A 57,671-nucleotide genomic window follows, 5' to 3' on the forward strand; every position below is an offset into this window, starting at 1 on the left:
AACGGGTGTGTCGCTATCCCCTTCCGCTCCCCTCACGAATCGGCCCCTGCGGGGGACCCGATCCGGTCACCCGCCCGTCGCCTTTTCGTCAGGCTCGCGCGATCACTCCTCGGCGCGTGCGGACGGATGCGGGGCATACCTCGCACGGCCGCGGTCCAGCTCAGGGCTCTGTTGAGCGCTCGGCTGCCTGGCCCCCTCGCGGGCCGCGAGGAAGAGCACGGCGAAGAGCAGCAGCGCCGTGCCGGTGAGGACGATCGCGTTCAGCCGCTCACCGAAGACCAGGACGCCGATGGCCGCCGCGGTGAGCGGATCGACCAGAGCGATCACGGAGGCGGTGGTCGCCCGGACCACCCGGAGGCCGATGAAGAGCAGGATGTACGCCAGTGCCGTCGGCACCGCCCCCAGATAGAGGATCAGGCCGATGGTCCACGCCGGACGGCCCATGTCGGGCACCAAGCCCTCCCACACGGCCATCGGCAGGAGGCAGACCATGCCCACGGTGACGCCGGGCACCGTGGACTCGAAAGCGCCACCGGCACTGTTCCGGCCGAAGAAGCGGCCCAGCAGGGTCACGCCCGCGTAACCGGCGGCGGAGAGCAGGGCGTATCCGATGCCCAGGAAGGGATTGGGGCCGGTGCTTCCGTCGGCTCCCCCCATCAGCAGTGCCAGACCGGCAACTCCGCTCACCACCGCGGCGGTTCCGGCGACGCCGGTGCGCTCACCCAGGATCAGCCGGGCGCCGACGGCCACCAGTACCGGGCCCGAGCCCAGGGTCGCCACGGTTCCCACGGCCAGCCCGGCCTGCTGCACGGAGGCGAAGTAGGCGGCCTGGGCCACCGCCATCCCGAAGCCCGTGATCAGGGCCCGCCGGGGGTCCGCCGCGTACATCGCGCGCAGTGAGCTCACCGTCTCGGGCCGCCGGACCCGCCAGACGGAGTGGACCGCCAGGAGCAGCCCGAGTCCGGCCAGGAACCGCCAGAAGGAAACGGCGACGGGACCGATCCCGCCGGTGTCGTACATGGCGACGGCCACGGCGCCGCCGGTGCCCCAGGCCGTGGCCGCGATCGCGACGTAGAGGATGCCCCGCCACACGGGCAGGGGGGAAGAGGGCTGCAAGGGAGGTCTCCTCGGTCGATTGCCGGCACGAAGTCTTCGTGGGCAACCCACGCGGCCACCCCGGCGTCCCGGGACGGCTGCGAGACTGCCCGCCTCAGGCGGCGGGTGGCGGAGGCCTCAGCAGATACATGCGGGCACCCTACCCAGCGCAGGTACCGGTGTCCCGGGGCGCGCCGCATCCGGCCGGATACGGTCGATCCGGCCGCGGACAGCGGCCGTTACCTCGTGCGTCTCGGCCAGCGGCGGCGGGAGCCGGGTCCATCAGCTCATGGACGAGGGCGCCGCCCGGCGGTTCCTCGGCGCCCTTGCGGCCGTCGGCTTCCTCGTAGCACTCGCGGCGGTGTCGCGGCCGGTGGCACAAGCGTCCCTTCCGGGGCCGTATCAAAGCCGAGCCCATGGGGGCTGCTTCTGGGGACATGGTCGCCGCTCGCCGAGATACGTGGACCGAGCGATGCCGGCGCTACCTGCCCCGGTGCCCGGCATGGCCGCCGGTCGGCTTCAAGCCGTTGGGATCGGCCGCGGCCGTACGCGTTTGCTGCCGGAACCCGGAAGTGTTCTACCGTCCGCCGAGACTGCTTCCGCCGTCGACGTCGAGGACGTGGCCGGTGATGAACCCCGCGTCGTCGGACAGCAGGAAGGCCACGGCCGCGGCGATGTCGTCGGGAGTGCCCAGGCGTCCCAGCGGGATCGAGGCGACGGCCTGGCGTTCCGCTTCGCTGCCGACGGGGCGGGCGCGGCGGAACAGTTCGGTCGCGGTGGGGCCGGGGGAGACCGCGTTGGAGGTGATGCCGTCCGGTGCGAGCTCCAGGGCCCAGGTACGGGTGCATCCCACGAGCGCGCTCTTCGCCGCCGCGTAGGAGGTCCGGTCCCTGGCCCCGTACGTCGCCCGCGAGGTGATGTTGACGATGCGGCCGAAGCGCTGGGCGCGCATACCCGGCAGCAGGGCCTGGACGACCTGGACCGATGCCCGCAGGTTCAGGTCCACCACCTGTTGCAGGGTCGCCAGGTCGAGGTCCTGGAGGGGCTGGGGCTGAGCGATCCCGGCGTTGTTGACGACCCGGCAGACCACGCGTTCCCGAGTGGCCTCCTCCAGCATCTGCGCGGTGGCGTCGGCGTCGGAGAGGTCGCAGCGCAGGAACGTGCCGGGAAACTCCTCCGCGGGCGCGTTCCGGGCCACGCCGATCACCTCGTACCCCTCCTTCGCGAGCCGCTGGGACATCGCGAGCCCGATGCCTTTGCCGGCGCCGGTGACCAATACCCGCGGTGCCTCTGAGATGCCGTTCACCTTGCTCACCGTTCTTTCGCTCGTCGTTCCATGTCGTGCCGACGGCTCACGCGGGCTTCGCCGGTCTCCACCCGTGCGAGCGCAGGCACCTCACCTCACCGACACTGTCAAATGTGATCTTGCTGGTGGGCAGCGGGTGGTGAATTCCGGACAGGGGACTGGACCTCATGCGCTGGGTGGCCCACGACGGCAGTCCGGCGCTGGTGCCCGCCCTGCTCCACGGCTCGGCGGGCCGCACTCCGGAAGCAGGCGCGACAGCGGCGCTCCGGTGCTGGCGGGAACGCGACGAAGAGGCGCGCGAGTGGGACGGCATCTCCATGGGAGAGGGGCAGTACGAGGACACCCCTGTACGAACCGTGTCGGACCTGGTCGCACGGGGTGTCCAGCATGTCGCCCTCCCCGAGCCCGTGATCCTCGGCCATGACGAGGGCGGCAGTGACCGGCGAGCGGTCCGAGGGCTCACCCATGTGCGGGAGCTGACCGGGCACGGTCTCTCCGTCGAATGGGATCCGGACCTCGGCGTCGAGATCGGACAGCGGCGGTTGTTCAGCCACCTGTATCCCCCGCGTTCGGTGACCTGCCCCGACGGCGAAGCCGTCCTGGACCAGTGGCGCACCACGTTCCGCATGAACAACTGCGGCTACCGGCGTGGCGTGGGCTTCGTCGAAGTCACCGACCTGCGCCGGGGGACACAACGGCGCGTCGTCATGCGCAAGGTGAACCATGGGAAGCTGGCGTCGCTGCTGGACGGTGCCCCTGCCGCTGATTTCCGGCGCCAGGAAAGAGAGGCGTTCACGGAGTCAGGCTTCGTTCACCAGGTCGGTTCCCTCCTGTGGTGGCTGCCCTCCCGTATCACCCGCTGGCCGGTCGTGGGGTGACGGGAAGGAGCGACGGCAGGCGTCGGAACACAGCACGGAAAGGAATCAAGAGCCGTGGACCATGGCAGGCCCACCTCGCCGTTGCGCTCCCTCAACGCGGCTGAATGGGACCGCGCATACGATTCCGCGATCGCCGGGTGGGACGAGGAGCCACCCCCGGTGCTCGGCGAACTCCTCGCCGAGCACGCTCCACCCCCGGCCCGTGTGATGGATGCCGGCTGCGGGCTCGGCACCACCGCGCGGTGGCTCGCCGGCCGCTCCTGCACCGTCACGGCTTGCGACTTCTCAGCCCAGGCGATCGAAGAGGCCCGGCGCCGGACACCGGTCGGTTCGGCGGTGCGGTACGAGGTTCTCGACGTCACCTCCCACGTGCCCGTGCACCCGTTCCCGGTGGTCCTCGACCGTGGTGCACCGCACACCTGCCCCACTGATCGTGAGCGTCGGACGTTCGCCGCGGCGATGGCCCGGATGTGCCGGCCCGGGGGACTGTGGGTACATGTCGGTGCCGCCGCGCTCAGCGAAGAGGAGGCCCTGCACCAGTCCGGCGGACCGTCCTGGACCACCGAGGAGACTTTCCTCGACGCAGTGGGCGCGTGGTTCACCGTGCTCGATCTTCGGATCGCCGATTTCGGCGGGCAGCCGGGTGTCACGGACTGGCCGGCCCGGTAGGTCGTGCTCCGGAGAAGGGAGAACCGAGCCCTGGGAGAACGGCCCCACCCAGGTCGGTCGCACTGGGCGGCTACGGGTGTCTTCCGCAGCCCCTTGCCCAAGCGGGCTCGGTGAACGCCCGACAAAGGCGGTGCGGGAAATGTGGGGTGACCGGGGCCGGTGGCGCCGCACGATGGGGGCATGGACGACTCGACCTTGATAACCCGTTTCCTGTGCGACGGCTTCGTGAAGCTGGAGGGTGCCGTCGCGCCGCGCGTGGCCGCGGACTGTGCGCGACTGCTGTGGCGGGAGACGGGCTGCGACCCGGACGACCCGACGACGTGGACGCAGCCCGTGCACTGGGTGCCGGGCATGGCGCACGGCCCCTTCGCTGCCGCGCCCAACGCCCCGTTCCTGCACCACGCGTACGACCTGCTCGTCGGTGCGGGGCGCTGGGAGCCGCGCTATTCGCTGGGCACCTTTCCGCTGCGCTTCCCGCACCAGGAGGAGCCGGACGACGCGGGCTGGCACATCGAGGGGAGCTATCTGCCGGAGGGTGAGAGCTGGTCCTTCACCAATCTGCGTTCCCGGGGCCGGGCGCTGCTGATGCTGTTCCTGTTCAGCGAGGTCGGTGACCAGGACGCCCCGACCCGGATCCGGGTCGGCTCGCACCTCGACGTGCCGAAGGTGCTGGAGGGGTACGGGGAGCAGGGAGCCAACGGGCTGGCCCTGGCGCCCGATCTGGTGGCGGCGTCCGACCACCGACCGCTCGCCCTGGCCACCGGGTCCCCGGGCGATGTCTTCCTGTGCCACCCGTTCCTGGTGCACGCGGCACAGCCGCACCACGGGAGGCGGCCGCGTTTCATGGCCCAGCCGCCGCTGATGCCGGCCGCGCCGTACGAACTGGAGCGGGCCGACGGCGCGTACTCACCCGTGGAGACCGCCATCCGCCGGGGCTTGGGGCGGGACAGGTGAGGGACCGGGGCGGCCGATGACGACGCGGCCGGCTCGCCTCCGTACCGTACGTCACCGTGCGTCACCGCGCGTCGTGGGAGAGCGCGGGGAGCCCCCAGCCGTTCAGGCCGACAGACGCAGCAGCGCCTCATGGTCCGGTGTCCCCGGCGGCGCCTGGTAGACGATCAGCCGCTGGCCTTCGCTTCGGGCCACGTCGAACGCCTCGTACGTCAGCGTCAGCCGGCCCGCCTCCGGGTGGTGGTACACCTTGCGCCCGTTGGTGCGCGCCCGGACGTCGTAACGCTGCCACAGAGAAGCGAATTCGGTGCTGCACGCCGACAGTTCGTCGACGACGTCGCGGATGTCCGGCGCTTCCGGGTGCACCACCACGGCGGCGCGCAGATGGGCCACCACGCCGCGGGCCACGTCCTCCCAGTCGGCGTACAGTTCCCGGGCGACGGGGTGGACGAAGGCGTAGCGCGCGGTGTTGCGCTTCCCCTCGGGCCAGTCCTCGATGCCGCGGAAGAGACGCATCGCGCCCTGGTTGGCGGCCAGCAGGTCACTGGACCGGCTCAGCACACAGGCCGGGTACGGGTGCGCGATCTCCACCATCCGGCGGACCTCCTCCCGGACCGTGCGCGAGCCCCTGCCCGTCCGCGCGCCGGTGGCCGGCGCCGACGTCCGGCCGCGGCTCAGCTCCGCGAGGTGGCGGCGCTCGTCGTCGGTCAGCTTGAGCACCTGCCCGATCGCCTCCAGCACCGCGGGGCTCGGCCGTTGCTGCTTGCCCTGCTCAAGGCGCCGGTAGTACTCGATGCTGACGCCGGCCAGGATCGCGACCTCCTCACGCCGCAGCCCGGCCGTACGCCGACGGCCCGCCGACGGCGGCAGACCTGCCTCCTGCGGCGCGACGCGGCCCCGTCGGCTGCGCAGGAAGTCACCCAGCTCCGTTCTGTTCCCCATCGGCACGTTGCTCACAGCCGCAGTATGCAGGTACCGGGCCGGCCGAGGGGGGCCCTGCCAGGGTCTCCCCGCGGCCGGGCTCCCGGGGCACGCTGAACCCACCGCGGAGATCTGCGCGCGGCGGACAGGCAAGGTGACGGGGCGGCGCGGAGGCCCACGAGGAAAGGACGGTGGGCCCGGCTGTGACCACTCAAGCCGAACTCACCCGCCGGGGACGCCATCTCGTCCTGGCGGTCTGCTGCACGAGCGTCTTCCTCGGCAGCCTCAACAACACGGTGCTCAACGTGGCGCTGCCGGCGATGCAACGCGATCTGCACAGCCCGCTCTCCGGACTGCAGTGGGCCACCGACGCCTACCTGATCGTGCTCGCCGCCCTGCTGATGCTCGCCGGATCCGCCGGGGACCGGCTCGGCCGCCGACGCGTCTTCCAGACGGGCCTGGCCCTGTTCACCCTCGGCTCGCTCCTGTGCGGACTCGCCCCCGACCTGGACCGGCTCATCGCCTTCCGCATGGTCCAGGCGGTCGGGGCGTCGATGCTCAACCCGATGGCCATGTCCATCGTCACCAACACCTTCACCGCGCCACGCGAACGTGCCCGGGCGATCGGTGTCTGGGGCACGGTGATGGGTGTGGCGATGGCGGTGGGCCCGATGGTGGGCGGGGTGCTCGTCCAGGGCCTGGGCTGGCGGTCGATCTTCTGGCTCAACCTGCCGATCGGCCTGACCGCGTTCGCCTGTGCCGCGCGCTTCGTACCGGAGTCCCGCGCACCCCGGCCGCGCCGGGTGGACCCGGTCGGACAGGTCCTGGTCGTCGTGCTGCTGGGCTGCCTGACGTACGCGATCATCGAGGGGCCCGGCACCGGCTGGACAGCCCCGCGTACCCTCGCCTGCGCCCTGGCCGCACCGGCCGCGCTCCTCGCGCTCGTCCTCTACGAGCGGCGGCGCACCGAACCGCTGGTGGACCTGCGGGTCTTCCGCAGCGCCGGGTTCAGCGGAGCCAGCGTCATGGCGGTCTGCTCGTTCTTCGTACTCGGTGGCTTCCTCTTCCTCAACACGCTCTACCTGCAGAACGTACGCGGCCTGTCGGCCCTGGCCGCGGGCCTGTACCTGCTGCCCATGGCGGTCATGAACATCGTCACCTCGCCGCTCTCCGGACGGCTGACCGCCACCCGCGGCCCCCGGCTGCCGCTGCTCCTGGCCGGCATCGCCACCGCCGCGGGCGGGGTCCTGCTCGCCACCGGCGGCGCTCTCACGACGGACGCCCTGCTCTTCACCGCGTACGTCCTGATCGGCGTCGGCGTCGGACTGGCCAACACCCCGGTCACCAACGCGGCCATGTCCGGCATGCCGCGGGAACAGGCCGGCGTGGCCGCGGCGATCGTCGCCACCAGCCGCCAGGTCGGTCAGGCGCTGGGGGTCGCGGTGCTCGGCGCGCTCCTCACCGCCGGTCTGCGCTCCGGTACGCCGTTCACCCGGGCGGTGCTCCCGGGATACTGGACGGTCACCGCCTGCGGCCTGGTCATCGTCGTACTCAGCCTGGCCACCACACGCCGTAGCGTGCCCGTCACCGGGGCTGCCGGGCCCGGCTCCCGCTCGGCTGCCACGCCGGCCCGCGCCGGCACTTCCAAGGCGAGCTGATGTTCGCGTGCGCCGGCATCCCGGCCGTCACGAGAGCAGGCTGCTCGCAGGACTGTGCCGGGGTGGTTGGGACAGGGGTGCGGGAGGCCGTGCGGTGCGGCCGAAAAGTTGTTTCTTCGGCGTTAACTTTCCGGCATGTGAGGGGCGTTGAGGTTTGAGTGGGGCGTCGGAGGTGCCATGGGGTGCTACGTGGGTTGATGTGCCGGGGGCCGGTCCAGCGGTGCGGACGGTGGGGTACCCCCGCGTACACCGGAATTGCCCTTCCCCGACCTCGCGATTGCCCTTTCGATACGTCGGAAGTGCCCTCCGCGTGCACCGGCATCGCCCTTCCCGCGCACCGGAATTGCCCTCCCTGTCGCGGCCCGTCGGTGCTGCCGGGGGGTGCCGCTTCCGTGGTGCTCCCCGGTGCTCCGCGGCGACCGGAATGGCACCTGCCGGGTGCGTCGGCGCAATGACTGAAATCGCATGGGACGGACGGTCTGTTTTCGTCATGATCGTTCGATTCGTGCCGTGGGTAACCGTGTAACCGGTTTCACGTCTGTCGCCCTGACCAGCGAAGGCGTCTTGCGGCACGGTGTCGGGTGAGGCCAAACGTGACGTGTGGCACGTGGTGTTCGAATGTTGAACCTCTGTATCGTCCTTCGTGTCGGGCAGGTTATGCCCCTCCGACCCGAAATCCGCTCATTCGAACCTCACCCTGCCGCTCTCTTGGGGCGGCCTACAGGGCGCGCCGTCCCGTCGGCGGCCCGTACCGGCACCCCGAGCCCGCACGACTCGCCACGGCATGCGGTGTCCCCGCACGCCCACGGGCCGGCCGTGCCAGGGCGGCGGCGCGGTTTCCACCTGCTCCGCCGCCCGGCGGGCCTCGGAAGAAGATGGGAAGGGTAGTGCCCGGTACTCCGCACCACAGCCGGCCCCTGTCGTCGGCGCAGCGTGGCATCTGGTTCGCGCAGCAACTCGACCCGGACAGCCCCAGCTACCACACCGCCGAGTACGTGGAGATCGAGGGCCCCCTCGATCTGCCGGCGTTCGGGACCGCGGTGCGGCGGGCGGTGGCGGAGACCGATGTGCTCAACGTCCGCTTCGCCGACGACGGCCAGGGGCCGCGCCAGACGATCGAGCCCGTGGACAACTGGTCGTTGCGTGTACTCGACGTCGGCGCGGAGCAGGACCCGCGTGCGGCCGCCGAGACCTGGATGCGGGCGGAGACCGCCCGGCCCGGGGGCCTGGAGGCGGGCCGGACGGTCACCCTGGCGCTGTTGCGGGCCGGGGTCGGCCGCGCCTTCTTCTACCTGCGCGCCCATCACCTCGTCACCGACGGCTACATGTGCGCGCTGTTCACGCAGCGGGTGGCGGAGGTCTACACGGCCCTGGTCACCGGGGCGCCGCAGCGCGAGGACGGCAGCGGTTCGCTGGACCTGCTGCTGGCCGACGACACCGCGTACCGGGAGTCGGAGCACTTCGCGCGGGACCGGGCCCACTGGCTGGACCGGCTGGCGGGCCGTCCCGAGCCGGTGAACCTCGCGGGCCGGACGGCCCGCGTCGCACGGAGCTTCCTGCGGTACGGCACCCGCGTACCGGACGCGACCGCCGACGGCCTGCGGGCACTGGCACGTCGGTCGGGCGTCGGCCTGCCGGTCCCGGTGATCGCCGCCACGGCGCTCTACCTCGGCCGGATGACCGGCGCCGACGAGGTGGCCCTCGGCATCCCGGTGACCGCGCGGAACGGCGGCGGCCGGCACATCCGCGGGCCGATGTCCAACGAACTGCCGCTGTGGGTGGAGGTCCGGCCCGGCACGAGCGGCCGGGACCTGTTACGGCACGTGTCCGACGGGGCGCGGCAGTTGCTCAAGCATCAGCGGTACCGGTACGAGGACATCGTCCGCGACCTGCGGACGGTCGGCGGCGAGCGCCGCCTCTTCGGCCCGACCGTCAACATCATGTCCTACGCCTCCGAGCTGACCTTCGGCGAGGCGCGGGCGACCGCGCACAACCTGTCCGTCGGGCCCGTCACCGACCTCTCCTTCCGCCTCGACGACCGCCTGGGCGGCGGCGCGCTGCACCTCGACGTCGACGCCAACCCCGCCCTGTACGACGCGGCGGAGACCGCCGCGCACCAGCGGCGCTTCCTGCGCGTACTGGAGAGCTTCGCCACGGCCGACCCGGAACGTCCCGTCGGCCGTATCGATTTCCTGCTGCCCGGCGAGCGCGCCGAGGTGCTGCCCGTACGGCCGGCGGCGGACGGCCCCGAGGCCGACACTCCCCGGGCCGGTGATCCCCAGGCCGGTACCCCCGGGACCGGTACCCTCCAGGCCGGTGTCCCCGGCCCGCCCCTGCCGGCGCTGTTCGAAGCGCAGACCGCGCGTACCCCCGACGCCGTCGCCGTCGTCACCGAGAACGGCGAGCTGACCTACGCCGGACTGAACGACCGCGCCAACCGCCTCGCGCGCCTGCTGCTGAAGCGCGGCGCGGGCCCGGAGCGGCTGGTGGCCGTGGCGCTGCCGCGCTCCGCCGACCTCGTGGTGGCGCTGCTCGCGGTGGTGAAGACGGGCGCCGCGTATCTGCCGGTCGACCCCGGCCACCCGGCGGAGCGGATCGCGCTCGTGCTCCGTGACGCCGACCCCGTGTGCCTGGTCACCGCGGGCGCACCGGCCGACGGGACTCCGCACGGAGCGGACGCCGTGCGGCTGGACGACGACGCCACCGTCCGGGCCCTGGCCGACGGGCCCGGAGGCGATCTGACCGACACCGAGCGGGCCGGGCGGCTCGACCCCGCGCACCCGGCGTACGTCATCCACACCTCCGGATCGACCGGCACCCCCAAGGGCGTGGCGGTCCCGCACCACAACGTGGTGCGGCTGTTCCGGCGGACCGAGGCGTGGTTCGGCTTCGGCCCCGACGACGTGTGGACGCTGTTCCACTCCTACGCCTTCGACTTCTCCGTGTGGGAACTGTGGGGGGCGCTCCTGCACGGCGGCCGGCTGGTCGTCGTCCCGCAGGACGTGAGCCGTTCCCCCGAGCGCTTCCTCGACCTGCTCGTACGCCACCGGGTGACGGTGCTCAACCAGACGCCGTCCGCCTTCTACCCGTTGATACGGGCCGACCACGACCACCCGGAGCTGTCCGCGCGGCTGGCGCTGCGCACGGTCGTCCTCGGCGGGGAGGCGCTGGACCCCGGCAGGCTGCGCGAGTGGTACCGGCGCCATCCGGCCGGCACACCGCGCCTGGTGAACATGTACGGCATCACCGAGACCACCGTGCACGTCACCCACGCCCCGCTGGACGAGCGGGACGCCGCCGCCGAGCCGCCCCGCAGCGTCATCGGCGAACCGATACCCGACCTGCGCGCCTACGTGCTCGACAACGCCCTGCGTCCGGTGCCGCCGGGCGTCACCGGCGAGCTGTACGTGGCGGGCCCCGGCCTCGCCCGCGGCTACCTCGGGCGCCCGGGCCTGAGCGCGCAGCGTTTCGTGGCCGACCCGTTCGGCGCGCCGGGGGAGCGGATGTACCGCACCGGGGACCGGGCGCGCAGGCACGCGGACGGCAGGCTCGACCACGCCGGGCGCGCGGACGACCAGGTCAAGCTGCGCGGGTTCCGTATCGAGCCGGGAGAGGTCGAGGCCGTACTGGCCCGGCACGGGGCGGTGGCGCGGGCCGTGGTGCTGCTGCGCGAGGACCGGCCCGGCGACCGGCGGCTGGTGGCCTATGCGGTCCCCGCCGACGGCCCTCGTCCCGAGGCCGCCGCACTGCGCGAGTTCGCCGGACGGCATCTGCCGGGACACATGGTCCCGGCGGCCGTCGTCGTCCTGGACCGACTGCCGCTGACGGCCAACGGCAAGCTGGACCGGGCCGCCCTGCCGGCCCCGGAGTACACCCCGGGTACGGCCCGGCGCCCGGCGCGCGACGCGACCGAGCGGGTGCTGTGCGACCTGTTCGCCGAGGTGCTCGGCGTGGAGCGGGTGGGCGTCGACGACGGCTTCTTCGACCTCGGCGGAGACTCGCTGCTGGCGACCCGGCTGCTGAGCCGGATACGGACCGTCCTCGGCGCCGAACTGCCGATCCGGGTCCTGTTCGACACGCCGACCGTGGCGGGACTGGCCACGGCGGTACGGGAGGCGGGTGCGGAAGCCCGGCCGGTGGTACGGCACACGGAACGTCCCGAGGCGCTGCCGCTGTCGTTCGCCCAGCGGCGGTTGTGGTTCCTCAACCGGCTGGAGGGCCGCGAGGCCGGGGCCGACTACAACATGCCGTTCGTCCTGCGGCTGGAGGGCGCACTCGACCGGGCGGCGCTGGAGGCGGCGCTCACCGACGTCGTCGTGCGGCACGAGAGTCTGCGGACGGTCTTCCCCGAGATCGACGGCGTACCACGGCAGGTGGTGCGCGGCCCCGGCGCCGCCGCCGTCACCCTGCCGGTGCGCGACGTCGACGCGGCCGAGCTGGCGGAGGTCCTGGCGCGGGGCGCCGCCACCGGCTTCGACCTGACCACCGAACTGCCGCTGCGCGCGGCGCTGTTCGCGCTCGGCCCGGACCGGCACGTGCTGTCGCTGGTGGTGCACCACATCGCGGGCGACGCCTGGTCCATGGTGCCCCTGGGCCGCGACCTGTCCGTCGCCTACGCGGCCCGCCTGCGCGGCGCGGAGCCGTCCTGGGCCCCGCTGCCGGTGACCTACGCGGACTACACGCTGTGGCAGCGTGACCTGCTGGGGGAGGAGCGCGACGAGGACAGTCTCATCGCGCGGCAGGTGGCGTACTGGGCCCGCACGCTGGCCGGGCTCCCCGACGAACTCGCCCTGCCCGCCGACCGCCCCCGCCCCGGCGTGGCGAGCCACCGCGGCGGAACCGTGCCGCTGCGCCTCGACGCCGCCCTGCACGCGCGGCTCGCGGCGCTGGCCGAGGCGCACGGGGTGACCCTGTTCATGGTCCTCCAGGCCGGGCTGGCCGCGCTGCTGACCCGGCACGGCGCCGGCACCGACATCCCGCTCGGCTCGCCCGTCGCGGGACGCACCGACGACGCCCTGGACGACCTGATCGGCTGCTTCGTCAACACCCTGGTCCTGCGCACCGACACCTCCGGCGACCCGGGCTTCGGCGAACTGCTGGCCCGCGTACGGGAGACGGACCTGGCGGCCTACGCCCACCAGGACGTGCCCTTCGAACACCTCGTGGAGGTGCTCAACCCCGCCAGGTCCCTGAGCCGTCACCCGCTGTTCCAGGTGCTGCTGACGCTCACCGGCCGGACGGCGGCGCCGGACGCGCTGCCCGGCCTGCGGGCCGAGGCCGAGCGGGTGGAGTCGGGCACCGCCAAGTTCGACCTGACGTTCAACCTGACCGAGGCCGTGGGAGCCGGGGGCGGCCCCGGTGGCGTCGAGGGGTACGTCGGCTACGGCGCCGACCTCTTCGAGCGGGGCACCGTCGAGGCGCTGGCGGCCCGTTTCGTACGGCTGCTGGAGGCAGCGGCGGCCGACCCTGACCTGCCGCTGGGCGCCCTGGAGATCCTCGGCGAGGCCGAGCGCCACCGCCTGCTGACCGAGTGGAACGGTACCGAAGCCGCTGCTGGGGACGTCCCGCCCGCCGCGTCGCTGCCGGAGCTGTTCGAGCGGCAGGCCGCTGCCACCCCGGAGGCCCGCGCGGTCGCCGCGCCCGACGCCGAACTGTCCTACGCGCAGGTCGACGCCCGGGCCGACCGCCTGGCCCGCCTGCTGCTCTCCCGGGGCATCGGCCCGGAGCGGGTCGTCGCCGTCGCGCTGCCCGGCTCCGCCGAACTGGTCGTCGCGCTGCTCGCGGTGCTCAAGACCGGCGCCGCCTACCTGCCGCTCGACCTGGCACAGCCCGGTGCCCGTATCGCCGGGCTGCTCGACGACGCCTCACCCGCACTGCTGGTGACGAGCCGTCAGGCCGCGGCTCTGCTCCCCGACGACACCGGCACCGCCCGCCTGCTGCTCGACGACCCGGACACCGTACGGGCGCTGGAGCGGCAGCCCGCTGCCCGTCCCGCCGAAGCCGACCGGAGCGCCCCGCCGCTGCCGGACCACCCCGCGTACGTGATCTACACCTCCGGTTCCACGGGCCGCCCCAAGGGCGTGGTGGTCACCCACCGCGGCCTCGCGCACTACGTGGCCCGCGCCCGGCGCGTGTACACCGGCCTGGACGGGACGGTCCTCGTCCCGACCTCCCTGGCCTACGACCTGGCCGTCACCGGCCTGTACGGGGCGCTGACCTCCGGCGGCTGCGCGGTCGTGGCCGGGCTGGACGACGACCCCTGGCTGTCGGCGCTGCTGTCCCGCACCCCGGCGACGTTCATGAAGGCGACCCCGAGCCACTTGGGCCTGCTGGCCGCGCTGCCTGCCGAACTCGCCCCGACGCGGCAGCTCGTGCTCGGCGGTGAGGCACTGCCCGCCGCCCACCTCGAGGAGTGGCGCGCCCGCCACCCCGAGGTGGCCGTCGTCAACCACTACGGACCGACGGAAGCCACCGTCGGGTGCCTGGACCTCCACCTGGCCCCCAATGCGACGACGGACGGCGCCACGGTTCCCGTCGGCCGGCCGATGACGGGCATGCGGGCGTACGTCCTCGACGCCGGACTGCGCCCGGTGCCGCCGGGCGTGGCAGGGGAGCTGTACGTCGCCGGGCCGCAGCTCGCGCGCGGCTACCTCGGCCGTCCCGGCCTGACGGCGGAGCGGTTCGTGGCCTGCCCGTTCGCGCCGGGCATGGGGGTCCCCCCGGCCGAAGGCCGGGGGAGGATGTACCGGACCGGTGACCTCGCCCGGTGGACCGCGGACGGCGTGCTGGTCTTCGCGGGCCGCGCCGACGAGCAGGTCAAGATCCGGGGCCACCGGGTCGAGCCCGGCGAGGTCGAGGCCGCGCTGGCCGGTCACCCCTCGGTGGCGCGGGCGGCGGTGGTGGTATGGGAGGACCGGCCCGGCGACCAGCGGCTCGCGGCGTACGTCGTACCGGCCGACGGGGCCGGCGCGGAACCGGTGGACCCGGCGGAGCTGCGCGCGTACCTGGCGCGACGGCTGCCCGAGCCCATGGTCCCGGCGCTGTTCACCACGCTCGGCGCGCTGCCGCTGACCCGTAACGGCAAGGTGGACCGGCGGGCCCTGCCCGCCCCGGCACTGGCGCCGGCGAGCACCGGCCGCCCGCCGCGCAGCCCGGAGGAGGAGATCCTCTGCGGCCTGTTCGCCGAGGTGCTCGGCATCCCCCGGGCCGGTGTCGACGACGGGTTCTTCGCCCTCGGCGGCCACTCTCTGCTCGCCACCCGCCTCGTCAGCCGGGTGCGGACCGTGCTCGGCGCCGAACTGCCCGTACGGGCCGTGTTCGAGACGCCCACGGTGGCCGGGCTCGCGGCCCGGCTGAAGGACGGGTCCGGCCGCAGGCGTCCCCCGCTCCGCCCCTTCGCCCGGCGTCCGGAGACGGTGCCGCTGTCGTTCGCGCAGCGCCGGCTGTGGTTCCTGCACCAGCTCGAAGGGGCGAACCCCAACTACAACCTGCCCTTCGTCGTACGGCTGGAGGGCCCGCTCGACCGTGCGGCGCTCACCGCCGCGCTCGGTGACGTCGTGGCCCGGCACGAGAGCCTGCGCACGGTCTTCCCGGACAGCGGCGGCACACCGCGGCAGGCCGTCCTGGACGCCGGTCCGGCCGCCGCCTCCGTCGAGCTGCCGGTACGGCACGTCGCGGACGAGGACGCACTCGCCGGGACCGTCGCCGCGGCGGCGGCCCACCGTTTCGAGCTGACCCGTGAGCTGCCGCTGCGCGCCGAGCTGTGCGCGCTCGGCCCGGACCTGCACGTCCTGGTCGTGGTCGTCCACCACATCGCCGGCGACGGCTGGTCGAACGGCCCGCTGGCCCGGGACCTGTCCGAGGCGTACGCGGCCCGCCGGGCCGGGCAGGCGCCGCGCTGGGAGCCGCTGCCGGTCCAGTACGCCGATTACACCTTGTGGCAGCAGGAGTTGCTGGGCCGCGAGGACGACCCGGACAGCCTGGCCGCCCGGCAGATCGCCTACTGGTCCCGTACGCTCGAGGGACTGCCCGAGGAGCTGGACCTGCCCGCCGACCGGATTCGTCCGGCGGTTCCCGGCTACGCCGGCGGCGTCGTGACCGTCTCCGTCGACGCCGGGCTGCACGCCCGCCTGGAGGAGCTGGCCCGTACCTCGGGCGCGAGCCTGTTCATGGTGTTGCAGGCCGGCCTCGCCGCCCTGTTCACCCGCCTCGGCGCAGGCACCGACATCCCGCTCGGCAGTGCCATCGCCGGGCGGACCGACGACGCGCTCGACGACCTCGTCGGGTTCTTCCTCAACACCCTCGTGCTGCGCCTGGACACCTCCGGCGACCCGGCCTTCGAGGAGCTGCTGGGGCGGGTGCGGGAGACCGCGCTGGCCGCCTACGCCCACCAGGACGTGCCCTTCGAGCACCTGGTGGAGGTGCTGAACCCGGCCCGCTCGGCCGCCCGGCACCCGCTGTTCCAGACCATGCTGACCCTGCACAACAACGCCCGTCCCCGGCTCGACCTGCCCGGGCTGCGGGTGAGCCCGGACATGGCCGAGGTCGGTACCGCCAAGTTCGACCTGTCCTTCGGGCTGGTCGAGGAGCGCGGCCCGGCCGGTGAGCCCGCGGGCCTCGGCGGCATCCTGGAGTACAGCACCGACCTCTTCGACCACGCGACCGCCGAGGAGCTGGTGGCCCGCTTCGTCCGGCTGCTCGGCGCCGCGGCCGACGGGCCCGGTCGGCGCATCGGGGAACTGGACATCCTCGCTCCGCCGGAACGGGCACGGATTCTGGGCGACTGGGCCGGCACCCCGCAGGACGCCCCCGCCCGCACCGTCCCCGAGCTGTTCGAACGGCAGGCGGCGCTGACCCCCGACGCGCCCGCCGTCGTCGCGGCCGGTACGACGCTGACGTTCGCCCAGCTGCGGGCGCGGTCCGACGGGTTGGCCCGCAAGCTGGCGGAGCGCGGCGTAGGCCCCGACACGCTGGTCGGGCTGTGCGTGTCCCGGTCGGCGTGGATGGTTCCGGCGATGCTGGGGATCTGGAAGGCCGGCGGGGCGTGCGTGCCCCTGGACCCGGACTACCCGGCCGAGCGCCTGGCGTTCATGGCCGCCGACTCCGGGGTGCGGGTGCTCGTCACCGAGCCCGCCCTGGCCGGTGTGCTGCCGGACCACGCCGCGGAAACCGTCCTTCTCGGTGCGGAAGAACGGCCGGACGCGGACGGTGAACCGTTCCCGATGCCCGCCCTGCGCGCCGACCACGCCGCCTTCATCGTCTACACCTCCGGCTCGACCGGCGTGCCCAAGGGCGTGGCCGTACGGCACGGCGGCATCGCGAACCTGTTCGCCAACCACCGCGAGCGCGTCTTCGCCCCGGCGGCCCGGGCGGCGGGCGGCCGGCTGCGGGCGGCGCACACCGCGTCGCTGTCGTTCGACCTGTGCGTCGGGCAGCTCCTCGCGCTCCTCGCGGGCCACGAACTGCACGTCATCGACGAGGACACCCGCCGCGACGCCGCCGCGCTGGGCGCGTACGTCCGGGCCCACGGCATCGGCTACCTGTCCATCACCCCCACCCTCACCCAGGAACTGCTCGGCCTCGGCCTGCTCGGCGCGGAAGGGCACCAGCCCGCCGCGATCCTGCACGGCGCCGAGGCCACCGGCCCGGGGCTCTGGCAGCGGCTGCGGGACCTGCCCGGCACCGAGGTGCACAACTACTACGCGCCCAGCGAGTGCACGGTCGACGCGGTCGGCGCCACCGTCTCCGGCAGTGAACGGCCCCGCATCGGGCGGCCGGTCGCGGGCATGGCGGCGTACGTGCTCGACGCCGGGCTGAACCCGGTGCCGCCGGGCGTACGGGGCGAGCTGTACCTGGCGGGCGCGCAGCTCGCCCGGGGCTACCTGAACCGGCCGGTCCTGACCGCCGAACGATTCGTGGCGAACCCCTTCAGCGGCGTGCCGGGCGCCCGGATGTACCGGACCGGGGACCTCGCCCGGTGGACCGCCGACGGCGCGCTGGAGTACGCGGGCCGGGCCGACGACCAGGTCAAGCTGCGCGGGTTCCGGATCGAACTCGGCGAGGTCGAGGCGGTGCTCACGCGGCACCCGGACGTGGCCCACGCCGTGGCCGTCGTCCGCGAGGACCGGCCCGGCGACCGCAGGCTGGTCGCCTACACGGTCGCGGCGCGCGGCGCCGTGCCGGACCCGGCCGGGCTGCGTACCCACGCCGCCCGGACGCTGCCGGAGTTCATGGTCCCCTCCGCCGTGGTGCCGCTGGACGCCCTGCCGCTCACCCCGAGCGGCAAGGTGGCCCGCCGCGCCCTGCCCGCCCCCGGCTCCGCCGTGCCCCAGGGCGGCCGGGCGCCGCGCACGGCCCGTGAGGAGATCCTGTGCGCGCTCTTCGCCGAGGTGCTCGGCTGCGCACGGCCCGGCATCGACGAGGGGTTCTTCGACCTCGGCGGGCACTCCCTGCTGGCGACCCGGCTGCTGTCCCGCGTCCGTGCCGTACTGGACGTGGAACTGACGGTACGTGACGTGTTCGAGGCGCCCACGGTGGCCGCCCTCGCCGCGCGGCTCGACGCCGGAGGCACGGCGCGGCCCGCCCTGCGCCCGGCCGCACGGCCCGGCACGCTCCCGCTGTCGTTCGCGCAACGGCGCCTGTGGTTCCTCAACCGGCTGGACGGTGCCGGCGCCGCGTACACCATGCCGCTCGCGCTGCGCCTGCGCGGCGCCCTCGACCGCGCCGCGCTCGCCGCCGCACTCGCCGACGTCGTCACCCGGCACGAAATCCTGCGCACGGTCTACCCCGACACCGCCGGCACCCCCGAGCAGGTCGTGCTCGCGCCGGACCGGGCCGCGCCCGGGCTGCCGTGCCGCGCCGTGGACGGGACCGGCCTCGCGGCGGCGGTCGCCGCCGCGGCCGGGCATCCGTTCGACCTGGCCACCGAGCCCCCGCTGTACGCGGAACTGCTCGCCCTCGGCCCCGACGACCACGTCCTGGTGCTCGTGCTGCACCACATCGCGGGCGACGGCTGGTCCAACGTGCCGCTCACCCGGGACGTCACCGCCGCCTACGCCGCCCGCCACGCGGGCGAGACCCCGTCCTGGGCGCCGCTTCCGGTCCAGTACGCCGACTACACCCTCTGGCAGCACCGGCTCTTCGGCGACCCCGCCGACCCGGACAGCCTGATCGCCCGGCAGACGGCGTACTGGACCGAGACGCTCGCAGGCCTCCCCGAGGAACTGCCGCTGCCCACCGACCGGCCCCGCCCTGCCATGGCCCGCCACCGGGGCGGCCGGGTGCCGTTCACCCTGGACGCCGCCGCGCACGCCGGGCTCACCGGCCTCGCCCGCGCCTGCGACGCGAGCCTGTTCATGGTCGTGCAGGCCGCACTCGCCGCCCTGCTCAGCAGGCTCGGGGCGGGCGACGACATCCCGATCGGCACACCGGTGGCGGGACGCACCGACGACGCTCTGGACGACGCGGTCGGCTGCTTCGTCAACACCCTCGTGCTGCGCACCGCGACCGGCGGTGACCCCGCCTTCACCGGCCTGGTGGCGCGGGCCCGCGAGACCGCCCTGGCCGCCTACGACCACCAGGACGTGCCCTTCGAGCACCTGGTGGAGCACCTGGAGCCGGCCAGGTCGCCGGCCCGCCACCCGCTCTTCCAGGTGATGCTGGCGCTGCGGAACACCGGTGAGGCACCGCTGGGCCTGCCGGGGCTGGCGGTGAGCGCGGTGCCGGTGGACACCACGGCGGTGAAGTTCGACCTGGCGTTCACGGTGAGCGAGCGGACCGGCCCGCGGGGCGAGGCCGCCGGACTCCTCGGCGAACTCGACTACGCGAGCGACCTGTTCGACGCGGAGACGGCGCACCGGATCGCCGCCCGCTTCGTGCGGGTGCTGGAGGCGGTGGCGGCCGACCCGGCCCGGACGCTCGGAGACCTGCCGGTACTGGACGAGGCCGAGCGGGAACTGGTGCTGACGGGCTGGAACGCCACCGAGCGGCCGTTGCCCCCGGCCACGCTGCCGGAGCTGTTCGAGGCGCAGGTGGCCCGTACGCCGGATACGGTGGCCGTGGTCGGCGAGGGCGGCACCTTGTCGTACGCGGAGTTGGACGCTTGGGCGGACCGGTTGGCTCGTGCCCTCGTTCAGCAGGGCGCCGGCCCGGAGCGGGTGGTGGCCGTGGCCCTGCCGCGTTCCGTGGAGCTGGTGGTGGCGCTGCTGGCGGTGCTCAAGAGCGGCGCGGCCTACCTGCCCGTCGATCCCGGGCACCCCACCGAGCGCACCCGGGCGATGCTGGACGAGACGCGCCCTGTGTGCGTCCTGGACGATGTGGACGGTGTGCGCGACCCCCGGCCGGAGGGGGCGAGCGCCGCGCGTACCGTACCGCTCTCCCCGTCGCATCCGGCCTACGTGCTCTACACCTCGGGCTCCACCGGCACGCCCAAGGGCGTCGTCGTCCCGCACGCGGGCGTCGTCAACCGGCTGCTGTGGGCGCAGGCCGAGTACGGGCTGGACGCCTCCGACGCCGTGCTGCAGAAGACCCCGTACGGATTCGACGTGTCCGTCTGGGAGTTCTTCTGGCCGCTGATCACCGGCGCCCGGCTCGTCGTCGCCCGGCCGGACGGGCACCGGGACCCGGCGTACCTGACCGCGCTGATCCGCGAACATGCCGTGACGACGGTGCACTTCGTGCCGTCGATGCTGCGGGCCTTCCTGGACGAGCCCGCCGCCGCCCACTGCACGGGCCTGCGGCGGGTGCTGTGCAGTGGCGAGGCGCTGCCCGCCCAACTGGCCGCACACGGCCGGGACGTCCTGGGCCCGAAGCTGCACAACCTCTACGGGCCGACCGAGGCGTCCGTCGACGTCACCTCCTGGGACTGCGCGGACCGGCCGGGCCCGGTGCCGATCGGCCGCCCGGTCCACAACACCCGGGCGTACGTGCTGGACGCCGCCCTGCGGCCCGTCCCGCCGGGCGTGACCGGGGAGCTGTATCTCGCCGGTGTCCAGCTCGCCCGTGGCTACCTGGCGCGGCCCGGGCTCACGGCGGAACGGTTCATCGCCTGCCCGTTCGGGGCGCCGGGGGAGCGGATGTACCGGACCGGCGACCTCGCGCGCTGGACCGCCGGCGGGGTGCTGGAATTCGCCGGGCGCGCCGACGACCAGGTCAAACTGCGCGGGTTCCGGATCGAACTCGGCGAGATCGAGACCGCCCTGGCCCGGCACGAGGCCGTCGCTGCGGCGGCCGTCGTCCTCCGCGAGGACCGGCCCGGTGACCAGCGGCTGGTGGCGTACGTGACACCTGTGCCGGGAGCCGGACCGGAGCCGGGAGAGCTGCGCGAGTCCGTCGCCCGCACGCTGCCCGACCCCATGGTGCCGGCTGACATCGTCGTCCTGGACATGCTGCCGCTGACGCCGAACGGGAAGCTGGACCGCCGCGCCCTGCCGGCCCCGGGCGCCACCGCCCAGGCCCCCGGACGCGCTCCGCGCACCCCGCACGAAGAGATCCTGTGCGGAATCTTCGCCGACGTACTGGGCCGCCCCCTGCCCGGCATCGACGACGGCTTCTTCGACCTGGGCGGACACTCGCTGCTCGCCACCCGGCTCGTCTCCCGCATCCGGGCCGCCCTCGGCGCGGAACTGTCCGTACGCGACGTGTTCGAGGCGCCCACGGTGGCCGGTCTGGCCGCCCGTACCGGTACCGGGGGCCGCCGACGGCCCGCCCTCCGGCCCGCCGCGCACCGTCCGGACGCCGTACCGCTGTCCTTCGCGCAGCGCCGGCTGTGGTTCCTGCACCGGCTGGAGGGCCCCAGCCCGACCTACAACATGCCCTTCGCACTGCGGCTGTCCGGCCCGCTGGACACCGCCGCCCTGCGCGCCGCCCTGGACGACGTGGTCGCCCGGCACGAGGCCCTGCGCACCGTCTTCCCCGAGATCCAGGGCGGCCCCGGGCAGGTCGTACTCGGCCCGGACCAGGCCGCCGTGGAACTGCGCACCCACCGCACCGACGAGGCCGGACTCACCGAGGCGCTGACAGAGGCGGCCGGGCACCGCTTCGACCTGACCGCCGAACTGCCCCTGCGGGCAGACCTGTTCGAGGTCGGACCCGACGACCACGTCCTGCTCCTGGTCCTCCACCACATCGCCGGCGACGGCTGGTCGAACGTCCCGTTCGCGCGGGACCTGTCGACCGCGTACACGGCCCGGTGTGCCGGACACGCCCCGACGTGGGCGCCGCTGCCGGTCCAGTACGCCGACTACGCGCTGTGGCAGCACGACCTGCTCGGCAGCGAGAACGACCCCGACAGCCTGATGTCCGCCCAGGTCGCCCACTGGACCGAGGCGCTGGCGGGCCTGCCCGAGGAGCTGGCGCTCCCCGCCGACCGCCCCCGCCCCGCGGTCTCCGCCCACCGGGGCGGACGGGTGGTCTTCGTCCTCGACGCGGAGCTGCACACCCGGCTCGCATGGCTGGCCCGTGAGCACGGCGCGACCCTGTTCATGGTGGTGCAGGCCGGTCTGGCCGCCCTGTTGACCCGGCTCGGCGCGGGCACCGACATCCCCCTCGGCTCCGCCGTCGCCGGCCGTACGGACGCGGCCCTGGACGACCTCGTCGGCTTCTTCGTCAACACCCTCGTGCTGCGCCTGGACACCTCCGGCGACCCGGCCTTCAGCACCCTGCTGGAGCGGGCCCGCGAGACCGACCTGGCCGCCTACGCCCATCAGGACGTGCCCTTCGAACACCTCGTGGAGCTGCTCAATCCGGCCCGCTCCGCGGCCCGGCACCCCCTCTTCCAGGTGATGCTGACACTCCAGAACAACGACGCGCCCGAGTTCGCCATGTCCGGCCTGCGGGTGACGCCCGACGTCGCCGAGCTGGCCGCGGCCAAGTTCGACCTGCTGTTCAGCCTCACCGACCGCTACACCGAGGACGGCGCCCCCGACCGGGTCGACGGGGTGCTGGAGTACAGCGCCGACCTGTTCGACCACGGCACCGCCGAAGCCCTCACGGCACGCTTCGTCCGGCTGCTGCACGCCGTGGCGGCGGCACCCGACCGGCCGATCGGCACCGTCGACCTCACCGACGCCGCCGAACGCGAGCGGCTGCTGGAGACGTGGAACGGCGCCGCCCTCACCACGCCGCCGGTGACGCTGCCCGCGGCGTTCGAGGCGCAGGCGCGGTGCACGCCGGACGCGGTGGCCGTCACCGACGGCACCACGCACCTCACCTACGCCGCACTGAACGCGCGGGCCAACCGGCTGGCGCGGCTGCTCATCCGCCGTGGCATCGGCCCGGAACAGTTCGTCGCGGTCGCCCTCCCGCGCTCGGCCGAGCTGGTGACGGCACTGCTGGCCGTCCTCAAGACCGGCGCCGCCTACCTGCCCCTCGACCCGGCGCACCCGGCCGAACGGCTGCGCTTCCTGCTCGGCGACGCCCGCGCCGCACACGGGATCACCAGCTCCGCCCTCGCCGCCGGCCTGCCCGCGACGGACACCCGCTGGCTCACGCCCGACAGCGACGAGCTGCGGCGAGGGGCCGGGGAACAGCCGGAGCACGACGTGACGGACGCCGAGCGCACCGCGCCGCTGTGCCCGGAGCACCCCGCGTACGTCATCCACACCTCCGGCTCCACCGGCACACCCAAGGGCGTACTCGTCGAACACCGCGCGCTCGCCGCCTACCTGGCGTTCGCCCGCGAGGCGTACCCCGGCACCGCGGGCACCACCCTGCTGCACTCGCCCGTCTCCTTCGACCTCACCGTCACCGCGCTGTACGCGCCGCTCACCGCGGGCGGCCGGGTGCTGACCGGAGACCTCTCCGCCGACGCGCCGGACCCGGGCCCGTACACCTTCCTCAAGGTGACGCCCAGCCACCTCGCGCTGCTCGGCGCCACCCCGCCCGGGCCGCGGACGGCGGTCGCGGACCTCGTCGCGGGCGGCGAACAGCTCACCGGCGAACAGCTCGCGCCCTGGCGGCGGGCCCAGCCGCAGGCAGCCGTGGTCAACGAGTACGGGCCGACCGAGGCCACCGTGGGCTGCGTCGTCCTGCGGTTGCCGCCGGGCGCCACGGCCGGGGACGGTCCGCTGCCGATCGGCCGGCCGGTGCCCGGGACCCGGGCGTACGTGCTGGACGAGCGGCTGCGGCCGGTACCGCCCGGGGTGACGGGCGAGCTGTACCTGGCGGGCGCGCAGCTCGCGCGCGGCTACCTGAACCGGCCCGCGCTCACCGCCGAACGGTTCACGGCCGACCCGTTCGGCGCGCCGGGCGGGCGCATGTACCGCACCGGCGACCTGGCCCGGTGGTCCGCCGCGGGCGAACTGCACTTCGCCGGCCGCGCCGACGAGCAGGTCAAGGTGCGGGGCCACCGCATCGAGCCGGGCGAGATCGAGACCGCGCTGCTGCGTCACCCGGCCGTCTCCCGGGCGGCCGTCGTCGCGCGGGAGGACCGGACGTCCGGCACGCAGCTGGTGGCCTACGTCGTTCCGGAGCCCGGCGAGCAGCGCGGTGACGCGGCCGCACGGGCCCAGCTCGACGAGTGGCAGCAGGTCTACGACTCCCTGTACGGAGGCGTCGGCCACCAGGAAGCGGAACCCGCGCCGTTCGGCGCCGACTTCAGGGGCTGGACCAGCAGCTACGACGGGCGGCTCCTGCCGGTCGAGCAGATGCGCCGGTGGCGGGAAGCGACCGTCGCCCGCATCCGCGAGCTGCGCCCGCGCCGGGTGCTGGAGATCGGCGTGGGCAGCGGACTGCTGCTCTCCCGGATCGCCCCCGACTGCGAGACCTACTGGGGCACCGACATCGCCGCCGACGCCATCGACCGGCTGCGGTCCCAGGTGGCCGGACGGCCGGAGCTGGCCGGGCGGGTGGAGCTGCGGGTGCGGGCCGCCGCCGACGCGGACGGCCTGCCGGCCGGCTCCTTCGACACCGTCGTGATCAACTCGGTCGCCCAGTACTTCCCGGACGCCGACCACCTCACCGACGTGCTCGGCACGGCACTGGGGCTGCTCGCCCCCGGCGGGGCCGTGTTCCTCGGCGACGTGCGCGACCTCCGGCTGCTGCGGTGCCTGCACACGGCGGTGCAACTGCGCCGCGCCACGCCGTCCGCCGACCCCGATGCCGTACGCCGCGCCGTGGAACAGGCCGTCCTGCTGGAGAAGGAACTCCTGCTCGACCCCGCGTTCTTCACCGCGCTCGCGGCGCGGCACCCGGACATCGCGGGCGTCGACCTGCGGGTCAAGCGTGGCGCGTACGTCAACGAGCTGAACCGCTACCGGTACGACGCCGTCCTGCACAAACGGTCCGCCGCCGGACCGACGGACCTGTCGGCCGCACCGGAACTGCGCTGGGGCCACGACGTGTCCGGGCCCGACGACCTCGCCCGGCGCCTCGCCGCCGAGCGCGTGCCCGCGCTGCGGGTGACCGGGGTGCCCGACGAACGGCTGGCGGGTGAAGCCGGTGCCGCGCGCGGACTGGACGAGGGACGGCCGCTGGCCGACGTCCTCGCCCTCCTCGGCCCCGCCGAGCAGCCGACCGCGCCGGACCTCGGCCCGGACACCTTCCACGACCTGGGCGAACACGCCGGCTACCAGGTCGCGGTCACCCGCTCCGGCGACGCCGCCGAACTCCTCGACGTACTCTTCACGGACCCGGCGGCGACCGCCCTGGACGGCGTCCACCGCCCGGCGGCGACCGCCGTGACCGAGCCGTCGCAGACGCTCGCCAACGACCCGGCGGCCTCCCGGCAGCGCGGCGAACTCGTCGCCTCGCTCACCGCGTCGCTCCGCGCGGAACTGCCCGCGTACCTGGTGCCCGCCGCCGTACTGGTCCTCACCGAACTCCCGCTGACCGGCAACGGGAAGCTCGACCGGGCGGCGCTGCCCGCCCCCTACCTCGGGACCGTCGCGGGTACGCGCGCGCCGTCCACCCCGCGCGAGCGGGTGCTGTGCGACCTGTTCGCGCAGGTACTGGGCCTGGCGGCGGCCGGCGTCGACGACAACTTCTTCCACCTCGGCGGACACTCGCTGCTGGCGACTCGGCTCATCAGCCGCATCCGTACCGCCCTGGGGGCCGAACTGCCCGTCCGCGCCCTGTTCGAGACCCCCACGGTCGCCGGACTGGCCGCGCGGCTGGACGACGAGGAGAACCGGGACGCGACACGGCCCGCTCTGCGGCCGATGGCCCGCCCCGAGACCCTGCCGCTGTCGTTCGCCCAGCAGCGACTGTGGTTCCTGCACCGCCTGGAGGGCCCGAACGCCACCTACAACATGCCGATCGCCCTGCGCCTGCGCGGCGCCGTGGACCGTACGGCACTGCGCACCGCGCTGGCCGACGTGGCGGCCCGGCACGAGAGCCTGCGCACCGTCTTCCCGGTGACGGACGGAGTGCCCCGCCAGCTCGTCCTCGACGCGGACGGCGCGCGCCCCGAACTGCTCGTACGGCACACCGACGGGACCGGGCTGCGCGAGGCCGTCCAGACGGCGGCGCGCTACCCCTTCGACCTCGCGGCCGACCTGCCGCTACGGGCCGAACTGTTCGACCTGGGCGAGCGGGAGCAGCTCCTCGTGCTGGTGGTGCACCACATCGCCGGCGACGGCTGGTCGATGGCCCCCCTGGCGAGAGACCTGGCCACCGCATACGCAGCCCGGGCCCGGGGCCGGGCGCCGTCGTGGAGGCCACTGCCCGTCCAGTACGCCGACTACACGCTGTGGCAGCGCGCGCTGCTCGGCGACGAGACCGACCCCGACAGCCCGTTCGCCCGGCAGGTCGCCTACTGGAGCGAAACCCTGGCGGACCTGCCCCAGGAACTCGCCCTCCCCACGGACCGCCCCCGGCCCGCCGTCTCCAGCTACCGCGGCGAGACGCTCGGCTTCGACCTGGACCCCGCCTTGCACCGCCGGCTGGCCGACCTCGCCCGGGGCACCGGGACCAGCCTGCACATGGTGCTGCACGCCGGCCTCGCCGCCCTGCTGACCCGGCTCGGCGCGGGCACCGACCTGCCGATCGGCAGCGGCGTCGCCGGGCGCCACGACGAGGCGCTGGACGACGCGGTCGGCCTCTTCGTCAACACGCTCGTGCTGCGCACCGACACTTCCGGCGACCCGTCGTTCGGCGAACTGCTCCGGCGCGTACGGGAAACGGCTCTGAACGCCTACTCCCACCAGGACGTGCCCTTCGAGCACCTGGTGGAGGCGCTCAACCCGGTCCGCTCCCCGAACCGGCACCCGCTGTTCCAGGTGGCGATGGTGCTCCAGAACACCCCGGAGGCCGGGCTCGCGCTGCCCGGCGTCGAGGTGACGCCCGAACCGGCCGCCTCCGGCACCTCACGGTTCGACCTGTTCTTCAGCGTCACCGAACGCGGTTCTTCAGGGGGCGTGCGCGGGACGCTGGAGTACAGCACCGACCTGTTCGACCGGCGGACGGTCCAGGCGCTGGTGGAGCGGTGGGCACGGCTGCTGGAGGCGGTCACCGCCGACCCGGCGCGTCCCATCGGCGAGGCCGACGTCCTCACCCCCGCCGAACACGCCCGTACTTCGGGGGCCGACGGTCCGCAGGTGCCGCCGGCCACCGTGCCCGAGCTGTTCGCCCGCCAGGTGGCCCGGCGCCCCGGAGCCCCGGCGGTGCTGTCCGCGTCCGGCACGCTGACCTACCAGGAGCTGAACGCCCGGGCCAACCGCCTGGCCCACCTGCTGCTGTCCCGCGGCATCGGTCCCGGACACGTCGTCGCCCTGGCGTTCCCCCGGGGCGCCGACCTGGTCGTGGCCGTCCTCGCGACGCTCAAGGCGGGCGCGGCCTACCTCCCCCTCGACACCGGATACCCGGCCGAACGCCTGGCCTTCATGCTCGACGACGCCCGCCCGTCGCTGCTGCTGACGGGCGTCGCGGGCCAGGATGTGCCCGGCTCCGACCACCTGCCCCGGCTCGACCCGGACGAGGGCGGCGGACAGCCGGCCCGCGACCTGGCCGGGCAGCCGGACACCGACCCCGGCGCGGAGCAGGCCGGACGGTCCGGCCTTGACAGGGGGCAGGCCGGACGGCCCGACCCCGCACACCCGGCCTACGTGATCTACACCTCCGGCTCGACCGGCGTGCCCAAGGGCGTGGCCGTCACCCACGCGGGCGCGGCCGCCCTGGCGGCGACCCAGACGGACGCCTTCGGCGCCGGGCCGGGCAGCCGGGTCCTGCAGTTCGCCTCCCCGAGCTTCGACGCCGCGTTCTGGGAACTGTGCATGGCGCTGCTGACCGGTGCGGCCCTGGTGGTGGCCCCGGCCGAACGCCTCCTGCCAGGGCCCGACCTCGCCGCCGTGCTGGCCGGGCACGACGTCACCCACCTGACCGTCCCGCCCGTGGCGCTGGGCGTCATGACGCCCGACCAGCTCGCGCCGGTGACCTGCCTGGTGGTCGCGGGAGAGAACTGCCCGCCCCGGACGGCGGCGGCCTTCGCCCCCGGCCGGTTGATGGTCAACGCCTACGGCCCGACGGAATCGACGGTCTGCGGCACGATGAGCCGGCCGCTGACCGGCGACGGCGCCGTCGCACCCATCGGCACGCCCGTCACCGGCACCCGCGCCTACGTGCTGGACGCGGCGCTGCGCCCGGTGCCGACCGGCGTGGCGGGCGAGCTGTACCTGGCGGGCGCGGGTCTGGCCCAGGGCTACCTGCGGCGGCCGGGGGTGACCGCCGAGCGGTTCACCGCCGACCCGTTCGGCGCGCCGGGCACCCGGATGTACCGCACCGGGGACCTCGTGCGGTGGAACGCCGACGGCGAGCTGGAGTTCACCGGGCGGACCGACGACCAGGTCAAGATCCGCGGCCACCGGGTCGAACTCGGCGAGGTCGAGGCCGCGATGGCCGCCCACCCCGAGGTGGCGCAGGCCGTCGCGGCGGTCCGCGACGACGGCCCGGGCGGCACCCGCCTGGTCGGGTACGTGGTCCCGGCGGCGGACGGACCGCGACAGCCCACCGAGGCCGTCGGCGGCCCTGGGCCCGCACAGGCCCCCGGCGGCGCGCCGGAACGGATCCTCGGGGAATGGCGGCAGCTCTACGACACCCTGTACGGGACGTCGCAGACCGCCCCGTTCGGTGAGGACTTCACCGGATGGAACAGTACTTACGACGGGGAGCCCCTGCCCGTCGACGACATGCGGCAGTGGCGGGACGCCACCGTCGCGCGCATCCGGGACCTGCGGCCCCGGCGGATACTGGAGATCGGCGTCGGCCGTGGCCTGCTCCTGTCGCGGCTCGCCGAGGAGTGCGAGGCGTACTGGGGCACCGACCTGTCGGCGGCCGTGATCGAGTCGCTGACGGCGCAGGTCGCCGAACGGCCCGCGCTCGCCGGCCGGGTGGTGCTCCGGGCCCAGCCAGCGGACGACCTCACCGGACTGCCGGAAGGTTTCTTCGACACCGTCGTGCTCAACTCCGTGGCCCAGTACTTCCCGGACGCCGCCTATCTGACCGACGTGATCGGCGCCGCGCTGCGGCTGCTGACGCCGGGCGGCGCCCTGTTCCTCGGCGACCTCCGCAACCTGCGGCTGCTGCCGAGCCTGCGGGCGGCCACCGGCGCCACCGCACCCGAACGGGAACTGCTGGTCGACCCGGACTTCTTCCCGGCCCTGCCCGCCACCGTCCCCGACATCGGCGCCGTCGACCTGCGCCTCAAGCGCGGGGCGTACCACAACGAACTGTCCCGGTACCGCTACGACGTCGTCCTGCGCCGCGCACCGCTGCCCGCACCGGCCCGGCCGTTCGCCGACGCGCCCACCCTGCCCTGGCACCCGGGCCTGGGCGGAGCTGCCGAGATCGCCGCGCTGCTGGCGGAGCGCCGGCCGGACCGGCTGCGCCTCACCGGCATCCCCAACGCGCGGCTGGCGGACGAGGCAGCCGCCGGGCACCCCGTGACCGTGGACCCCGAGACGCTGTGCGCGACCGGGGAGCGGCTGGGGTTCTGGACGGCCGTCACCTGGTCGGGCACGGCGGGTGACGACTGCTTCGACGCCTTGTTCGCCGCCCAGGGCGCCGCCGCACCGGACGCCGCCGCTCCGTACGGCAGCGCCCCGGTCACCGGGGTGTACGTACCGGCGGCCGACCGCACCGCACCGCCGTCCTTCACCAACGACCCGGCGGCGGCCGTCGCGCCGCCCGCGGCCCTGGGCTCCTCGGTACGCGCCTGGCTGCGCCGACGCCTGCCGGACTACCTGGTGCCTTCGGTGGTCATTCCGCTCGACGTCCTGCCGCTGACCCCGAACGGCAAGGCCGACCGCACGGCGCTGCCCGCGCCGGAGACGACGGCCGGGGCCACGGCGGGCCGCCCCCCGGCCACCGCCCGGGAACGGCTGCTCTGCGACATCTTCGCGGACGTGCTCGGCCGCCCGTCCGTCGGCGCCGACGCCGACTTCTTCGAACTCGGCGGCGACAGCATCGTCTCCATCCAGGTGGTCAGCCGGGCCCGGGCCGCCGGGCTGGCCATCGGCCCGCAGGACGTCTTCCGGCACAAGACCGTGGCGGCCCTGGCCGTGGCCGCCGGAACACCGGACGCGGCGCCTGCCACCACGGAGGCACCGCAGGCGGGCATCGGCGTGGTGCCGCTGACCCCGGACCTGCACGCCCTGCGGGAGCGCGACGCCGACCCCGGCACCGGGTACGAGGCGATGACCGTACCGGTCCCGGCCGGGCTCGGTGACGACGCGCTGGAGACCGCCCTCCAGACGGTCCTCGACCACCACGACATGCTGCGGGCACGCCTGACCTCCGGCGGGCCCGCCGAGGCGGACGGACCGGGATGGCTGCTCGAAGTGCTGCCGCCCGGCACCGTCCGGGCCGCGGACCAGGTGCGCCGCGCCGGTACCGCGCCGGACGAGGCCGCCGTGGCCGAGGAGGAGCGGGCCGCCGCGGCCCGCCTGGCGCCGGAGTCCGGGGTGCTGCTCCAAGCGGTCGGCTTCGACGCCCGCCCCGGGCGCCCCGGCCTGCTGCTGCTCGTCCTGCACCGCCTCGTCACCGACCCGCAGACCTGGCGCGTCCTGCTGCGGGACGTCACGGACGCCTGCGAGGACGCGGCCGGGGGACGGCGTCCCGAACCCGCCCCGGTCGGCACGTCCTTCCGGCGCTGGGCCCAGCACCTGCGCACCCAGGCACGGGACCCCCGGCGGGCCGGAGAAGTGTCCCGGTGGGCCGGCATTCTCGCCGGGCCCGGCCACCCGGCCGAGGACACGGCCGCCTTCCCGGCACAGGCGGCCGGCGACGGTGTGCTGACGACCCTCCTGTCCGCCGAACGCACCGGGCAGGTGCTCACCGACGTACCGGCGGCCTTCCACGCCGACGCCGAGGACGTACTGCTGACCGCGTTCGCGCTGGCGGTGGCCGACTGGCAGCGCCGCAGCGGCTCCGCCGACGGCACCGTGCTCGCCGACGTACGGCGCCCGGGCCGCGTACCCCTCGGCGAGGGCATCGACCTGTCCCGCACCGTGGGCCGCTGCACGACCACCCACCCGGTCCGCCTCGACCTGGGCGACCCGGCAGGGGAAGCGCTGCGGGAGGACGGCGGGCACGCTGCCGCGACGGCCCTCAAACGCGTCAAGGAGGAGCTGCGGTCCTTGCCGGACGGCGGCCTGGGGCACGGCCTGCTGCGCCACCTCAACCCCGACACCGCTCCCGGGCTGGCGGCCCTGCCCGCACCCCGGTTCGCGTTCCACTACCTCGGGCAGTTGCCGCAGGTCCCGTCCGGTCCGGACCCGGCCGACGAACCGGCGCGCCACTGGGCCGAGGTGGACATCACCGCCGTGGACGGCCCAGGCGGGCCACGGCTGGCCGCGACCTGGCGCCGGGCCCACGCGCCCCTGACCGGCCGCGACCTGAACGACCTGGCCACTGCCTGGACCCGCGCGCTCGAAACGCTGGCCGCCCACGCCGCCCGTCCCGACGCCGGTGGCCGCACCCCGTCCGACGTACCGCTGGTCCGGCTCAGCCAGGACAAGCTCGAACAGCTCGAAGCCGCATGGAGGCGATCACAATGACGCAGGCCGGGCCGCAGGCGGAACTGGAGGACATCCTCCCCCTGGCACCACTCCAGGAAGGGCTGCTGTTCCACGCGCTGTACGACACGGCAGCGCTCGACCTCTACACCTTGCAGAGCGCGTACGACCTGGACGGCGACCTGGACGCGACGGCACTGCGCGAGGCCGCGCGCACGCTGCTGCGGCGCCACGCCGCCCTCCGCGCCGGCTTCTGGCACGAAGGTCTGGACGAACCGGTGCAGATCGTCCCGCGCGACGTCGCCCTGGCGTGGCGCCAGGCCGACCTCAGCGCGACCGCCCCCGAAGAGCGGGCGGCGGAGGCGGAGCGCATCGCGTCCGAGGACCGGCTCCGCCGCTTCGACCCGGCCCGCCCGCCCCTGCTGCGCTTCACGCTCCTGCGGCTCGGCCCGGCACGGCACCGGTTCGTCGTCACCGCGCACCACCTGGTGCTCGACGGCTGGTCCGTACACCTGCTGCTGGACGAGCTGTTCCGGTTGTACGTCCGGGGCGGCGGGGAGGACGGGATGCCGCCGGTGGCCCGCTACCGCGACTACCTGGCCTGGCTGGCCGGGCAGGACCGGGCCGCCGCCGAGGACGTGTGGCGCCGGGTGCTCAAGGGCGTCGAGGAACCCACCCGCGTGGCGCCCGCCGACCCGTCCCGGGAACCGGCCCTGCCCGGCCAGGTCCTGCGCGACCTGCCGGACGGCCTCACCGCCGCGCTGGACGCCCTCGCCCGCCGCGAACGGCTGACCCTGAGCACCGTCTTCCTGGGCGCCTGGGCCGTCGTCCTCGGCCGGCTGACCGGCAAGGACGACGTGGTCTTCGGCACCACCGTCTCCGGCCGCCCGCCCCAGGTGCCCGGCGTCGAGCGGATGATCGGCCTGTTCGCCAACACGCTGCCGGTACGCGTCCGCCTCGGCCCGGAGCAGCCGCTGACCGGAATGCTGGCCAGGCTCCAGGAGGAACAGACGCACCTGCTGGCCTGCCAGCACGTGGGGCTCTCCGGCATCCAGCGCACGCTCGGCTCGGGCGAACTGTTCGACACGGTGACCGTGTTCGAGAACCTGCCCGCCGGGGAGAGCGGACTCGCCGCCACCGCGCACGGCAGCGGACTGCGGGTGACGGCGAGCCGGAGCCAGGGCGTCACCCACTACCCGCTCAACTTCATGGTGATGCCCGGCCGGCCGCTGCGGCTGCGGCTGGACCACCAGACCGACCTGTTCGACCGGGACACCGCCGAGGCGATCATGGCGCGGGTGGTCCGGGTCCTGGAGAACCTGGTCGCCGACCCCGGCCGGCGGATCGACGCGCTGGAGATCCTGACCCCGGCCGAACGGGCCCGGGTGCTGGGGGAGTGGAGCGGCTCGGCCGGCGAGCCGCCGGCCGAGCTGCTGCCGCAGACGTTCGCGGCCCGGGTGGCGACGACACCGGACGCGGTGGCCCTCGTCTGCGGCGAGGTGTCCTGGACGTTCGCCGAACTGGACGCGCGCGCGGACCGCCTCGCGCGGCGCCTGGCCGCCCGGGGCGCCGGGCCCGACGTCCTGGTGGGGCTGTGCGTGCGCCGGTCGGCGGAGATGATCGCCGCCGTGCTGGCCATCTGGAAGGCCGGCGGGGTGTGCGTACCGCTGGACCCCGGTTACCCGGCGGAGCGGCTGGCGTTCATGCTGGCCGACGCGGCCGTACCGCTGGTCCTGACCGAACGGGAGCTGGCCGGGCGCCTCGGGGAGGACCGGGCGGCGTCCTTGGTGCTGCTGGACGGTGACGATCCGTCCGAAGCCGGTGCTGCCTTCCGTACCCCGCCCCTGCACGGCGACCATGCCGCATACATCGTCTACACCTCCGGCTCCACGGGCGTCCCCAAGGGCGTCGTGGTCACGCACCTGGGCCTGGCGAACCTGTACGCCGACCACCGCGACCGGGTGTTCGACCCGGCTGCCGACGCCGTGGCCGCGTCGTCCGGACGGCGCCTGCGCGTGGCCCACACGGCGTCGGTGTCGTTCGACGCCTCCATGGGACAGTTGGCCGGCCTGGTCGCCGGCCACGAACTGCACGTCGTGGACGAGGACACCCGCCGCGACGCCGCCGCGCTGCTGGCCTACGTACGCGAGCGGAGCGTCGACTACCTGGGCATCACCCCCTCGCTGATGCGGGAACTGACCGCGCTCGGGCTCCTGGACGGCCCCGGACACCGCCCGGCGGTGATCCTCCTCGGCGCGGAGGCCGTCGACGCGGCGCTGTGGGAGACGCTGCGGGCCCACCCGGAGACCGAGGTGCACAACTACTACGGGCCGAGCGAGTGCACGGTGGACGTCGTCGGCGCCCGGACACGCGACAACGCACGGCCCGTGATCGGCCGGCCGGTCGCCAACACCCGGGCGTACGTGCTCGACGCGCGGTTGCGCCCGGTGCCGCCCGGCGTGGTGGGCGAGGTCTACCTCTCCGGCATCCAGCTCGCCCGCGGCTACCTGGCCCGGCCCGGCCTGACCGCCGCGCGCTTCGTCGCCGACCCGTTCGGCGCGCCGGGCACGCGGATGTACCGCACCGGAGACCTCGCCCGCTGGACGGCCGACGGACTGCTGGCCTTCGCCGGGCGGACGGACGACCAGGTCAAACTGCGCGGCTACCGGGTCGAACCCGGCGAGGTCGAGACGGTGCTGGCCCGGCACGCCACCGTCGCGCACGCGGCCGCCGCCGTACGCGAGGACCGGCCCGGCGACCAGCGCCTGACCGCCTACGTGGTGCCCGCGCCCGGCGCCCGGCCGCACACGGGGGAACTGCGCGAGTTCTGCGCCGGGACGCTGCCCGAGTTCATGGTTCCCGCCCGGATCGTCGTGCTCGACGCCCTGCCGATGACCCCCAGCGGCAAGCTGGACCGCCGCGCCCTGCCCGCCCCCGGCGCGCGCACCACCGGCGGCCGGGAGCCGCGCGACCCGGTCGAGGACATCCTGTGCGGCCTGTTCGCCGAGGTCCTCGGCGTGCCCCGGGTCGGCGTCGACGACGGCTTCTTCACCCTCGGCGGCCACTCCCTGCTCGCGACCCGGCTGGTCTCGCGCGTCCGTGCGGCCCTCGGCGCGGAACTCGCCGTACGGGACGTCTTCGAGGCACCGACCGCCGCCGGGCTCGCGGCCCGGCTCGGCACCCCGCGCGAGGACGCCCGGCGACGGCCGCCGCTGCGGCCCGCCGACGAGCGCCCGGCCGAACTGCCGCTGTCCTTCGCCCAGCGGCGCCTGTGGTTCCTGCACCAGATGGAAGGCCCCGCGCCGACCTATCACATGCCGTTCGCGCTGCGCCTGACCGGCGGGCTCGACATCGCGGCCCTGCGCGCCGCCCTGAACGACGTGACAACCCGGCACGAGGTACTGCGCACCGTGTACCCGGACACCGGGGGCACCCCGCGCCAGCACGTACTGGAGCCCGCCGAAGCACCCACGCCGCTGCCCGTGCGGACGGTCGCCGAGGACGCCCTCGCGGCGGCCCTCGCGGACGCGTACGCGCGTCCCTTCGACCTCACCCGTGAACCGCCGCTGCACGCCGAGCTGTTCGCGCTCGGCCCCGACGAGCACGTCCTGCTGCTCGTACTGCACCACATCGCGGGCGACGGCTGGTCCAACCTCCCGCTCGCCCGCGATCTGTCCGCCGCCTACACGGCCCGCCGTACGGGCGAGGCCCCGGTCTGGGCGCCGCTGCCGGTCCAGTACGCCGACTACACCCTGTGGCAGCGCGACTTCCTCGGCGAGGAGAGCGACCCGGACAGTGCGCTCTCCCGCCAGGTGGCGTACTGGCGGACGGCGCTCGACGGACTGCCGGCCGAGCTGGAGCTGCGGCGCGACCGGCCCCGGCCGGAGGTGTCCGGCCACCGTGGCGGGACGGTGCCGCTGCACGTCGGCCACGCCACCCACGCCCGGCTCGCCGGGCTGGCGCGGGCGCACGGCGCGAGCCTGTTCATGGTCGTCCAGGCGGCCCTCGCGGCGCTCCTGACCCGTGAAGGCGCGGGCACCGACATCCCGATCGGCACACCGGTCGCGGGGCGTACCGACGAGAGCCTGGACGACCTCGTCGGCTGCTTCGTCAACACCCTGGTGCTCCGCACCGACACCGGGGGCGACCCGTCCTTCACGGACCTGCTCGACCGGGTCCGCCGGACCGGCCTGGCCGCGTACAGCCACCAGGACGTGCCCTTCGAGCACCTGGTGGACGTGCTCAACCCGGCCCGCTCGGCGGCCCGGCACCCGCTGTTCCAGGTGCTGCTGTCCCTCCACCACGCCGCGGACCTGCCGGTCGAGCTGCCCGGACTGCGCGTCCGCGCCGAGGAGACGCGGTCCCGCTCCGCCAAGTTCGACCTGCTGTTCCGGCTGGCCGAGCGGAACACCCCCGACGGCGGGCCCGGCGGCCTCGAAGGCGGCGTCGAGTACAGCACCGACCTGTTCGACCGGAGCACGGCGGAGGGCCTGGTCACCCGTTTCGAGCGGCTGCTCGACGCCGTCGCCGCCGACCCCGGCCGGCGGATCTGGCGGCTCGACATCCTGCCCCCGGCCGAGCGGGAACGGGTGCTGACGGGGTGGAACGCCACCGAGCGGCCGTTGCCCCCGGCCACGCTGCCGGAGCTGTTCGAGGCGCAGGTGGCCCGTACACCGGATGCGGTGGCGGTGGCCGGTGAGGGTGTCACCCTGTCGTACGCGGAACTCGACGCGTGGGCAGCGAAGTTGGCGCGCGCTCTGACCGGACGGGGTGCGGGGCCGGAGCGGGTGGTGGCCGTGGTGCTGCCGCGTTCGGTGGAGCTGGTGGTGGCGCTGCTGGCGGTGCTCAAGAGCGGCGCGGCCTACCTGCCGGTCGACCCCGCCCTCCCGGCCGAACGCGTCCGCATCCTGCTCGACGAGGCACGTCCGGTGTGCGTCCTGGATGACGTGGACGGCGTGCGGAACCCCCGGCCGGAGGCGGCGAGCGCCGCGCGTACCGTACCGCTCTCCCCGTCGCATCCGGCCTACGTGCTCTACACCTCGGGCTCCACCGGCACGCCCAAGGGCGTCGTCGTCCCGCACGCGGGCGTCGTCAACCGGCTCCTCGGCATACAGGAGGAGTTCGGCCTCGAACCCTCCGACATCTGCCTGTACAAGGCGCCCGCCGCCTTCGACGCCTCCGTGTGGGAGCTGTTCTGGCCGCTGACCACCGGCGCACGCATCGTCGTGGCCGCCCCCGACGGACACCGGGACCCGGCGTACCTGGCCGCGCTGATCCGCGAACACGCCGTGACGACGGTGCACTTCGTGCCGTCGATGCTGCGGGCCTTCCTGGACGAACCCGGCACCGCCCGCTGCACGACCCTGCGGCGCGTCCAGACAGGCGGCGAACCGCTCCCCGCGGAGCTGCGTGACCGTGCCGTGCGCCTCCTCGGCGCGACCCTGAACCACCTGTACGGCCCGACGGAAACCACCATCCACGCCACGACCTGGTCCTGCGGGCGGTCCCCGGCCGCCGCACAGGACACCACGGCCGTCCGCCCGGTGCCCATCGGCCGTCCCGTCCGCAACACCCGGGCGTACGTACTGGATGCGGCTCTGGGGCCCGTCCCGCCGGGCGTGACCGGGGAGCTGTACCTGAGCGGTGTCCAGCTCGCCCGTGGCTACCTGGCGCGGCCCGGGCTCACGGCGGAACGGTTCATCGCCTGCCCGTTCGGGGCGCCGGGGGAGCGGATGTACCGGACCGGCGACCTCGCGCGCTGGACCGCCGGCGGGGTGCTGGAATTCGCCGGGCGCGCCGACGACCAGGTCAAACTGCGCGGGTTCCGCGTCGAGCCCGGCGAGATCGAGGCCGCCCTGGCCCGGCACGAGGCCGTCGCCGCGGCGGCCGTCGTCCTCCGTGAGGACCGGCCCGGTGACCAGCGGCTGGTGGCGTACGTGGTCCCCGCGCCGGGAACCGCTCCGCACCCCGCCGACCTGCGGCGCCACGCGGCGCGGCACCTGCCGGAGTTCATGGTGCCGGCCGTCGTGGTGGTACTGGCCGCCCTGCCCCTGACCACCAGCGGCAAGCTCGACCGGAGCGCCCTTCCGGAGCCGGAAGGCCCGCTCTCCGTCACATCCAAGCGGCCCGCCCGCACCCCCGAGGAGGAGGTGTTCTGCGGCCTGTTCGCCGACGTCCTCGGCCTGACCGGGACCGGGATCGACGACGACTTCTTCGACCTCGGCGGGGACTCGCTGGCGGCCATCCGGCTGGTTCGCCGCATTCGGGAGGCCGCGGGCGTGGAGCTGTCGGTCAGCGACCTGTTCGCGGCGCCCACGGTCAGCCGTCTGATGGACCGGCTGCGCCTCGGCGTCCGGGGCGACGCCTTCGACGTCCTGCTCCCGCTGCGCGACTCCGGCGGACTGCCGCCGCTGTTCTGCGTCCACCCCGCCGGCGGCCTCGGCTGGGCCTACACCGGACTGCTGCGGTACCTGGGCCCCGACCGGCCCGTGTACGGGCTGCAGGCCCGCGGCCTCGCGCGCCCCGAGGCGTACCCGACCGCCATGGACGAGCTGGTCACCGACTACGTCCAGCAGATCCGCTCGGTCCGGCCCACCGGCCCCTACCACCTGCTGGGCTGGTCCTTCGGCGGCCTCGCCGCCCACGCGATCGCCGTCCGCCTCCAGGCCGAGGGCGAGAACGTCGCTTTCCTCGCCCTGCTCGACTCCTACCCCCGCGACCCCGAGGCCGCGGCCCCGCCCGTGGCGGAGCGGGACGTCCTGGCGACGCTGCTCGACTTCGCCGGCCACGGCGAGGACGCCGGCGATGCCGAACGGCTGCGCGTCGAGGACGTCATGGAGATCCTGCGGCGCGGCGGCGGCCCCCTGGCGGACATCGAGGAACGCCGCGTCGTGGCCCTGGCCGACGTCTTCGTCAACAGCGCGGAACTCGCGTCGGCGCATGCGCCCGGCCGGTTCGACGGCGACCTCCTGCACTTCACCGCGACCGCCGGCCGCCCGGACGAAGCGCCCACGGCGGCCGTCTGGGAGCCCTTCGTCACCGGACGCGTACGCCGGTACGCCGTGGACTGCACCCACCACGACATGTGCCGCCCCGAGCCGCTGGCCGACATCGGCCGGGTGGTCGCCGAGTGGCTGCCCGGCACGGACGACGGCCCCACCCGGTAAGCCGCCCGCAGACGCCCCCACCTGCCGAACGCCCACCCCAGCCCCCCGCTTCCCTCCCCGAAGCCCCGAAGAAGAAGGACCACGCCATGACCAATCCTTTCGAGAACCCCGACAGCACCTACCTGGTGCTGGTCAACGACGAGGGCCAGCACTCGCTGTGGCCGTCGTTCGCCGCAGTCCCGGCCGGCTGGACGGTCGCGCACGGCGAGGACACGCGGGACGCCTGCCTCGCCCACGTCGAGGAACACTGGACCGACATGCGCCCGACGAGCCTCGTCCGCACCATGGACGAAGCCGGGTCGCCGTCCGCCCGTTGACCGCCGCGGACCGCGAGGAGACACCGCTGTGCTGACGTACCAGGAACCCCCCGCCGGCGGCGCCGGGGCCGAGACGGTGGAGCTGACGCCGCAGGAAGCCGAGCAGTTCCGCAAGGTCGCCGACGAGATCACCGGCATGCTGCCGCACGGGAAGCCGGCCGGGCCCGCGCAGCTCGACGACCCCCGGCTGCTCGCGGAGATCGAGGTGGCGGCGCGCTGGCTCCCGCCCCGCCTGGCCCGCGCGCTCAGCCGCTTCCGCAGGCAGGGCGACCCGCACGGCGTCCTGCTCGTACGCAATGTACCGCTCGACGAGGATCTGCCCCCGACCCCCGCCGACGGCGCCGCACCCGCCTGGTCGCGGCTCGGGACCGCGACGGTCGGCCAGCTCGCCGTGGTCTCCTGGCTCGGCGACGTCATCGCCTACGCCGACGAGAAGGCCGGCCGGCTGGTCCAGGACATCGTCCCGGTCAGCGGCGCCGAGGAGTGCCAGGAGAACAGCGGCAGCGTACTGCTCGAACTGCACACCGAGGACGGCTTCCACCCGTACAAACCGGACTTCGTGACGCTGCTGTGCCTGCGCGCCGACCACGAGCGCCGGGCCCGCACCACCTACGGTGCCGTCACCCGGGCGCTGCCCCGCCTGTCCGCCGAGTGCGTCCGCGTACTGCGCCGCCCGCTGTTCCGGATCCACCTCAGCAGCTCCTTCGGCGGCCCCGGCGCCGGGAAGCAGGGGACCGGTACCGGTACCGGCGTCGTCTCACCGCCGCTGCCCGTGCTGTCCGGCCCGGACAGCGACCCCGAGATCGTCGCCGACTTCCACGCCATGGAACCCCTGGACGAGACCGCGGAGCGCGCGTTCGGCGAACTGCGCGACGCCATGCTCGCCGTCCTCGACGGCGCGGTCCTCGAAGCCGGTGACCTGATCGTCGTGGACAACCGCACCGCGGTGCACGGCCGCACCGCCTTCCGGCCCCGCTACGACGGGCAGGACCGGTGGCTGCGGCGCTGCTTCGCGGTCGCCGACCTGCGCCCGTCCCGTGCCGCCCGGGCCCCCGGCTCCCAGGTGTGCGCGCCGCTGAAGGCGGTGGGCGGGCCGTGACGGCGGACCGCCGCGCCGCCGCCACGGCGGCCGCAGGCCCTCGGCCGGGCACACCGACGTCCGGCGGACCGACCAGCACTCCGGAGGCAGCAGTGATCGGCACGGACATGAGCGCGCAGGTCCGGGCGCTGGCCGCGGAACACCCCGAGATCGCCGCCTGCCTGGACCCGGAACGCGTCGCGGACCAGCACCGCCGGGCCACCGGACTCCTGCATCAGCAGGACGACTTCGGCGACGCCGGCAGCGGCGGCCGGGGCGAGAGCTACGTCGTCGCGCAGCGCTCGGTCATGACCCGGGCCCGGGGCATCGGCCGGCTCCTCGACCTGGTCGCCGCCGACCGCCGCGCCACGTCCCGGCTCGTCCTCGACCTGCTGGGCGGGGACGGGCTGGTCAGCCGGGTCGCGGAGCTGACCGGCCGCACGGACACCGTGGTGGCCACCTGCGACGCCTCGCCCTTCATGGTGGAGCAGGCGTGGGCGCGCGGCATTCCGGCGGTGCGGCAGCGCGCGGAGTCGCTGCTGTTCCGCGACGCGTCAGTCGGCGGTGTGCTGCTCGCCTACGGCAGCCACCACATACCGGTCGCCCGGCGGGGCACGGTGGCCCGGGAGGCGTTCCGGGTCCTCCAGCCCGGCGGGGTGTTCGTGCTCCACGACTTCCTCACCGACTCCCCGGTGGACGTGTGGTTCAGGAAAGTCGTCGACGTGTACGCGGCCACCGGCCACGACCACCCCCACTTCGCACGCGACGAGGCCGCCTCCTACCTGCGGTCGGCCGGCTTCGAGAAGGTCGGTACCCGGCTCATGGACGACTCCTTCGTCGTCACCGGCGCCACGAAGGACGCGGCGCGGGAGGAACTGGGCCGGTACATGGCCGACATGTACGGCCTGACGAGGCTCTACGCCGAACTCGGACCCCGGGACACCCACCGCCGTACGTTCGAGCTGGTCTGCGACATCTTCCGCTACGAGGACGCCGACGGCGTACCCCGCGAGGTCGAGACGTCCCTGGCCGCGGAGGAGGACGTGTGGTCGGTGACGATGCCGAGGGAGGCACTCGTGGTCTGCGGACGCAAGCCGGGGGCAGCGGCCTGAAACGCGCCTTCCCGGCACCCGGTTCCCGCTTTCCGGCTCCCGCTTCCCGCCCCTCAACTCTCGTCGTCGGAGAACTGCCGCGCGAGGTCGCGGAGCCGGTCTGCGGCCAACTTCCTCTGGGCGGGCGTGAAGACCGATCCCACCGTGCCGCTCATCCGTTCCACCTCCGCCGCGAAGCGCAGGTGTTCCTGCCGTGCGTGCTCACGGCAGGCGAGGCAGGTGACACGGTCCGGACGCCTTGAGGCCATCGCGTACGGCACCCGCAGCCCGCATCCCGTGGTGACGACGCTCGGCAGGTCACCGACCAGACCGAACGTGGCGGCCATCAGGTTGCGGGCAGCGGCGTCGTCGTGAACCGCCTTCGCCGGAACGTGGATGTGCGGATCGTTCCCGTCCATGGGTCCTCCCCTGCCCCGGTGACCGGACCGACCCGGAGTGTCCCCGCCCGGTCGCCTCCCGTAGGACGAGTCTGCCAGGTGCCTGCCGGCGGTGCCGATCGGCATCCACGACGCCACCGACATGCCGGGGAGCGGGCCCGGCCCGTACCCCGCCGTGCGCGGTTCACGTCCTGCGCGGGATCTCCGCGCTGTGCACGATCTGGATCAGGTTGCCGCAGGTGTCGTCCAGGACCGCGGTGGTGACCGGGCCCATCTCCAGGGGCTCCTGGGTGAAGGTCACGCCGAGCGCGCGCAGCCGCTCGAACTCTGCCTTCACGTCGTCCACGGCGAAGGAGGCGGCCGGGATACCGTCCTGGACCAGTGCCGTCTTGTACGGCTGCACCGCGGGGTGGCCGGAGGGCTCCAGCAGCAGTTCGGTGCCGTCCGGATCTTCGGGGGAGACCACGGTCAGCCACCGGGCCTCCTCGCCCAGGGGGACGTCGTGCTTCTTCACAAAGCCCAGCACGTCGGTGTAGAAGCGCAGCGCTTTGGCCTGGTCGTCGACGAAGACGCTGGTCACGTGGATTCTCATGGGGTGCTCTCCGGCGTGTCGGTGCTCAGCCATCGGGTCATGACGTGCTCAAGGGGTCCGGTGTCCAGGTCGTGGAACTTGTAGCGGCCCTGGCGCCGCGAGCGGACCAGGCCGGCGGATTCGAGAACGGCCAGGTGCTGGCTGATCGCCTGCCGGGACAGTCCCAGGCCGTGCTTCGTCACCAGCCGGGCGCATATCTCGAACAGCGTCTGGCCGTTCCGCTCCGCCAGCTCGTCGAGGATGCGCCGACGGGTGGGGTCGGCCAGCGCCTTGAAAACATCCTCTGCCATGACCTCACCATAGGCAAGTGGGGACTTGCCTGACAATGCGGGGGCTCCGGCGGTGCCGGGGGAGGGATACTGTCGGATTCGTGTCGGACGGTGGGTGATGTCCTGTTCGGCACCCCGAGACGTAAAGCGGCAACTGGCCCTGAATGTACGGGGGTTGGCGGCATTTGGCGTAGGTGCCCCTCCGTGCGGAACAATGCCCGGATGGAAGATCGAATAGCGCCGTCGCCCCTGCGTCCCGTCCGCGGAGCGGCCCGTGGGGCCGCGGGTGCCCTCGTCCTGGCCGGTGTCGCCTGGGCGGCCCGGGCCCTGTGGCAGATCCGTCTCGCCACCATCGGAATGCCGGCTTCCGGGCCGCCGGACCAGGGCGACGGACAGCACCGCCCGCTGACCTCGCTGGAGGACGGCTACCACCTCGTCACCACCCTGGGCAGCGCGGCCACGGTGCTCTGCGCGATCACCTTCCTGATCTGGCTGTCGCGCGTCCGGGACAACGCCCACACCCTCTCCGGACAGCCGCCGCGCTACGCCTGGCCGTGGATCTACGCGGGCTGGATTGTGCCCGTCGCGAACCTGTGGGTGCCCCGCGGAATCGTGGCCGACATCCACCGGGCGAGCGCCCCGGGCGAGCGCCTGCCGCACGCCGTGAACTGGTGGTGGGGCCTGTGGCTCGCCGGGATGCTGAGCGGGACGGGCCTGATGTACGCCGTCCCCACGGACCACGTCATCGAACGTGCCTACCACAACGTGTACCCGCTGCTGGCCGCCGACGCGGCCGTCGTGGCGGCGGCGGTGGCCGGCGTCTTCGTCGTCCGCGCCCTCACCACGGCACAGCGGCGACGCGGCACCGATTCCGTACGGGCCTGACCCCGCCCCGACCGCCGGGCGCGCATGACCGAGGCGCCGCACGGGAGCTAACCTGCAAAGTTGTGACCAGGGTGCATCAACTCACCGGCGCGGCCGGTTCGGCCGTGTCGGAGGCGACGGCCGCGGCGTACTACGCCTCGATCGCGCAGACCGAGGAGAGCGGCGACGGCACGGTACGGCACCGGCTGCGGCCGGAGGTCGGCGACGGCACCATCGAGGTGACGTCGCTGCGCAGCGGGTTCGACATCGTCCGTTACGACGTCGCGTTCGCCGGCGGACACCGGGTCGGGTTCCGGTTCCCGGGGAACCACTTCGAGCTGGAGCACTGCGTCGACGGGCGCATGCACATCAGCGAGACCGGGGCCGGCGCGGGTGACCTGCGCGCCCGCTCGGTGGCGCTCAGTCCCCGCGGGGCCCTCGACGGTGTCGTGGCGCACGGCGACGGCGAGCGGTACCGCGCGGTGTCGGTCACCGGAACCTGGTCCGGGCTGGAGTCCTACCTCGGCGGTCTCGGCGCCGGTGCCCTGCCGCCCACCGGACCGGAGAGCGTCGCCCGCGAGCGGTATCTGGGCAGGTCCGCCGCGCTGCGCCCGGCCGCCGGCCCGCTGGAGGAAATCTTCCTGCACCGGCGCTCCTCCCCGGGACGCCTGCTGTTCATGGAGTCACGGCTCGTGGCGGCACTCGCCGCGCTGATCGACGGGCTTTCGGCCGGCGCGTCGCCCGCCGAGGCCCGGGACCGCTCCGAGCCGGCTCTGGCCGACCACGAGACGGCCGCGCTGCGCCGGGTACCCGAGCTGCTGTGGCGGGAGCGCCACGCACCGCCGACACTCGCCGAGCTGGCCCGGGCGTCGTTGATGTCGGTACGGCGCCTCACCACCGGATTCCGCGCGCTGTACGGGACGTCGGTGATGGAGTACCACCGGCGGCACTGCCTGGACCGGGCCGCGGCGCTGCTCGTCGAGACCGACTGGCCGGTCTCCCGGATCGCACACGAAGTCGGCTACGCCTCGGCCGGCAACTTCGGCTACGCCTTCCGGCGCGACCGGGGCACGTCCCCCGCCCGCTTCAGGCGGGAGCGCTCCTGACTCAGTTCGTCCCGACACGGCCCGTTCCGAAACGGTCCGTCCGGGTCGCGAGCAACGTCGGCCTGGGCCATGGGCGGGCGCACCCCCGACACCGCCGGTCCGGTCCACGGGCGGGGCATCCTCCTGGTGCCGTCCGCCGAGGTGTCCGCGCGCTGCCCTGCGGACGGACGGACCTCCCGCGCCGCCCTCCGACGCGGCCCCGCGCTCCACATCCCGGGGCCCGGCGCTCCACACCACGGCGCGTCCGCGGCGCCGACGATGGGCGCACCGCAGGCACCCTCGGAGGGAGACCGATGACCGTCCGTACCGCTTCCGCACCCCCACGGAACGCCGTCCCCCCACGGACCGGAACAGGGCTACTGATCATGGTCCTCGGCGGACTCTCGGCGGTGTCGCCGTTCGCCATCGACATGTACGCGCCCGGCTTCCCGGAGATCGTCACGTCGTTCGGGACCTCGAAGACGGCCGTCCAGCTCTCCCTGACGGCGTGCCTCGTCGGGCTCGCCGTGGGACAGCTCGTCCTCGGCCCGGTCAGCGACGCGACGGGGCGGCGGCGCCTGCTCCTGGCCGGTTCCGGTGCGTTCAGCGTGCTGTCCCTGGTCTGCGCGTGCGCCCCGTCCATCGCCGTGTTCGACACGGCCCGGCTGCTGCAGGGGGTCGCGGGCGGCGCGGGCATCGTCATCGGACGGGCGGTCGTCAGCGACCTGTTCACCGGCGCCCCCGCGGCCCGTCGGCTCACCACGCTGAGCGTCATCGGGTCCACCGCGCCGGTGCTGGCTCCGGTGGCCGGCGGCCTCGTCCTCGGTGTCGGCTCGTGGCGGCTGGTGTTCGTGGCGCTGGCCGTGACCGGGCTGCTGTTGCTGACCGCGATCTGGGCGTGGGTGCCCGAATCACTGCCCGTCGAGCGGCGCCGGACCGGCGGCCTGCCGGCCGTACTCGCCGCGATGGGCGGCCTGCTGCGGCGCCGGGAGATGGCCGGTCACCTCCTGGTCATGGGATGCGGACTGGCCGCCCTGTTCGCCTACATCACCGGCTCGCCCTTCGTCTTCGAGACCGTCTACGGGCTGTCGCCCACCGAGTACAGTTTCGTCTTCGCGACCAACGCCGTCGGCACGGTGCTGGCCGGGACCGTCTTCGGACGGCTGGCTGGCCGGGTACGTCTGAACGTCCTGCTCACCGTCGGTGTGGCCGTCACCGTGCTCGCCCTGGTCACGCTGGTGATCCTGCTCGCCGTCGGCGTCAGCACGTTCCTCACCACGTGGGCCTGCCTGTTCGGCCTGACGTCCGGGTTCGGGCTGCTGCTGCCCGCGTCGACCACCATCGTCCTCGCGGTCGGCAGCGACGCTCCCGGAGCCGCTTCCGGGCTGCTCGGCGGCGCCCAGTTCGTCCTCGGGGCCGCGGCCGCGCCCCTGCCCGGCGTGCTGGGGGACACCACCGCCATGTCGACGGCGGTCGTCGTCCTGGGCTGCGTACTGCTGTCCGCGACAGCCCTGTTCACGCTCGCCCGGCCGTGGGAGGGCCACGGCGAGCCCGCCGGCTCACCCGAGTGAGCCGCGCACAGCACCGCGGCCGCCCCCTCGTGTCCTCCCGCCACCGCCGGTGCAGTTCGTACGACAGCGCGAGCACCTTCAACCGCAGCAGGGCGACCATCTCGCTGTGCGGCCAGTCGCACGCCTCGTGATGGATCGGAATCGTGGAGCTCCTTCTCGCAGTCCCGGGCGAGACCGTGACGGATGGTGACGTCGTGGCGTATCCGCTCCGGGACGGGCCAGGGGCGCCCCGATGCCCCGACGTCCGGGCAGTCGGCTTCGCGAAACAGGTCCGCGGCCCGGAGTCCGGCTTCCGCCGCCTCGGCCCGCATGCGGAGGGCCCGGCCGGCCGCCTGCTCGGCGGAGCGGCACAACCGCTCGCGGACAGCAGCCCCGGTGAGGAAGAACCTGCCCGAGGACGGGGGGCTCGGGCAGGCGGTTTCCGGCCACTCGGCGCCGGCGCGCCATCGCGGCCGCCCCCGGCGTCGATACTGCGGCCATGGACCAGAAACGGGAGATCGTGGCACTGATCGGTGACGTCCTCGGCCCAGCGGCCGTCGGCAGCTACCTGCACGGCTCCGCCGTGCTCGGCGGCCTCCGTCCGGCCAGCGACCTGGACGTCCTCGTCGTCTCCCGGCGGCGCACGACCGCACGGCAACGACGCGCCCTCCTCGACGGGCTGCGCGGCATCTCGGGCTTCACGGGCGGGGCCCGCCCGGTCGAACTCACCGTCGTCGTCCAGGACGAGGTACGCCCGTGGCGCTACCCGCCGACCGGCGACTTCCTCTACGGCGAGTGGCTGCGCGACGCGTACGCGGCCGGTGCGGTCCCCGAGCCGGAACCGATGCCGGATCTGGCCCTGCTCGTCACCATGACGCTGGCCGGCGACCACCCCCTCGCGGGCCCGCCCCCGGCACAGGTTCTCGACCCCGTACCGTGGGCGGACGTGGCACGGGCGAGCGTGCAGGGCATCCCCGGCCTGCTGGACGACGTGGACAGCGACACCCGCAACGTCGTACTGACCCTCGCGCGCATCTGGACCACCCTCGCCACCGGCACGATCAGGACGAAGGACGCCGCCGCCGACTGGGCCCTCGGCCACCTCCCGCCCCGGCACCGCCCGGTCCTGCGCCACGCCAGGGAGCTGTACCTCACCCGCCGGTACTCCGAGGAGAGCTGGAGCGACGACCTGAGGGCGCGGGTACGTCCGCACGTGGACCACGTGCTCGCCGAGATCGGCGAACTGCCGTGTGCATGAGGGGGTTCACCGGCGCATCGGCTGGCCCGGCACCCCTCGTACCTCCTCCTGAAGCCGCTCGCCGATGTGGCGGATCAGGAACTCCAGATCCGCGCAGTACACCGAAGGGTGACCGAAACCGGAGCCGCGCAGATACCGGTCGGTGAACCTGCCGCCCCCGCAGATGCCGACGACGGGGCAGCGGCGGCAGCTTCCGCAGAGCGTGTCCGGCCCCCGGGCCTGCGCGACCACGGTGTGCGGGTGGTTCAGGGCGTCCTCGAAGTCGTGGCGGAAGACGTCCATCCCGAGGTCGGGCGCGCCCGCATACGCGGTCTTGAGGGAATCGAGGCGCTGGAGGGAACCGTCGGTGTCGACCACCACCACGGCCAGCGGGGACAGCCCCACCGTCTCGGACCTGCTCGCCGCCCCGAGCAGCAGCGCCACGATCTCACCGAACAGACGGACCGGGACGGGCCGGCGGCCCGGAGGCGTGTCCCACCACAGGTCGAAGACCCGGGTGAGCCAGGCGCCGTACGGGACGGCACGCGCCGCCCGGCCCGCGGGCCCGGCGAACGGGCCGATGCCGGGCGGCGGCTCGCTCCAGTTCCCGTACGGGAGCAGGAAGTCGAGGGTGGTGGGCTCCAGCGCGATCAGCGACCGGTAGACCTCGGCGGGGTCGGTCTCCACGTCGATGGTGCACAGAATGCCCCCGTACGCGGCCGGCGCGCCGGCCAGCAGACCGGCTGCCCGCCGTACCGCGGGCCAGGAGGACCGGCCCGCGTGGTCGACCCGCCGGTGGTTGAGCCGGGCACTGCCGCCGTCGAGGCTCAGTCCGACGGTGACGCCGGCCGCGCTGAACCGCCGCACGGCGTCCGCGGTGAGCAGCGTGCCGTTGGTCTGCACCGAGACGGCGACGGCGCAGTCTCCGGGCAGGGCGTCCCGGACGGCCCGCGCGTGGCCGATCAGCGCGGCGGGACCGAGGAGAAGAGGCTCCCCGCCGTGCAGATCGACCCGTATCGACCGCAGCCCGTGGGTGGTGACGTGCTGGGCGATCCGTTCCGCGGTGCGGCGTACGGTCTCCTCGGCCACCCGGGCAGGGCGCTCGCGCCAGCTCTGGTCAGGCCCCTCGTACACGTAGCAGTAGGTACAGGCGAGGTTGCACCTGCTGTGCACCTTGAGCACGAACTGCCGGAACGGTACGCGCCGCCGGGAGGGAACGGGCCGGCCCGCTTCCCTCATTCAGGGGGCGCGTCGTCGTAGAACGCGACGACGTCCGAGCTGTCCATGCGTTCGCGCACGCCGGGCAGCAGCGTGCTGAGCACCGGGCGCCCGGTACGGGCCGACAACTCGCCGAGCGGCAGGCCGGTGAGATCGGGAAGCCGCGCATCGCTCGGTTCCACAGACGGCGGCTCCACAGACGGGGGCTCCACGGGCGACGGCTCTGCGGGCAGCGGCTCCACGGGCAGGCGGGTCTTGGTCATGCCAGGGCCTCTCTCGCTCGTCGGTCCTCCCAAGGTTTCCATGGCACGTCGGCGAATCCAGCACATCGTTCCGGCCAACGCCCGCAGCCGCCCGGGGGAGGAGAGGCGTCCCGCCGATGGGATCATGACGCGTGATGAACGCAGAGGCGGAAGCGCAGGCGCAGGCGCAGGCAGAGGCAGAGGCAGAGGCGCGGCGGGAGCCACCGGCCCAGGCGCAGGTGAATACGCCGGCCGCGGCAGACGCGGACCAGTCCGGGAGCGAGCCCGCGGCGACCGGCTGGCCGGACATACCGGGCGACACCGCCCTCACGATCAAGGTCCCGGAAGCCGACCCGCTGGTCCGTACGGGCTTCCCCGCCCACGTGACCGTGCTGTACCCGTTCGTGCACGAGAGCCGCATCGACGCCACGACGCGGCACGACCTCACCCGCCTCTTCGCCGGGCACGACGCCTTCACGCTGACCTTCGACTCGTTCGGCCGCTACCCCGGCGTGCTCTGTCTCGACCCGTGGCCCCACGACCCCGTGACCGCGCTGACCAAGGACCTCACCCGGCGCTGGCCGGAAGCCGTGCCGTACCGCGGGATATTCGGCGCGGGACTCGCCCCGCACCTGACGATCGCGAACCACGAGGGCCCCGCGACCCAGGAGGCCGCGTACGGCGCGTTGCAGGCCGAGCTGGCCCCCGCGCTGCCGCTGAGCTGTTCCGTACGCGCGGTCCAGCTCATCGTCTGGGACGGGCGGCGCTGGCAGGACCGGGCGGAGTACCGTCTGGGCGCGCCGTACCGCGCCGCTTGACCTTGTCGCAGCGACAACGTTTCTACTGAAGCCATGCGCATCGGAGAACTCGCCGGCATCGTCGGCGTCACCACCCGTGCCGTACGGCACTACCACCGCACCGGGCTGCTGCCGGAGCCGCCGCGGCAGCCCAACGGCTACCGCGAGTACTCGCTGCGCGACGCCATCGAGCTGGCCCGGATCCGGCGGCTGGTCGAGCTCGGCCTGAGCCTGGACGAGGTCAAGGACGTGCTGGCGGACGACGCGGGCAAGGACCTCATCGAGATCCTCACCGAGCTGGACGCCGACCTGGCGCGCCAGGAGGAGGCCATCCGGCAGCGCCGCGCCCGCCTGGCCCGGCTGTTCGAACAGGCCGAGCGGACCGGCCGGTTGCCGGACGAGGCCCCCGTCTCGCCCGAGCTCGCGGCCGTCTTCGACGCCATGGCCCGCGCCTCGGCGCAGGTACCCGGACCGGAGCCGGCGATGGCGGCCAAGGAACGGCAGCTCCTCGCCCTGCTGGAGACCGGAGCACCGGGCGGCGACCGCGGCTGGTTCGACGGCCTGATGCATGCCTTCCGGGCCGATCCGGCGGCGATGCGGCGTGCGTACGAGGTCTATGCCCGGATGGACGAGCTGGCCGGGGCCGCCGAGAACGACCCGCGGGTGGAGCTGACCGCGCGGGCCATCGTCGACAGCATCCCGGACGAGGCGCTGCGGGCGATGAGCCTGCCGGCCGACGGCGACGCGGAGGAGGGCGACGGGTTCTCCGACGCCTTCTTCTCCGACTTCACCCCCGCCCAGGCCGCCGCCGTGTACCGCGCCATCGAACTGCTCAAGGAGCGTGCCGGGTGAAGACGCTGAGAAAGGCTGTGCGCCGGTCCTTCGCCGCGCTCGTGCCCGGCGAGCTGATACTCGTCCTGTGCGTGGCCGGCGGGGTGCGCATCGCCCCCGCCGTCCGGCTGGCCACCGAGCTGGCCGTGCTCACGCTCGCGGCCGCGGCCGCCGCGCTGATCGCCCTCGACCACCGCCGCCACCGCCGCGCCGGGCTCGGCCACCGCGCCGCCTTCGTCGCCGCGATCGCCGACGCCGTCCCGGCGGCGGTGCGCAAGCTGACCGCCCACGAGGTGTTCCTCTCCACCAGCTTCCTGCGCTGGGTGACCCGCCGCGGCCCGCACGGGGTGCGCGACGGCGACCTGCTCGTCCCGTACGCGCCGGGGCAGACGGCGACCATGTACGGCTTCCTGTTCGTCTGCGTCGTCGAGACCGTGGGGCTGGCCTTCCTGATCCCGTGGCCGGTGGTGCACGCCGTGACGCTCGTCCTCGACATCTGGGGCTGCTACTTCGTCATCGCCCTGCACGCCTCGTGCGTGGTGCGCCCGCACGTGGTCGGCGCCGACGGCTCGCTGCGCCTGCGCTACGGTGCCCTGCTGGACATCCGCATACCCGCCGGCCGGGTGGCAGCCGTCCGCCGGGAACAGAAGTTCCCGGACGGCAAGCTGGCCGTCGTGGACGAGAACGGTGTCGCCGACATGGCCGTGGCCGGCCGGACGACGGTCCTCGTCGAACTCACCGAACCGGTGAGCTTCGTACGCGCCCTGGGCAAACCCGCCGAGGCCCGCGCCTTCCGCTTCTACGCCGAGGACCCCGCGGCCGTCGTCACCGCGCTGAAAGCCGGCGCACCGTCCCGCTACTTGGCCTCGACCCGTCCGAACGCGTCAGGGCCGGACGCCAGCGCCTCGCACGCCGCCTCCCAGGCGGAGTCCCCGGGGTAGAGCTGCGACCGCAGGTAGGCCCAGGTGAGCCGCTGCACCGCGGACACCCGCTCGGGGCTCTCGTCCGTGGTCTCGGCGACGTCGTACCCGGAGACCCCGCCGAGACCGTGCTCCGCGCCGAACAGGGTGAGCAGGGACTTGGGGCCGGGGGCGAGGACGTACGGGTCGGCGTGCCAGTCGGGGCCCTGGACCGTCAGGTGGGAGGAGTCGTCCTGGTCGCCGGCGACCACGAGGGCGGGCGTCGTCATCCCGGAGAAGTCCATGGACGCGAGGAACGGGAGCGCCTCGGCCATGGCCTCGGTGAGGGCGTCGCCGCCCCTGCCGGGTGCGGCGAGCAGGACACCCGCCGTGATCCGGGGCTCTCTCAGGTCGACCACCGTTCCGTCGTCCGGGTCGGTGAGCCGGGCGCCGAGCAGCAGACTCGCGGTGTGCCCGCCCATCGAGTGCCCGGCCACGGCGATCCGGTCGCGGTCCAGGCGCCCGGGAAGCTGCGGGACCGCCGCTTCGAGCACGTCGAGCCGGTCGAGGATGTGCCGCATGTCCTCGGCCCGCGAGCGCCAGTGCAGGGGCGCGCCGGGGGTGGCGGGGTCCAGGTTCAGTGTCCTGGAACTGAGGTGGGTGGGCTGGATCACGGCGAAGCCGTGCGCCGCCCAGAAGTTGGCGAGCGGCGCATAGCCGTTCAGCGAGGAAAGGTGGTGGGAGGGGCCCTGGCCGTGCGAGAGGAGGACGACCGGCAGGTCGCTCCCGGTCACCGGCGCGGAGATCCGTAGCTGGAGGTCCACGGCCCGGCCGGGTACGGGCAGCGTCACCGGGCCGACCGAGAGGACGGGGGCGGGGGAGCCGGAGGTGCCGACCGGGGAACTCGTTGCATTCATGAGGCGCATGTCCCTTCAAGAGCCGCTGCCGGTGGCCGCGTCGGGCGGACACGGGAAGAGGCGGGCGGACGCGTCCGGCTACGGCACCAACCGAAGCGGAACGCTGTTCCGTTTACGATATGGAACGGCGTTCCGCTTTGTCAACGGAGGTCGGGCGCCTACAGGCCGAGGTCCAGGGCCAGGCACGAGAAGTGGTTCCACGAGCCTTCGGGGTGGTGTGTGTGCTGCGCGCGGCTCTCCGGTGAGGGCTGCTCCGTGACCATGTCCTCGAACGGGATGCGCTCGGGCAGCGTGCCGAACTTGGCCTGCCGGGCCGCTGTCGAGGTGTCCGTCGTGTTGCCGGTGTTCATCGCGGGCCTCCGTAGGGGCGGGTGTGGAACGACTCTGGCAGGCGTCGCGTCACCGGTCAAGGGGGTGACGGTAAAAGGGTGTGACGGGTGCGGCGGTGTCGGGTGGGGCGGAACGGAGCCGGGGGTGCACCCGGCAACTCGGGTGCCTGGTAAGGCCGGTGGGTCGTGCGCCGAAGCCGGTGCTCAGCTCCACCCGACGTGGAACGCAAGGGGCAACGAGCGCAGGGCGTCCAGCTCGGGCGCGGCCGCCACGACCCGCTGCCCCGCCACCACGGGCGCCGAATTGTAGATCTTGCGCAAGGTGAAGCCCGTCCCGAACGTTCCTGAGTGCCCGGCCCGGTCCCGACCCGCAACCGATGCGGCTCATACCGGATCATGATGCTCTCCGACCGCGTGGCCGGGCAGGAGTCGAACGCGGATCACAGCTCCGGGTCCGTCATGCGGGCCAGCCGCACGGGGGTGAGGCCCGTACTGTCGAGCAGCCGGCGGGCCGGACGCCGGACCACCGAGACCGGGCCCACGCTGTCCCACGAGGTGTGCAGCCGCGCTTCCGCGCACACCAGGCCGACGAGCAGCACGGCGGCCCCACGGTCGGTCGACACCGCTCCGTCCTGGATGCCGGAACGGTGGGTGAGGGACGACGGGGGACGCCCGCCCGGTGTGGCGACGACGGTTTCGGCGTCGATTCCGTGCTGCTCCAGGACCGGCCGGACCAGGGCGGCCCGCGGCAACTCCAGGCCGACGGCGTGGTGGTTGAGCCCCGTCACGCCTTCCAAGGTGTGACTCGTCGGCAGGTGGCCGATGTCGTGCGGCAGCGCAGCGACCCGCAGCAGACCGTCCTCCGGGGGAAGTGTGCCGGTACGGGTCGGGCGGCGGTGTCGGCGGGACCTTGGGGGAGCTGAGACCTGACGGGCTGCCCATCCGGGCACTGTTGGGCAGCGGTTGGTGCCGTCAGCGTGCGGTAGTGGCGGGCGCGCCCCTCTTGCGCGCCCGGTAGGCAGCGGCCTTGATCTTGTTGCCGCAGGACTCCATGCCGCACCACTGCCGCCGCGCGCCCCGGGAACGGTCGATGTAGACACGCGTGCACTCGGGGTTCCCGCACTCCTTGAGCAGCGGCACGTCCGGCCCGCTCAGCAACTCCACCGCCAGGCGGGCCACGGCGGACAGCGCTTCCTCGGGGGTGGCGTCGGTGCGGCGGCCGGCGCTCGTCAGCTGTGGCGCCGCGGAGGGCTTCCGTGCGGCCTTGTTCAGTACGTCCAAGGCCCGGGCACCGAACGGCTCGCCGAGGCGTCGCGCGGTGATCAGCTCGTAGACCGCCTCCCGTAGGGACTTCGCGCGCTCCACGTCGGACGGCCGGGCAGGCGTCACGGAATCCACCAGCCCGGACTCCACGCACCACGCGGCCAGCCGCTCCGGCGTCGCGAACATCTCGAAGCGCACGGTGCGCCGGGCGCGGAGCGTCGCGGCGAAGTCGAGGGCGGGATGCCCGCAGACGAAGACGTGGTCGGTGTTCACGGTCACCATCCTGGCGGGTGACGAGCGGTGCGGCAAGGCGCGTCGCGTCACCGGTCGCAGGCACCGGGCCGGAACCTGCCTTCCGTGTCGTACGTGCTTCCCGTGCCGCGCATGCCGTCCGTGTCGTCCGTGTCGACCCTGCTCTCCGTGCCGTCCCTGCTCTCCGTGCCGTCCGAGGGCGCCGGGCGGCCGGAGCGCAGGCGCAGCCGGCGGCCGGTCCAGCGCCCGCGCAGCCACCGGTCGTGGCTGGCCACGACGATCGCGCCCGGCCCGGCGCCGAGGGCGTCCTCCAGTTCGTCGCACAGACGTGGCGAGAGGTGGTTCGTCGGCTCGTCGAGCAGCAGGAGGTGCGGCGGGTGTGCCACCAAGAGGGCCAGCGCGAGCCTGCGGCGCTGGCCGGCCGACAACTGCCCCACCGGCTTGTCGAGATCCGGGACGCCCAGCAGTCCCAGCGCGCCGAGCGGGACCGCCTCGGCCCGCTCGGCACCGAGCACGTGGGTGTACGTGTCGCGTGCCGAGCGGTCCGGGCGCTCGAACACGGTGTCCTGCGCCAGCAGGCCCACGGTCAGGCCGGGCCGTCTGCGCACCGCGCCCCCGCCCTCGGCGTCGAGCCGTCCGGCCAGCAGGGACAGCAGGGTCGACTTCCCGGCCCCGTTGTCTCCCGTGACCAGGAGCCGGTCCCCGGCGAGGACGTCCAGGCGCGCGATGTCCAGCCGACCGGGCACCCGCGCGTCCCGCAGCGCGACGAGCGGATCGTCCACGGGAGCGCTGCCCGGCGGACGACCGCCGCTCACCGGACCGCTCTCCGCCGGAGCACCGTCCACCGGCACGCCGGTCAGCGCCCCGGCGTGCAGGCGCAGCGGCTTCGGCGGCCTGCCGACCTGCGTCCGTTCCAGTTCGCCGAGCCGACGGGCGGCGTTGCGTACCCGCCGGGAGACCTGTTGCTGCACCCGGCCGGCCCGGTGGCCGTACCCCATCTTCTCGTGGTCCCGCGGCCCGCGGTCCGGGGCGACGCGGCGCGCGGTCACCCCGGCCGAGCGGCGCAGCGCCTCCAGTTCCTCCTGCTCCGCCGCGTACCGCTGTTCCCAGCGTTCGCGCTCCGCCCGTTTCTCGGCACGGTAGGCGCTGTAGTTGCCGCCGAAGCGAACCGGACCGTTCACCGCCGGGTCGAGATCGATCAGGTCGGTGCAGACCGCGTCGAGGAACGCCCGGTCGTGACTGGCCGCCACGACGGCGCCGGGCAGCGCGCGGATCTGTTCCTCCACGAAGGCGGCCGCTTCGTCGTCGAGGTGGTTGGTCGGCTCGTCCAGCAGGAGCGCGGCCGGTCGGCGGACGAGGAGCGCGGCCAGTGCCAGCCGGCCGCGCTGCCCGCCGGACAGCGAACCGAGCGTCCGGTCGTGTCCCAGCCCGCCGAGACCGAGCCCGTCGAGGACGATCGCGGCCCGCCGGTCGGCGTCCCAGGCTTCGCTCTCCTGGGCGTGTTCGAGCTGCTTCCCGTAGGCGTCCAGCAGTTCGGCGTGGCCGGGGTGGTCGTCCGGTGTGCCGGCGAGCAGCCCGGTCAGCCGGTCCAGTTCGGCCAGGTCGGCGCGGGTCTCCCGCAGGGCGTCGTCCAGCACCCGCGCGATCGTCGTGGCACCGTCGAACGGCATTTCCTGGTGCAGGAAGCCGAGGTCCCGCGGGCGGGTGACCTGGCCGGCGTCGGGCTGGTCCACGCCCGCGAGCAGGCGCAGCAGGGTCGATTTGCCGACACCGTTCTCGCCGATGAGGCCGACGCACCGGCCCGGGGAGACGGTGAGCGAGACGCCGTCGAGGACCCGGCGGGTCCCCAGCGTACGGACCAGGTCGTGGGCGAGCAGAGCGGCGCGGGGCATGGTGGTCCTCCTGAAGTGGGAGCGGTGGGCGGCCCGCCGGGTGGACACCTCGGACGCGGGCCGAGGCCGTTCCGCCGCCTCACACCTCGGGGGCCGCCGTCTCCCGCAGCTCGCCGCCGGCCAGCCGCAGCCACCGGTCGATCCCGACCCGGGCGAGGAACCGCTCGTCATGGCTGACCACCACGAACGCGCCCTGGTAGGACGCCAGCGCGCTCTCCAGTTGCCCGGCGCTGACCAGGTCGAGGTTGTTCGTCGGCTCGTCCAGGAGCAGCAACTGCGGGGCCGGTTCGGCGCACAGCACACAGGCCAGGGTGGCGCGCAGCCGCTCGCCGCCGGACAGCACATCGACCGGGAGATGCGCCCGGGAGCCCCGGAAGAGGAAGCGCGCGAGCAGGTTCATCCGTTCGGCCGCCGTACGGTGCGGCGCGAACGCGGCGAAGTTCTCGGCCACGGTCCGGGAGAGGTCGAGCACGTCCAGGCGCTGCGAGAGGTACGCGATCCGGCTGTCGGCCCGCTTGATCCGGCCCGCGTCGGGTTCGAGGCCGCCCTGCAACAGGCGCAGCAGCGTGGTCTTGCCGGCGCCGTTCGGGCCGGTCAGCGCGATGCGTTCGGGGCCCCGGATCGTCAGGTCGACCCCGCCGTCGGCGAACAGCTGCCGCTCGCCGTGGCTGACGCGCAGGCCCTCACCGAGGAACAGGTTGCGCCCCGCGGGCACGTTGGTGTCGGGCAGATCCAGCGTGATGCGCTGCTCGTCGCGCACGGCACGGCCCGCCTCGTCCAGCCGGGCCTTGGCCTCGCTGACCCGGGAGGCGTGCATCTGGCCCGCCCGGCCCGCCGACTCCTGGGCCCCGCGCTTCATGTTCCCGGCGAAGATGCGCGGCAGCCCCGCGTTCTTGAGGTTGCGCGAGGCGTTGCTCGCACGGCGGTCGGCGCGCTCCCGGGCCTGCTGCAACTCCCGCTTCTCCCGCTTGAGTTCCTGCTCGGCGTTGCGGACGTTCTTCTCGGCGACCTCCTGTTCGGCCTGTACGGCTTCCTCGTACGCGGTGAAGTTGCCGCCGTACAGCCGCAGGGCGCCCGGCTCCAGCTCGGCGATGCGGTCCATGCGGTCGAGCAGCGCCCGGTCGTGGCTCACCAGGATCAGGCAGCCGTTCCAGTCCTCCAGCACGTCGTAGAGCTTGTGCCGCGCGTCGAGGTCCAGGTTGTTCGTCGGCTCGTCGAGCAACAGGGCGTCGGGCCGCTTGAGCAACTGCGCGGCCAGGCCGAGCGAGACGATCTGACCGCCGCTGAGGGTGCTCAGGCCGCGGTCCAGGGTCAGTTCGGTGAGACCGAGCCGGTCGAGCTGCGCGCGGGTGCGCTCCTCGATGTCCCAGTCGTCGCCGATGGTCGCGAAGTGTTTCTCGTCCACGTCGCCGGACTCCACGGCGTCCAGGGCCCGGATCACCTCGGCGACGCCCAGCACCTCGGCCACGGTGAGGCCGGCGGCGAGCGGGAGGCTCTGCGGGAGGTGGCCGAGGGTGCCGGAGACGGTGACCGACCCGGCGGCGGGGCGCAGCTCACCGGCGATCAGCTTGAGCAGGGTGCTCTTGCCGGAGCCGTTGGGCGCCACCAGCCCCGTACGGCCGGCGCCCACGGTGAAGGACAGGTCTTGGAAGACGGGGGTGTCGTCGGGCCAGGAGAAGGACAGGTTCGAGCAGACGACGGAAGCGTCGGACATGGGGATACCTCGGAAAACACGACGGGCCCGGCAGACACCGGTGCCCGGAGAGCGGGCAGGAGGGCACGACAAGGCAGCCACCACGGCGGTGCGTCCGCGCACCGGCCGGCGGCCGTCAGGTCCGGGTATCACCCGGAGATGTCGTCGTCACCCGCCACAGCTACGTCTCCTCGATCCGAGATCAGTTCATCGCCAGGCTAACACCCGTACGCGGCAGGCGTGCACGACCGGCCCGGCGGGCGCCGGA

General features: G+C 74.2%; 30 protein-coding genes. 16 read left to right on the forward strand and 14 right to left on the reverse strand.

Annotation, left to right across the window (positions count from 1 at the left end; genetic code table 11):
* Positions 1 to 102: 102 nt before the first annotated feature.
* Together AB0A97_RS21720 and AB0A97_RS21725 are read right to left on the reverse strand one after the other, a co-directional pair.
* On the reverse strand, positions 103 to 1,116 hold the full coding sequence (locus tag AB0A97_RS21720; RefSeq protein WP_361152354.1) for an EamA family transporter: 1,014 nt from the start codon (positions 1,114 to 1,116) through the stop codon (positions 103 to 105).
* A 556-nt stretch (positions 1,117 to 1,672) separates the two neighbouring features.
* Positions 1,673 to 2,392: an SDR family oxidoreductase gene (locus AB0A97_RS21725; RefSeq protein ID WP_361152714.1), complete on the reverse strand. Its 720-nt coding sequence runs from the start codon at positions 2,390 to 2,392 to the stop codon at positions 1,673 to 1,675.
* Between the two features lie 176 nt (positions 2,393 to 2,568).
* On the opposite strand from AB0A97_RS21725, the gene AB0A97_RS21730 reads away from it, so the two are divergent.
* From AB0A97_RS21730 to AB0A97_RS21740, 3 genes are all read left to right on the forward strand, one after another.
* Complete coding sequence (locus AB0A97_RS21730) at positions 2,569 to 3,279, forward strand: DUF5825 family protein (RefSeq protein ID WP_361152357.1); 711 nt, start codon at positions 2,569 to 2,571, stop codon at positions 3,277 to 3,279.
* A 54-nt stretch (positions 3,280 to 3,333) separates the two neighbouring features.
* On the forward strand, positions 3,334 to 3,948 hold the full coding sequence (locus AB0A97_RS21735; protein WP_361152359.1) for a class I SAM-dependent methyltransferase: 615 nt from the start codon (positions 3,334 to 3,336) through the stop codon (positions 3,946 to 3,948).
* A 180-nt stretch (positions 3,949 to 4,128) separates the two neighbouring features.
* On the forward strand, positions 4,129 to 4,902 hold the full coding sequence (locus AB0A97_RS21740; RefSeq protein WP_361152362.1) for a phytanoyl-CoA dioxygenase family protein: 774 nt from the start codon (positions 4,129 to 4,131) through the stop codon (positions 4,900 to 4,902).
* A gap of 102 nt (positions 4,903 to 5,004) precedes the next feature.
* On the opposite strand, the gene AB0A97_RS21745 is transcribed toward AB0A97_RS21740, so the two are convergent.
* Positions 5,005 to 5,841 (reverse strand): helix-turn-helix transcriptional regulator, encoded by an 837-nt coding sequence (locus AB0A97_RS21745; protein WP_361152365.1) that lies wholly within the window; start codon positions 5,839 to 5,841, stop codon positions 5,005 to 5,007.
* Positions 5,842 to 6,023: 182 nt separating this feature from the next.
* Between AB0A97_RS21745 and AB0A97_RS21750 the strand changes: the two genes are divergently transcribed.
* From AB0A97_RS21750 to AB0A97_RS21775, 6 genes are all read left to right on the forward strand, one after another.
* Complete coding sequence (locus AB0A97_RS21750; protein WP_361152367.1) at positions 6,024 to 7,478, forward strand: MFS transporter; 1,455 nt, start codon at positions 6,024 to 6,026, stop codon at positions 7,476 to 7,478.
* A gap of 887 nt (positions 7,479 to 8,365) precedes the next feature.
* The gene (locus tag AB0A97_RS21755) at positions 8,366 to 31,465 is read left to right on the forward strand and encodes a non-ribosomal peptide synthase/polyketide synthase (RefSeq protein WP_361152370.1); all 23,100 of its coding nucleotides are present in this window, start codon (positions 8,366 to 8,368) and stop codon (positions 31,463 to 31,465) included.
* On the forward strand, positions 31,462 to 38,589 hold the full coding sequence (locus AB0A97_RS21760) for an amino acid adenylation domain-containing protein (protein ID WP_361152373.1): 7,128 nt from the start codon (positions 31,462 to 31,464) through the stop codon (positions 38,587 to 38,589). Before AB0A97_RS21755 ends, AB0A97_RS21760 begins: the two co-directional genes overlap by 4 nt.
* Before the next feature lie 86 nt (positions 38,590 to 38,675).
* Positions 38,676 to 38,906, forward strand: coding sequence for an MbtH family protein (locus AB0A97_RS21765; RefSeq protein WP_361152375.1), 231 nt, complete (start codon positions 38,676 to 38,678; stop codon positions 38,904 to 38,906).
* A gap of 28 nt (positions 38,907 to 38,934) precedes the next feature.
* Complete coding sequence (locus tag AB0A97_RS21770; RefSeq protein ID WP_361152378.1) at positions 38,935 to 40,005, forward strand: TauD/TfdA family dioxygenase; 1,071 nt, start codon at positions 38,935 to 38,937, stop codon at positions 40,003 to 40,005.
* A gap of 92 nt (positions 40,006 to 40,097) precedes the next feature.
* A complete protein-coding gene (locus AB0A97_RS21775) occupies positions 40,098 to 41,096 on the forward strand; it encodes a methyltransferase domain-containing protein (protein ID WP_361152381.1) in 999 nt (332 codons plus the stop codon).
* Positions 41,097 to 41,149: 53 nt separating this feature from the next.
* Here AB0A97_RS21775 and AB0A97_RS21780 read toward each other — a convergent pair whose 3' ends face one another.
* From AB0A97_RS21780 to AB0A97_RS21790, 3 genes are all read right to left on the reverse strand, one after another.
* Entirely contained in the window at positions 41,150 to 41,494 is a 345-nt protein-coding gene (locus AB0A97_RS21780; RefSeq protein ID WP_361152383.1) for a hypothetical protein, read from the reverse strand.
* 163 nt (positions 41,495 to 41,657) lie between these two features.
* Positions 41,658 to 42,065: a VOC family protein gene (locus AB0A97_RS21785; protein WP_361152385.1), complete on the reverse strand. Its 408-nt coding sequence runs from the start codon at positions 42,063 to 42,065 to the stop codon at positions 41,658 to 41,660.
* Positions 42,062 to 42,355, reverse strand: coding sequence for a metalloregulator ArsR/SmtB family transcription factor (locus AB0A97_RS21790; RefSeq protein WP_361152387.1), 294 nt, complete (start codon positions 42,353 to 42,355; stop codon positions 42,062 to 42,064). The genes AB0A97_RS21785 and AB0A97_RS21790 overlap by 4 nt, the downstream gene beginning before the upstream one ends.
* A 201-nt stretch (positions 42,356 to 42,556) precedes the next feature.
* Here AB0A97_RS21790 and AB0A97_RS21795 point away from each other — a divergent pair, with 201 nt between their 5' ends.
* The 4 genes from AB0A97_RS21795 to AB0A97_RS21810 all read left to right on the forward strand — a co-directional run bounded on the left by AB0A97_RS21795 (position 42,557) and on the right by AB0A97_RS21810 (position 47,091).
* Positions 42,557 to 43,219, forward strand: a complete 663-nt coding sequence (locus AB0A97_RS21795; RefSeq protein WP_361152389.1) for a DUF4328 domain-containing protein — start codon at positions 42,557 to 42,559, stop codon at positions 43,217 to 43,219.
* 62 nt (positions 43,220 to 43,281) lie between these two features.
* Positions 43,282 to 44,304, forward strand: a complete 1,023-nt coding sequence (locus AB0A97_RS21800; RefSeq protein WP_361152392.1) for an AraC family transcriptional regulator — start codon at positions 43,282 to 43,284, stop codon at positions 44,302 to 44,304.
* A 293-nt stretch (positions 44,305 to 44,597) separates the two neighbouring features.
* Positions 44,598 to 45,854, forward strand: coding sequence for a multidrug effflux MFS transporter (locus tag AB0A97_RS21805; protein ID WP_361152395.1), 1,257 nt, complete (start codon positions 44,598 to 44,600; stop codon positions 45,852 to 45,854).
* Positions 45,855 to 46,332: 478 nt separating this feature from the next.
* Positions 46,333 to 47,091, forward strand: a complete 759-nt coding sequence (locus tag AB0A97_RS21810) for an aminoglycoside adenylyltransferase family protein (RefSeq protein ID WP_361152397.1) — start codon at positions 46,333 to 46,335, stop codon at positions 47,089 to 47,091.
* A 6-nt stretch (positions 47,092 to 47,097) separates the two neighbouring features.
* Here AB0A97_RS21810 and AB0A97_RS21815 read toward each other — a convergent pair whose 3' ends face one another.
* Entirely contained in the window at positions 47,098 to 48,309 is a 1,212-nt protein-coding gene (locus AB0A97_RS21815; protein WP_361152400.1) for an FxsB family cyclophane-forming radical SAM/SPASM peptide maturase, read from the reverse strand.
* Positions 48,306 to 48,551 carry a YxD-tail cyclophane-containing RiPP peptide gene (locus AB0A97_RS21820; protein WP_361152403.1) on the reverse strand — a complete coding sequence of 82 codons (246 nt, stop codon included), beginning with the start codon at positions 48,549 to 48,551 and terminating at the stop codon, positions 48,306 to 48,308. The genes AB0A97_RS21815 and AB0A97_RS21820 overlap by 4 nt, the downstream gene beginning before the upstream one ends.
* A 134-nt stretch (positions 48,552 to 48,685) precedes the next feature.
* On the opposite strand from AB0A97_RS21820, the gene AB0A97_RS21825 reads away from it, so the two are divergent.
* From AB0A97_RS21825 to AB0A97_RS21835, 3 genes are read left to right on the forward strand one after another with little or no spacing between them, the layout of a single operon-like run.
* Positions 48,686 to 49,348: a 2'-5' RNA ligase family protein gene (locus AB0A97_RS21825; RefSeq protein ID WP_361152406.1), complete on the forward strand. Its 663-nt coding sequence runs from the start codon at positions 48,686 to 48,688 to the stop codon at positions 49,346 to 49,348.
* Positions 49,349 to 49,381: 33 nt separating this feature from the next.
* Positions 49,382 to 50,179 carry a MerR family transcriptional regulator gene (locus AB0A97_RS21830; protein ID WP_361152408.1) on the forward strand — a complete coding sequence of 266 codons (798 nt, stop codon included), beginning with the start codon at positions 49,382 to 49,384 and terminating at the stop codon, positions 50,177 to 50,179.
* Positions 50,176 to 51,099: a hypothetical protein gene (locus tag AB0A97_RS21835; protein WP_361152411.1), complete on the forward strand. Its 924-nt coding sequence runs from the start codon at positions 50,176 to 50,178 to the stop codon at positions 51,097 to 51,099. The genes AB0A97_RS21830 and AB0A97_RS21835 overlap by 4 nt, the downstream gene beginning before the upstream one ends.
* Here AB0A97_RS21835 and AB0A97_RS21840 read toward each other — a convergent pair.
* From AB0A97_RS21840 to abc-f, 6 genes are all read right to left on the reverse strand, one after another.
* A complete protein-coding gene (locus tag AB0A97_RS21840; protein WP_361152414.1) occupies positions 51,015 to 51,974 on the reverse strand; it encodes a chlorophyllase in 960 nt (319 codons plus the stop codon). The genes AB0A97_RS21835 and AB0A97_RS21840 overlap by 85 nt on opposite strands.
* 158 nt (positions 51,975 to 52,132) lie before the next feature.
* Positions 52,133 to 52,324, reverse strand: coding sequence for a hypothetical protein (locus AB0A97_RS21845; RefSeq protein WP_361152417.1), 192 nt, complete (start codon positions 52,322 to 52,324; stop codon positions 52,133 to 52,135).
* 419 nt (positions 52,325 to 52,743) lie between these two features.
* A complete protein-coding gene (locus AB0A97_RS21850; RefSeq protein WP_361152419.1) occupies positions 52,744 to 53,091 on the reverse strand; it encodes a hypothetical protein in 348 nt (115 codons plus the stop codon).
* A gap of 184 nt (positions 53,092 to 53,275) precedes the next feature.
* Positions 53,276 to 53,839, reverse strand: coding sequence for a CGNR zinc finger domain-containing protein (locus AB0A97_RS21855; RefSeq protein ID WP_361152421.1), 564 nt, complete (start codon positions 53,837 to 53,839; stop codon positions 53,276 to 53,278).
* A 47-nt stretch (positions 53,840 to 53,886) separates the two neighbouring features.
* A complete protein-coding gene (locus tag AB0A97_RS21860; protein WP_361152424.1) occupies positions 53,887 to 55,710 on the reverse strand; it encodes an ABC-F family ATP-binding cassette domain-containing protein in 1,824 nt (607 codons plus the stop codon).
* Positions 55,711 to 55,789: 79 nt separating this feature from the next.
* A complete protein-coding gene (abc-f, locus tag AB0A97_RS21865; RefSeq protein WP_361152426.1) occupies positions 55,790 to 57,424 on the reverse strand; it encodes a ribosomal protection-like ABC-F family protein in 1,635 nt (544 codons plus the stop codon).
* Positions 57,425 to 57,671: the final 247 nt, after the last annotated feature.

This window comes from Streptomyces sp. NPDC045470, assembly GCF_040646595.1.
GTDB lineage: Bacteria > Actinomycetota > Actinomycetes > Streptomycetales > Streptomycetaceae > Streptomyces.

Excerpts from the sequence above, each read along its gene's own strand:
- AB0A97_RS21730 (WP_361152357.1), top strand. The coding sequence starts at position 2,569 with ATGCGCTGGGTGGCCCACGACGGCAGTCCGGCGCTGGTGCCCGCCCTG.
- AB0A97_RS21740 (WP_361152362.1), top strand. The coding sequence starts at position 4,129 with ATGGACGACTCGACCTTGATAACCCGTTTCCTGTGCGACGGCTTCGTG.
- AB0A97_RS21745 (WP_361152365.1), bottom strand. The coding sequence starts at position 5,841 with ATGGGGAACAGAACGGAGCTGGGTGACTTCCTGCGCAGCCGACGGGGC.
- AB0A97_RS21760 (WP_361152373.1), top strand. The coding sequence starts at position 31,462 with ATGACGCAGGCCGGGCCGCAGGCGGAACTGGAGGACATCCTCCCCCTG.
- AB0A97_RS21765 (WP_361152375.1), top strand. The coding sequence starts at position 38,676 with ATGACCAATCCTTTCGAGAACCCCGACAGCACCTACCTGGTGCTGGTC.
- AB0A97_RS21780 (WP_361152383.1), bottom strand. The coding sequence starts at position 41,494 with ATGGACGGGAACGATCCGCACATCCACGTTCCGGCGAAGGCGGTTCAC.
- AB0A97_RS21785 (WP_361152385.1), bottom strand. The coding sequence starts at position 42,065 with ATGAGAATCCACGTGACCAGCGTCTTCGTCGACGACCAGGCCAAAGCG.
- AB0A97_RS21790 (WP_361152387.1), bottom strand. The coding sequence starts at position 42,355 with ATGGCAGAGGATGTTTTCAAGGCGCTGGCCGACCCCACCCGTCGGCGC.
- AB0A97_RS21795 (WP_361152389.1), top strand. The coding sequence starts at position 42,557 with ATGGAAGATCGAATAGCGCCGTCGCCCCTGCGTCCCGTCCGCGGAGCG.
- AB0A97_RS21805 (WP_361152395.1), top strand. The coding sequence starts at position 44,598 with ATGACCGTCCGTACCGCTTCCGCACCCCCACGGAACGCCGTCCCCCCA.
- AB0A97_RS21810 (WP_361152397.1), top strand. The coding sequence starts at position 46,333 with ATGGACCAGAAACGGGAGATCGTGGCACTGATCGGTGACGTCCTCGGC.
- AB0A97_RS21815 (WP_361152400.1), bottom strand. The coding sequence starts at position 48,309 with ATGAGGGAAGCGGGCCGGCCCGTTCCCTCCCGGCGGCGCGTACCGTTC.
- AB0A97_RS21820 (WP_361152403.1), bottom strand. The coding sequence starts at position 48,551 with ATGACCAAGACCCGCCTGCCCGTGGAGCCGCTGCCCGCAGAGCCGTCG.
- AB0A97_RS21825 (WP_361152406.1), top strand. The coding sequence starts at position 48,686 with ATGAACGCAGAGGCGGAAGCGCAGGCGCAGGCGCAGGCAGAGGCAGAG.
- AB0A97_RS21830 (WP_361152408.1), top strand. The coding sequence starts at position 49,382 with ATGCGCATCGGAGAACTCGCCGGCATCGTCGGCGTCACCACCCGTGCC.
- AB0A97_RS21840 (WP_361152414.1), bottom strand. The coding sequence starts at position 51,974 with ATGAATGCAACGAGTTCCCCGGTCGGCACCTCCGGCTCCCCCGCCCCC.
- AB0A97_RS21845 (WP_361152417.1), bottom strand. The coding sequence starts at position 52,324 with ATGAACACCGGCAACACGACGGACACCTCGACAGCGGCCCGGCAGGCC.
- AB0A97_RS21860 (WP_361152424.1), bottom strand. The coding sequence starts at position 55,710 with ATGCCCCGCGCCGCTCTGCTCGCCCACGACCTGGTCCGTACGCTGGGG.
- abc-f (WP_361152426.1), bottom strand. The coding sequence starts at position 57,424 with ATGTCCGACGCTTCCGTCGTCTGCTCGAACCTGTCCTTCTCCTGGCCC.